This is a genomic window from Actinocatenispora comari (genome assembly GCF_017312725.1).
Taxonomy (GTDB): Bacteria; Actinomycetota; Actinomycetes; order Mycobacteriales; family Micromonosporaceae; genus Actinocatenispora; species Actinocatenispora comari.
Map to the genome: position 1 here is coordinate 1 of NZ_BOPO01000028.1, position 57671 is coordinate 57671.

General features: G+C 70.3%; 53 protein-coding genes and 4 tRNA genes (1 of these 57 running past the window's edge). 50 read left to right on the forward strand and 7 right to left on the reverse strand.

Annotation, left to right across the window (positions count from 1 at the left end):
* From NUM_RS09785 to NUM_RS09815, 7 genes are all read left to right on the forward strand, one after another.
* A partial coding sequence (locus NUM_RS09785; protein ID WP_207124492.1) for an NADH-quinone oxidoreductase subunit 5 family protein occupies positions 1 to 1880 on the forward strand: 1880 nt, incomplete at its 5' end.
* Positions 1881 to 2102: 222 nt separating this feature from the next.
* Complete coding sequence (locus NUM_RS09790) at positions 2103 to 3593, forward strand: complex I subunit 4 family protein (protein ID WP_207124493.1); 1491 nt, start codon at positions 2103 to 2105, stop codon at positions 3591 to 3593.
* Positions 3594 to 3858: 265 nt separating this feature from the next.
* Complete coding sequence (locus NUM_RS09795) at positions 3859 to 5403, forward strand: NADH-quinone oxidoreductase subunit N (protein ID WP_207124494.1); 1545 nt, start codon at positions 3859 to 3861, stop codon at positions 5401 to 5403.
* A 157-nt stretch (positions 5404 to 5560) separates the two neighbouring features.
* Positions 5561 to 6451 carry a zinc metalloprotease HtpX gene (gene htpX / locus NUM_RS09800; protein ID WP_225918468.1) on the forward strand — a complete coding sequence of 297 codons (891 nt, stop codon included), beginning with the start codon at positions 5561 to 5563 and terminating at the stop codon, positions 6449 to 6451.
* A gap of 115 nt (positions 6452 to 6566) precedes the next feature.
* Entirely contained in the window at positions 6567 to 7187 is a 621-nt protein-coding gene (locus NUM_RS09805) for a histidine phosphatase family protein (RefSeq protein ID WP_207124496.1), read from the forward strand.
* A gap of 36 nt (positions 7188 to 7223) precedes the next feature.
* Positions 7224 to 8015 carry an alpha/beta hydrolase gene (locus tag NUM_RS09810; protein WP_207124497.1) on the forward strand — a complete coding sequence of 264 codons (792 nt, stop codon included), beginning with the start codon at positions 7224 to 7226 and terminating at the stop codon, positions 8013 to 8015.
* An 86-nt stretch (positions 8016 to 8101) separates the two neighbouring features.
* Positions 8102 to 8467 (forward strand): MmcQ/YjbR family DNA-binding protein, encoded by a 366-nt coding sequence (locus NUM_RS09815; protein ID WP_207124498.1) that lies wholly within the window; start codon positions 8102 to 8104, stop codon positions 8465 to 8467.
* A gap of 69 nt (positions 8468 to 8536) precedes the next feature.
* Here the strand turns inward: NUM_RS09815 and NUM_RS09820 are convergent, their stop codons facing one another.
* Positions 8537 to 9028: a YajQ family cyclic di-GMP-binding protein gene (locus NUM_RS09820; RefSeq protein WP_207124499.1), complete on the reverse strand. Its 492-nt coding sequence runs from the start codon at positions 9026 to 9028 to the stop codon at positions 8537 to 8539.
* A gap of 170 nt (positions 9029 to 9198) precedes the next feature.
* On the opposite strand from NUM_RS09820, the gene NUM_RS09825 reads away from it, so the two are divergent.
* Positions 9199 to 9280, forward strand: a tRNA-Tyr gene (locus NUM_RS09825).
* Between the two features lie 349 nt (positions 9281 to 9629).
* On the opposite strand, the gene NUM_RS09830 is transcribed toward NUM_RS09825, so the two are convergent.
* Positions 9630 to 9944 (reverse strand): CPCC family cysteine-rich protein, encoded by a 315-nt coding sequence (locus tag NUM_RS09830; RefSeq protein ID WP_225918469.1) that lies wholly within the window; start codon positions 9942 to 9944, stop codon positions 9630 to 9632.
* 116 nt (positions 9945 to 10060) lie between these two features.
* On the opposite strand from NUM_RS09830, the gene NUM_RS09835 reads away from it, so the two are divergent.
* Positions 10061 to 10741, forward strand: a complete 681-nt coding sequence (locus tag NUM_RS09835) for a TetR/AcrR family transcriptional regulator (protein WP_225918470.1) — start codon at positions 10061 to 10063, stop codon at positions 10739 to 10741.
* 89 nt (positions 10742 to 10830) lie between these two features.
* On the opposite strand, the gene NUM_RS09840 is transcribed toward NUM_RS09835, so the two are convergent.
* The 3 genes from NUM_RS09840 to NUM_RS09860 all read right to left on the reverse strand — a co-directional run bounded on the left by NUM_RS09840 (position 10831) and on the right by NUM_RS09860 (position 14200).
* Positions 10831 to 11478, reverse strand: coding sequence for a hypothetical protein (locus NUM_RS09840; RefSeq protein WP_207124500.1), 648 nt, complete (start codon positions 11476 to 11478; stop codon positions 10831 to 10833).
* Between the two features lie 72 nt (positions 11479 to 11550).
* Positions 11551 to 11754, reverse strand: coding sequence for a VOC family protein (locus NUM_RS09845; protein WP_207124579.1), 204 nt, complete (start codon positions 11752 to 11754; stop codon positions 11551 to 11553).
* A gap of 442 nt (positions 11755 to 12196) precedes the next feature.
* Entirely contained in the window at positions 12197 to 14200 is a 2004-nt protein-coding gene (locus NUM_RS09860; RefSeq protein ID WP_370466952.1) for a heavy metal translocating P-type ATPase, read from the reverse strand.
* A gap of 99 nt (positions 14201 to 14299) precedes the next feature.
* On the opposite strand from NUM_RS09860, the gene NUM_RS09865 reads away from it, so the two are divergent.
* Positions 14300 to 14662 (forward strand): ArsR/SmtB family transcription factor, encoded by a 363-nt coding sequence (locus NUM_RS09865; protein WP_207124502.1) that lies wholly within the window; start codon positions 14300 to 14302, stop codon positions 14660 to 14662.
* Positions 14663 to 14677: 15 nt separating this feature from the next.
* Here NUM_RS09865 and NUM_RS09870 read toward each other — a convergent pair whose 3' ends face one another.
* Together NUM_RS09870 and NUM_RS09875 are read right to left on the reverse strand one after the other, a co-directional pair.
* The gene (locus NUM_RS09870; RefSeq protein ID WP_207124503.1) at positions 14678 to 15364 is read right to left on the reverse strand and encodes a DUF899 domain-containing protein; all 687 of its coding nucleotides are present in this window, start codon (positions 15362 to 15364) and stop codon (positions 14678 to 14680) included.
* Between the two features lie 147 nt (positions 15365 to 15511).
* A complete protein-coding gene (locus tag NUM_RS09875) occupies positions 15512 to 16126 on the reverse strand; it encodes a cysteine hydrolase family protein (RefSeq protein ID WP_207124504.1) in 615 nt (204 codons plus the stop codon).
* A gap of 501 nt (positions 16127 to 16627) precedes the next feature.
* On the opposite strand from NUM_RS09875, the gene NUM_RS09880 reads away from it, so the two are divergent.
* The 40 genes from NUM_RS09880 to rpsC all read left to right on the forward strand — a co-directional run.
* Complete coding sequence (locus NUM_RS09880; RefSeq protein WP_207124505.1) at positions 16628 to 19141, forward strand: putative bifunctional diguanylate cyclase/phosphodiesterase; 2514 nt, start codon at positions 16628 to 16630, stop codon at positions 19139 to 19141.
* Positions 19142 to 19233: 92 nt separating this feature from the next.
* Positions 19234 to 19306, forward strand: a tRNA-Thr gene (locus NUM_RS09885).
* Between the two features lie 217 nt (positions 19307 to 19523).
* A tRNA-Met gene (locus tag NUM_RS09890) sits at positions 19524 to 19596 on the forward strand.
* Positions 19597 to 19705: 109 nt separating this feature from the next.
* Positions 19706 to 19873: a 50S ribosomal protein L33 gene (gene rpmG, locus NUM_RS09895; RefSeq protein ID WP_030446732.1), complete on the forward strand. Its 168-nt coding sequence runs from the start codon at positions 19706 to 19708 to the stop codon at positions 19871 to 19873.
* 193 nt (positions 19874 to 20066) lie between these two features.
* Complete coding sequence (locus NUM_RS09900) at positions 20067 to 20522, forward strand: MaoC family dehydratase N-terminal domain-containing protein (RefSeq protein WP_207124506.1); 456 nt, start codon at positions 20067 to 20069, stop codon at positions 20520 to 20522.
* On the forward strand, positions 20519 to 20938 hold the full coding sequence (locus tag NUM_RS09905) for a MaoC family dehydratase (RefSeq protein WP_207124507.1): 420 nt from the start codon (positions 20519 to 20521) through the stop codon (positions 20936 to 20938). The genes NUM_RS09900 and NUM_RS09905 overlap by 4 nt, the downstream gene beginning before the upstream one ends.
* 179 nt (positions 20939 to 21117) lie before the next feature.
* Positions 21118 to 21190, forward strand: a tRNA-Trp gene (locus tag NUM_RS09910).
* 189 nt (positions 21191 to 21379) lie between these two features.
* The gene (gene secE, locus NUM_RS09915) at positions 21380 to 21919 is read left to right on the forward strand and encodes a preprotein translocase subunit SecE (protein ID WP_225918471.1); all 540 of its coding nucleotides are present in this window, start codon (positions 21380 to 21382) and stop codon (positions 21917 to 21919) included.
* A gap of 382 nt (positions 21920 to 22301) precedes the next feature.
* Entirely contained in the window at positions 22302 to 22949 is a 648-nt protein-coding gene (nusG, locus tag NUM_RS09920) for a transcription termination/antitermination protein NusG (protein ID WP_207124581.1), read from the forward strand.
* A gap of 154 nt (positions 22950 to 23103) precedes the next feature.
* Positions 23104 to 23535 carry a 50S ribosomal protein L11 gene (gene rplK / locus NUM_RS09925; RefSeq protein ID WP_207124508.1) on the forward strand — a complete coding sequence of 144 codons (432 nt, stop codon included), beginning with the start codon at positions 23104 to 23106 and terminating at the stop codon, positions 23533 to 23535.
* A gap of 80 nt (positions 23536 to 23615) precedes the next feature.
* Positions 23616 to 24335 carry a 50S ribosomal protein L1 gene (rplA, locus tag NUM_RS09930; protein ID WP_207124509.1) on the forward strand — a complete coding sequence of 240 codons (720 nt, stop codon included), beginning with the start codon at positions 23616 to 23618 and terminating at the stop codon, positions 24333 to 24335.
* Between the two features lie 445 nt (positions 24336 to 24780).
* Positions 24781 to 25335 carry a 50S ribosomal protein L10 gene (gene rplJ / locus NUM_RS09935; RefSeq protein WP_207124510.1) on the forward strand — a complete coding sequence of 185 codons (555 nt, stop codon included), beginning with the start codon at positions 24781 to 24783 and terminating at the stop codon, positions 25333 to 25335.
* Between the two features lie 132 nt (positions 25336 to 25467).
* Entirely contained in the window at positions 25468 to 25851 is a 384-nt protein-coding gene (gene rplL, locus NUM_RS09940) for a 50S ribosomal protein L7/L12 (RefSeq protein WP_207124511.1), read from the forward strand.
* Positions 25852 to 26282: 431 nt separating this feature from the next.
* Positions 26283 to 27335: an ABC transporter ATP-binding protein gene (locus NUM_RS09945; RefSeq protein ID WP_207124512.1), complete on the forward strand. Its 1053-nt coding sequence runs from the start codon at positions 26283 to 26285 to the stop codon at positions 27333 to 27335.
* Positions 27336 to 27368: 33 nt separating this feature from the next.
* Positions 27369 to 28142, forward strand: coding sequence for an MlaE family ABC transporter permease (locus NUM_RS09950; RefSeq protein ID WP_207124513.1), 774 nt, complete (start codon positions 27369 to 27371; stop codon positions 28140 to 28142).
* 8 nt (positions 28143 to 28150) lie between these two features.
* Positions 28151 to 28969 carry an MlaE family ABC transporter permease gene (locus NUM_RS09955; protein WP_263975119.1) on the forward strand — a complete coding sequence of 273 codons (819 nt, stop codon included), beginning with the start codon at positions 28151 to 28153 and terminating at the stop codon, positions 28967 to 28969.
* A 13-nt stretch (positions 28970 to 28982) separates the two neighbouring features.
* A complete protein-coding gene (locus tag NUM_RS09960) occupies positions 28983 to 30308 on the forward strand; it encodes an MCE family protein (protein ID WP_207124515.1) in 1326 nt (441 codons plus the stop codon).
* Between the two features lie 76 nt (positions 30309 to 30384).
* A complete protein-coding gene (locus NUM_RS09965) occupies positions 30385 to 31449 on the forward strand; it encodes an MCE family protein (RefSeq protein WP_207124516.1) in 1065 nt (354 codons plus the stop codon).
* Positions 31446 to 32624 carry an MlaD family protein gene (locus NUM_RS09970; RefSeq protein ID WP_225918472.1) on the forward strand — a complete coding sequence of 393 codons (1179 nt, stop codon included), beginning with the start codon at positions 31446 to 31448 and terminating at the stop codon, positions 32622 to 32624. The genes NUM_RS09965 and NUM_RS09970 overlap by 4 nt, the downstream gene beginning before the upstream one ends.
* A 5-nt stretch (positions 32625 to 32629) precedes the next feature.
* On the forward strand, positions 32630 to 33949 hold the full coding sequence (locus tag NUM_RS09975; RefSeq protein WP_207124517.1) for an MCE family protein: 1320 nt from the start codon (positions 32630 to 32632) through the stop codon (positions 33947 to 33949).
* Positions 33946 to 35133 (forward strand): MCE family protein, encoded by a 1188-nt coding sequence (locus NUM_RS09980; protein WP_207124518.1) that lies wholly within the window; start codon positions 33946 to 33948, stop codon positions 35131 to 35133. Before NUM_RS09975 ends, NUM_RS09980 begins: the two co-directional genes overlap by 4 nt.
* Entirely contained in the window at positions 35130 to 36449 is a 1320-nt protein-coding gene (locus NUM_RS09985; RefSeq protein WP_207124519.1) for an MCE family protein, read from the forward strand. The genes NUM_RS09980 and NUM_RS09985 overlap by 4 nt, the downstream gene beginning before the upstream one ends.
* A gap of 22 nt (positions 36450 to 36471) precedes the next feature.
* Positions 36472 to 37257, forward strand: a complete 786-nt coding sequence (locus NUM_RS09990; RefSeq protein WP_207124520.1) for a hypothetical protein — start codon at positions 36472 to 36474, stop codon at positions 37255 to 37257.
* 33 nt (positions 37258 to 37290) lie between these two features.
* Complete coding sequence (locus NUM_RS09995; RefSeq protein ID WP_207124521.1) at positions 37291 to 38481, forward strand: hypothetical protein; 1191 nt, start codon at positions 37291 to 37293, stop codon at positions 38479 to 38481.
* Between the two features lie 429 nt (positions 38482 to 38910).
* A complete protein-coding gene (gene rpoB, locus NUM_RS10000; RefSeq protein ID WP_207124522.1) occupies positions 38911 to 42339 on the forward strand; it encodes a DNA-directed RNA polymerase subunit beta in 3429 nt (1142 codons plus the stop codon).
* A 112-nt stretch (positions 42340 to 42451) separates the two neighbouring features.
* Positions 42452 to 46342 carry a DNA-directed RNA polymerase subunit beta' gene (locus NUM_RS10005; protein ID WP_030446753.1) on the forward strand — a complete coding sequence of 1297 codons (3891 nt, stop codon included), beginning with the start codon at positions 42452 to 42454 and terminating at the stop codon, positions 46340 to 46342.
* Positions 46343 to 46695: 353 nt separating this feature from the next.
* Positions 46696 to 47052, forward strand: a complete 357-nt coding sequence (locus tag NUM_RS10010) for a hypothetical protein (RefSeq protein WP_207124523.1) — start codon at positions 46696 to 46698, stop codon at positions 47050 to 47052.
* 44 nt (positions 47053 to 47096) lie between these two features.
* Complete coding sequence (locus tag NUM_RS10015) at positions 47097 to 48011, forward strand: DUF4190 domain-containing protein (protein ID WP_207124524.1); 915 nt, start codon at positions 47097 to 47099, stop codon at positions 48009 to 48011.
* Positions 48012 to 48613: 602 nt separating this feature from the next.
* On the forward strand, positions 48614 to 48988 hold the full coding sequence (gene rpsL / locus NUM_RS10020; RefSeq protein ID WP_030446756.1) for a 30S ribosomal protein S12: 375 nt from the start codon (positions 48614 to 48616) through the stop codon (positions 48986 to 48988).
* Position 48989: 1 nt separating this feature from the next.
* Complete coding sequence (gene rpsG, locus NUM_RS10025; RefSeq protein WP_030446757.1) at positions 48990 to 49460, forward strand: 30S ribosomal protein S7; 471 nt, start codon at positions 48990 to 48992, stop codon at positions 49458 to 49460.
* A gap of 51 nt (positions 49461 to 49511) precedes the next feature.
* Positions 49512 to 51614: an elongation factor G gene (gene fusA, locus NUM_RS10030; protein WP_207124525.1), complete on the forward strand. Its 2103-nt coding sequence runs from the start codon at positions 49512 to 49514 to the stop codon at positions 51612 to 51614.
* 127 nt (positions 51615 to 51741) lie between these two features.
* A complete protein-coding gene (tuf, locus tag NUM_RS10035; RefSeq protein WP_207124526.1) occupies positions 51742 to 52935 on the forward strand; it encodes an elongation factor Tu in 1194 nt (397 codons plus the stop codon).
* A 473-nt stretch (positions 52936 to 53408) separates the two neighbouring features.
* On the forward strand, positions 53409 to 53717 hold the full coding sequence (gene rpsJ / locus NUM_RS10040) for a 30S ribosomal protein S10 (protein ID WP_007073037.1): 309 nt from the start codon (positions 53409 to 53411) through the stop codon (positions 53715 to 53717).
* A gap of 11 nt (positions 53718 to 53728) precedes the next feature.
* The gene (gene rplC, locus NUM_RS10045) at positions 53729 to 54394 is read left to right on the forward strand and encodes a 50S ribosomal protein L3 (protein ID WP_207124527.1); all 666 of its coding nucleotides are present in this window, start codon (positions 53729 to 53731) and stop codon (positions 54392 to 54394) included.
* Entirely contained in the window at positions 54391 to 55053 is a 663-nt protein-coding gene (gene rplD, locus NUM_RS10050; RefSeq protein WP_207124528.1) for a 50S ribosomal protein L4, read from the forward strand. The genes rplC and rplD overlap by 4 nt, the downstream gene beginning before the upstream one ends.
* Positions 55050 to 55358 carry a 50S ribosomal protein L23 gene (gene rplW, locus NUM_RS10055; protein ID WP_030446762.1) on the forward strand — a complete coding sequence of 103 codons (309 nt, stop codon included), beginning with the start codon at positions 55050 to 55052 and terminating at the stop codon, positions 55356 to 55358. Before rplD ends, rplW begins: the two co-directional genes overlap by 4 nt.
* Positions 55359 to 55415: 57 nt before the next feature.
* Complete coding sequence (gene rplB, locus NUM_RS10060) at positions 55416 to 56252, forward strand: 50S ribosomal protein L2 (protein WP_030446763.1); 837 nt, start codon at positions 55416 to 55418, stop codon at positions 56250 to 56252.
* Positions 56253 to 56260: 8 nt separating this feature from the next.
* A complete protein-coding gene (rpsS, locus tag NUM_RS10065; RefSeq protein ID WP_030446764.1) occupies positions 56261 to 56542 on the forward strand; it encodes a 30S ribosomal protein S19 in 282 nt (93 codons plus the stop codon).
* A gap of 63 nt (positions 56543 to 56605) precedes the next feature.
* Positions 56606 to 57127: a 50S ribosomal protein L22 gene (gene rplV, locus NUM_RS10070; RefSeq protein WP_030446765.1), complete on the forward strand. Its 522-nt coding sequence runs from the start codon at positions 56606 to 56608 to the stop codon at positions 57125 to 57127.
* Positions 57127 to 57671, forward strand: partial view of a 30S ribosomal protein S3 gene (gene rpsC, locus NUM_RS10075; protein WP_207124529.1) — the 5' portion only. The gene runs 286 nt beyond the window's last position; only the first 545 of its 831 coding nucleotides appear in the window; its start codon is at positions 57127 to 57129; its stop codon lies beyond the right edge, outside the window. Before rplV ends, rpsC begins: the two co-directional genes overlap by 1 nt.

The window sequence follows — 57671 nt, forward strand, 5'->3', positions numbered from 1 at the left end:
CGGCCGGCCTGGCCGGCCTGCTGGTACGGCCGGGCGCGCGACGGGCCGCCGCGGCGCTGGGCATCACGGCGACCGCGGTGGCGCTGGCCGCCGCGACGGTGCTGCTCGCGACGACCCGGACGGTGGCGGCCGCCACCACGCTGGCCGACCTGGTCGGGGTCACGGTGCGGGTGGGCGTCTCGGTCGACCCGGTGGCCAGCTCGGTGGCCGTCGCGGTCGGCGTGGTCGCGCTGCTGGTACAGATCTACTCGGTGGCCTACCTGCGCGGCGACGACCGGTACGGGCCGTACGCGGCGCAGGTGAGCCTGTTCACCGCGGCGATGCTCGACGTGGTGGTCGCCGGCGACCTGGTGCAGTTGCTGGTCGGCTGGGAGGTCATGGGCATCTGCTCGTACCTGCTGATCGGGCACGACCGCAGCCTGGCCACCGCGCCGGCGGCCGCGGTCAAGGCGTTCCTGGTCACCCGGGTCGGCGACGTCGGGTTCTGGATCGGGGTGATCCTGCTCGGCACCGGCGCCGGCAGCTTCCGGATCGACGACGTGATCACCGCCGCGGCCACCGGCGAGCTGTCGCACGCCCGGGTCACCGCTGCGGTGCTGTTGCTGCTCGCCGGCGTCGCCGGCAAGAGCGCGCAGTTCCCGCTGCACAGCTGGCTGCCGGACGCGATGGCCGGCCCGACCCCGATCTCGGCGCTGATCCACGCCGCGACGATGGTCGCCGCGGGCATCTACGTGGTGACCCGGCTGTACCCGCTGTTCGTCACGTCGAAGCCGGCGCTGGTGGTGCTGGGCCTGATGGCGGCGGTGACGATGCTGCTCAGTGCGCTCGCCGCGACCGCCGCCGACGACCTCAAGCGGGTGCTCGCCTGGTCGACGGTCAGCCAGCTCGCGTACATGGCGGGCGCGCTCGCGGTCGGCTCGGACCGCGCGGCGATCTTCCACCTGCTCACCCACGCCGCGTTCAAGGCGCTGCTGTTCCTCGCCGCCGGCTCGGTCATCCACGCGGTCGGCAGCAACCTGATGAGCCGGATGGGCGGGCTGCGCCGCGGCATGCCGGTCACGTTCGTGACGATGACGATCGGGCTGGCGGCGCTGGCCGGGGTGCCGCCGTTCGCCGGCTTCTGGAGCAAGGACTCGATCCTGTCCGCCGCGCAGCAGACGACCAACGGCCTGGGCGCCGCGCCGGCGCTGAACGGCTGGCTGATCCTGGTGTGCGGGTTGGCCACCGTCGCGATCACCGCCTGGTACGTGACGAGGCTGTGGCTGCGGACGTTCTTCGGTGCCCGGCGCGGCCCGGCCGGGCACGAACCGGCCCGGACGATGTGGATTCCGCTGGTGCTGCTGGCGATCCCGGCGACGCTGCTCGGGCTGATCGAGCTGGTGCCCAGCCGCACCCCGCGGGCCGACTTCGGCTGGTTCGCCTACACGCCGAGGAAGTACGCCGAGTACCTGCCGTCCGGGGTGCCGGGCAGTCACCTGCTGCCGATCGGCCGGCAGGACCTCGACCCGGTGACCATGACCATCGGCCTGGTCCTGGTCGCGCTGGGGATCGTCACGGCGATCCTGGTGTGGCGCCGGGACACCGCCGCCGACCCGGCCCGGATACTGGGTCGGATGGCGCCGCTGCTGCGGTCCGGCTTCCGGTTCGACGACGCGCAGCGCGCGCTGGTGATCCGGCCGGTGCAGGCGCTGGCCACCACGGTGTGGCTGGGCGACGCCCGGGTGGTGGACGGCGCCGTCCGCGGGGTCGGGGCCGGCGCGGTCCGGCTCGGCCGGCGGCTGGCCCGGCTGCACACCGGCCTGCCCCGCTCGCTCGCCGCGGTGCTGGCCGGTGCGGTGCTGCTCGCCCTCGTCGCCGTGCTCGTCGGAGGTGCGCGATGAGGGGCGCCGCCGCGCGTCGTGCCTCGCGTCGTGCCTCGCTGGGGGAGGCGAACCGATGACCGGGTACCGCCGCGCGTCGTGTCGCGTCCGGGGCTGTGCCACGAGAGGCGAACCGGTGCGTGCGCGGCGCCGCGCGTCGTGCCTCCCCGGGGACGGCGAGCGGTGCCTCCCCGGGGACGGCGAGCGGTGCCTCGTCGGGCTTCCGCGCGGAAGGGACGGCCGATGAGCGCTCTGCTGGTGGTGTTGTTGGCGGTGCCGGCGGTCGGTGCGGTGCTGGCCGCGTTGCTGCCGGACCGCGCCGGCCGGCTCGCCGGTACCGTCGCCGCGGCCGTCGCGTTCCTCGCCACGCTGCCGCTGGCCTGGCACTCGGCGCCGGTCGGCCACCACGCGATCGCGCCGTGGCACCAGCTCGACGTGGCCTGGGCGCCGGCCCTGGACATCCGGTTCCACCTCGGTGTGGACGGCATCTCCTGGCCGCTGGTGCTGCTGACCACGCTGCTGACGCTGCTGTGCTGCGGCTACTCGCTCTGGCGGACGCCCGGCGCCGTGCCCGGCCGGTACCTGGTGGCGTTGCTGCTGGTGATCGAGGTCGGCATCGTCGGCGTGTTCGAGTCGCTGGATCTGGTGCTGTTCTTCGTGTTCTTCGAGGTCGTCCTGCTCCCCATGTACGCGGTGATCGCCGGCTGGGGCGGCCCCGGGCGCCGGGCCGCGGCGACCAAGTTCGTGCTGTACACGCTGTTCGGGTCGGTGCTGCTGCTGGTCGGCGTGTTCGTGATCGTGGCGAGGACCGGGACCGCCGATCTGGTCACGCTGTCCGACCGGGGCGGCGCCGGGCTGTCCGCCGGCACCCAGCTGCTCGCGTTCGTGCTGCTGGCGGTGGCGTTCGCGGTGAAGAGCCCGCTGTGGCCGCTGCACACCTGGCTGCCGGACGCGCACACCGAGGCACCGACGGTCGGTTCGGTGATCCTGGCCGGCGTGCTGCTCAAGATGGGCACGTACGGGCTGCTGCGGGTGGCGGTCGGGGTGCTGCCGGACGGCGCCCGCGCCGCGTCCGGGGTGCTCGGCGTGCTGGCCACCGCGGCGATCCTGATCGGTGCGCTGGTCTGCCTGCGGCAGACCGAACTCAAGCGGCTCATCGCGTACTCCTCGGTCGGGCACATGGGGTTCGTGGTGCTCGGCATCGCGACCCTCACCGGCGTCGGATTCCAGGCCGCGCTGGTCGGCAACATCGCGCACGGGCTGCTGACCGGGCTGCTGTTCTTCCTGGCCGGCGCGATCAAGGACCGCACCGGTACCGGCGAGCTGGCCCGGCTCGGCGGGCTGCGCGAGGTGGCGCCGGGGCTCGCCGGCCTGCTCGGCTTCGCCGCGATCGGCTCGCTCGGCCTGCCCGGCCTGGCCGGCTTCTGGGGCGAGTTCTTCACCGTGTACGCGGCGATCCGGCACGGCGGTCCACTGTGGATAGTGCTGGGGGTGTTCGCCGCGTTCGGTGGCGCCCTGGCCGCCGCGTACTTCCTGCGGCTGCTGCGGCGCGTCGCGCACGGCCCGGCGGCGCCGGCGATCGCCGCGCTGCGGCCCCGCGCGCTGGCCCGGCCGGAACTCGCCGCCTGGTCCCCGCTGGTACTGCTGGCGCTCGCGGTCGGGGTGGCCCCGGCGCTGGTGCTCGCGCTGTCCGCCCCGCCGGTCCGCGCCCTGATCGAGGTGATGGGCCGATGAGTCCCTCCCGTCCGGGCCCCGATCGCGGTGATCGGCCGATGAGCGCCGCCGGTCCGGGCCCCGATCGGGGTGATGGGCCGATGAGTCCCGCCGGTCCGGGTCCCGATCGAGGTGACGGGCCGATGAGCTGCGCCACCACCCGCTCCGGCCCGCCCGTGCCCCGGCGCGCGGGCGTCCGCGCGGTGCCGGCCGGTGGTCGGGCGCGCCCGAGCCGTCGGCGCCGGGCCTCGCTGCCCGGCGGCGTTCCGGCGAGGGGGGAGCGCTCGTGAGCCTCGTGCAGTCGATCGATCAGGTGGCGCTCGCGCCGGCCTACCTGGCCGCGCTGACCGCGGTGGCGGTGCTGGTCGTCGACCTGATCGTGCCGGGCCGGCGGGTGCCGGCGCTGGTCGCCGCCGCGCTCGGGACCACCGCGACCGGCGTCGTCGCCGTACTGGTCGGGCTCGGCCCGGCGCGCGCCACGTTCTGCACCGCCGGCGGCACCCTGCCTGGCGGCGTGCCCGTCGACCGGTCCTGCTCGTACGTCGCGGACCACGTCGGCGCGCTCGTCGCGGTGGCGTTCTGCGCGGTCACCCTGGTCGTGCTGGCGCTGTCCACGCCGGTGCTCGCGGCCCGGGTGGCGCCGACCGGCGAGTACCTGTTCCTGCTGGCCGCGTCGCTGACCGGCGGCGTCGTGCTCGGCTACGCCCGCGACCTGATCACGCTGATCATCGCGGTCGAGACGCTCACCCTCCCGCTCTACGTCCTGATCGGCCTGCGTCGCCGCGCGTCCCGCGCCACCGGGCCCGACGAGCCCGGCGCGCCGGCGGAGGCGGCGTCGGGCGCGTTGACGTTCTTCGTGATCTCGGTGGTGTCGACCACCGTCACGCTGCTCGGCGCCGCGCTGCTCTACGCGCTGACCGGCGCGGTGCACCTGGACCGGATCGCCGCGGCGCTGGCGCACCGGGACGACCTGCACGGCGTACCGCTGACCTCGGCCGCGGTGCTGCTGGTGCTGGTGGGGCTGGCGTTCAAGCTTGCCGCGGTGCCGTTCCACGGGTGGGCGCCGGTGAGCTACGACGGCGCGCCGCTGCCGGTGACCGCGTACCTGTCGACCGCGTCCAAGCTCGGCGGCGTCGTCGCCCTGCTGTACGTGACGGTGTTCGCGCTCGGCCCGTGGTTGTCGGTGGTCGGCCCGCTGCTCGCGGTGCTGGCGGTGGCGAGCATGACGGTCGGCAACCTCGCCGCGCTGCGGCAGCGCCGGATGGTGCGGCTGCTCGCGTTCTCGTCGGTGGCGCAGGCCGGCTACCTGCTGGCACCGCTCGGCGCGTTCGCCGCGGCGGCCGGTCGCTCCGGCGCGGCCCGGCACACGCTGACCGCGGCCACCCTCGGGTACACGATCTTCTACCTGCTGCTGGAGCTGGGCGCGTTCGGTGCGTTGATCGCGCTGCGCGGCGCCGGGTCGGGTGGCGAGATCGACGAGTACCGGGGTGCCGGGCGGGTGCGGCCGCTGACCGCCGCGGCGCTGGCGTTCGCGCTGATCGGGCTCGCCGGGCTGCCGCCGAGCCTGGCCGGCCTGTTCGCCAAGATCACCGTGGTCCGGGCGGCGCTGACCGGCGGTACCGCCTGGCTGGCCGTGCTGATCGCGCTGAACGCGGTGCTCGGCCTGGTCTACTACCTGCGCGTCGTGGTCGTCCTGTACCGCCCCGGCGAGTACCGGCCGGTCCCGGTCCGGCCGTTGCTGGCCGGCGTGCTCGCCCTGGTCACCGCCGCCGCCGTGGTCGCCGGATTCGCCCCGCAGCTGGTCCTGGACGCCGCCGCGCTGCTGCCCTGACCCGCCGGTACGCGCCCGTTCGGCAGGCAGCGTTTTCCCAGCTCAGTGTCAGAAAACCGGGGCATGCTGGAGTCGGCCCCGGAATCCCCACCGGGGATGAAACGGCGTGGGCGCGGCGTTGAACCAAGCCCATCGCCATGTACAGGGAGTGATGACGGTGACCGTACATCGGCACCACAACGGGCTCCGCACCGCGCTGCTGCTCGGGCTGCTCACCGCGCTGATCATCGGCATCGGTTACCTGATCGGCGGCAGTACCGGCCTGATCATCGCGGTGCTGATCTCGCTGGCCATGAACGCCGCGACCTACTTCTGGTCGGACAAGATCGCGCTGCGCTCGATGCAGGCCCAGCCGGTGTCCGAGGCCCAGGCGCCCTGGCTGTACGCCATGGTCCGGGAGCTGTCCACCGCGGCCAAGCAGCCGATGCCCCGGCTCTACATCAGCCCGACCGCGCAGCCGAACGCGTTCGCGACCGGGCGCAACCCGGCCAACGCCGCGGTCTGCGTGACCGACGGCATCACCCGCATCCTGACCCAGCGCGAGCTGCGCGCGGTGATCGGCCACGAGCTGTCCCACGTGTACAACCGGGACATCCTGATCTCCAGCGTCGCGGCGGCGCTCGGCGGCATCATCACCGCACTGTCCTACCTGGTGTGGTTCATCCCGTTCGGCCGGTCGGAGGACGACGACGGCCCCGGCATCCTCGGCGTGCTGGCGATGCTGATCCTCGGCCCGATCGCGGCCACGCTGATCCAGCTCGGCATCAGCCGCAGCCGGGAGTACGAGGCGGACGCGGACGGCGCGCGGCTCTCGCAGGACCCGTTGGCGCTGGCCAGCGCGCTGCGCAAGATCGACGCCGGGGCGCAGCAGCTGCCGCTGCAGCCGACCAGTCAGCTGCAGTCCAGCGCGCACCTGATGATCGCGAACCCGCTGCGCGCGGCCGGCGTGGCGAAGCTGTTCTCCACCCACCCGCCGATGGCCGACCGGATCAAGCGGCTGGAGCAGCTGGCCGTCTCCGGCGAGCAGTACCGCGCCGTCGACCGCTGACCGGCCACGGTGTCGACGCACGGACCGGCCGCCCCGCGTGGGGCGGCCGGTTCCCGTCCGGCGCCCGGCGCGCTCGGGGCCACGAGATGACCGCTGGTGAAATACGGTGCGAAAGATGATCTATCTGGTGCGGCACGCGCAGCCGGCGGTGCGCCGGAAGGTCGCGCCGGACCGCTGGGAGCTGACGGCGGACGGCCGGTCGGCCGCCGCCCGGCTCGCCGGCCGTCTCCCGTGGGACCCGTACCTGGTGGCGAGCGACGAACCGAAGGCGATCCAGACCCTGCACTGCGCGTACCCGGGGCGCGCGGTCGACACCGACCCGCGGTTCGGTGAGGTACGCCGGGTCGAACCGGTCGACGACGGCTACGCGGAGCGGCGCCGGCAGTACGTCTCCGGTACCCCGCTGCCGCGCTGGGAGCTGGCGTCCGCGGTCGTGGCCCGGTTCGCCGCCGCGGTCACCGACCACCTGGCCCGGGCCGACGGGCGACCGCTCGTCATCGGTACCCACGGGATGGCGCTGACGGTGTGGCTGGCCGCCGCGCTGCCGACCGCGCTGGCCGGCGGCCCGACCGCGCCGGCCGGCGACCCGAACGCGCTGTCCGGTGACCCCGCCACGCTGTCCGTCGGGCCGGATGCGCCGGCCGGCGGGCCGGCCGAGTTCTGGGCGGCGCTGGCGCTGCCGGACGTGCTCGCCGTCGACCTCGCGACCGCCACCGTCGTCCGCCAGGAAGGCTGACATGCCAGCAGCACCGACACCCCCGGGAGAGGCGACATGACCGAGGCACAACTGTCCACGATGGACGGATCGCGCGGCGAGATCACCGTGTACCGCTGGCCGAACCCCGACGCCACCCACCGGGTGTTGCTGGTGCACGGGTACGGCGAGCACCTCGGCCGGTACGACCACGTCGCCGCCGCACTGCACGCCAACGGCGCCGAGATCATCGGGCCGGACCACCTCGGCCACGGCCGCTCCGCCGGCGAGCGGGTGCTGGTCCACTCCTTCGACGACGTACTCGCCGACCTGCGCGCCGTCGCCGACCGGGCCGGTGCCGACCTGCCCGTGGTGCTCGTCGGGCACTCGATGGGCGGCATGATCGCCGCCCGATACGCGCAGCTGCACGGCGCCGGGCTGACCTCCGTCGTCCTGTCCGGGCCGGTACTCGGCAGCTGGGCGCCGATCGCGCTGGCCGACGGCGAGATCCCCGACGAGCCGCTCGACGTGTCGACGCTGTCCCGCGACCCCGCGGTGGGGGAGCGGTACGCGGCCGACCCGCTGATCTGGCACGGCCCGTTCAAGCGGGAGACGCTGCGCGCCCTCGGCCGCTGCCTGGACGAGATCAACGCCGGCCCGCGGCTGACCCCACCGACGCTGTGGCTGCACGGCGAGGACGACCACCTGGTACCCATCGGGCCGAGCCGCGCGGGCATCGACCGCATCCGCGGCGACCGGTTCGAGCAGATCGCCTATCCCGGCGCTCGGCACGAGATCTTCAACGAGACGAACAACGCCGCCGTGCTCGCCGACGTCACCACCTTCGTCACCCGTACGCTCGGCGGCTGACCGCCGCGCCCCTCCGTCCGGGCGGCATCATGGAGTTCGACCGGTCCGGTCGGACGACCGGCGAGCGGGAACGAGAGGTGAGTGCGATGGCCGCCGAGTCGGAGCGGGAGCGGGCGCTCGCCGCCTGCGGCGCGCTGCCCGGAGCGGTCGAGACGTACCCGTTCGGCGACGGGGTCGCGGTGTTCAAGGTCGGCGGCAAGATGTTCGCGCTGGTACCGCTGGGTGGCGAGCCGGCCAGCGTCAGCCTCAAGTGCGACCCGGACTACGCGCTGAGCCTGCGCGACCGGTACCCGGCGATCACCGCCGGGTACCACCTCAACAAGCGGCACTGGAACACGGTCGTGCTGGACGGATCGGTCCCCGACGACGAGGTGCTCGAACTCGTCGACCACTCGTACGACCTCGTCGTGTCCAGCCTCCCCAAGGCCACCCGCGCGAAACTGGCCCGCTGACGCACGGCGAGACGCCGCTCGACGCATACGGTGACGGCGCTCCGCCGCCCGTGCTCGGTACGGGCAGCGTCAGCGGTAGTTGGTGAACTGCAGCGGTATGTCGAAGTCGGCGCCCTTGAGCAGCGCGATCACCGCCTGCAGGTCGTCCTTCTTCTTGCCGGTCACGCGCAGCTGGTCGCCCTGGATCTGCGCCTGCACGCCCTTCGGCCCCTCGTCCCGGATCAGCTTGCCGATCTTCTTCGCCTTGTCCTGCTCGATGCCCTGCACCAGCTTGGCGCTGATCTTGTACGTCTTGCCGGACTGCTGCGGATCACCCGCGTCCAGCGCCTTCAACGACACGCCGCGCTTGACCAGCTTGTCGCGGAACACGTCGAGTGCCGCCTTCACCCGGTCCTCGGTCTCGGCGACCAGCGAGATCGCCTCCTCGCCGGACCAGGTGATCTCGGCGCCGGTGCCGCGGAAGTCGAACCGCTGGCTGATCTCCTTGGCCGCCTGGTTCACCGCGTTGTCGACCTCCTGCCGGTCGACGTTGCTGACGATGTCGAAGCTCGGATTCGCCACGAACAGTGCTCCCGTACTGCGTCGATGTCTGTTGATCCACCACGCCGCGAACCGCCCGGCACCCCGCCGGCCGCCCGCGCGCCGCCTCGACGCTACCCGTTTGCGTACGGCCCCGGGTGTACCGCTATCCTTCTTCCGCACCCCGCGTTCGCGCGAGGTGCTGCGCCCACGGCGGGTTGCCCGAGCGGCCAAAGGGAGCGGTCTGTAAAACCGTCGGCTACGCCTACACTGGTTCGAATCCAGTACCCGCCACACCCAGGGTGTTAAGGCCCCTGACCAGCAGCAATGCCGGTCAGGGGCCTTCCTCGTACGTCCGGCTGTGACCGACCCCGCGCCGGTGATCTACGGCTGGCCGCCCCGAATGCGACCCGAACTTCGTACGGTCCAGCGTGCGGTGACGTGACGAAGGTCGGAGAGGCCTGGACGAGGCATCACCACGGCGCGTGCGGAGCAGTCCGGACACCTCACGTGGATCAGGTCCGAGTACGCCGTGAGCGGGTGTCCATGGTCGACGAACCGCTTCCCGGAAGCGTTGTCGGATGCCCTGCGGCGATCGTGCCGGGGCGCCGCTCGGCTGTCCCCTGCGATGGTGCCGAGCGGGTCACCCGGGTCGTTCGGAGGGGAGTGGGGCACGGACGAACTGGCGGCAGCGCTCGTCGCAGGCGCCGTAGGCGGCGAAGTTGCGGCGGGCGGCGGTCAGGCTGAGCCGCTGGTTGGGGCCGCCGCGTACCACGCCTGCGTCATGGTCGTCCTGGCCGTCGTCCTCCCAGAAGCAGACCGGGCAGATCTCGTACCCGCCGCGCTCGGGCAGCGTCGCATGCCCGCAGCACGGGCAGGCATACGGCCCGCCGGACGCATCGCGCACGACGTTCCTGAACGGTTCGAGCTGTGGCCGCGGTCGTCCCGGATGCTGCACGGAGGTGATCCTGGCACGTCGTCGATGAGTGCGGCATCGCGGCGGCCTGGCGTGACGAGGATCCGTCGAGGTCGATCGAGACGGTGTAGCGGGGTGGGCGTTGTATCGTCGGCGCCGTGTTGGTGTGGGAGCGGCCGGAGCCGCCGGACCGGCCGGTACCGGCGCCGCTGAGCCGGGAGCGGATCGTCCGGGCGGCGATCCGGCTGGCCGACGCGGACGGCTTGGCGGCGGTGTCGCTGCGCAAGGTCGCGGCCGCGCTGGAGGTCGGGCCGATGCGGCTGTACGGCTACCTCGACACCAAGGACGAGCTGCTCGACCTGATGGTGGACGAGATCTACGCCGAGATCCGGCCGGTCGGGGACGGCTGGCGGCAGGTGCTGCACTCCCTGGCCGGGGCCACCCGGCAGGCGGTTCACCAGCACGAATGGCTGGCCGACCTGATCGGCGGTCGGCCCGCGCTCGGGCCGCACGCGCTGGCCAGGGGCGAGGCGGTGGTGGCCGCGATGCGCGGTGTCGACGTCGACCTGGTGATGCCGGTAGTCGGCGCGGTCGACGCGTACGTGATCGGGGTGGCGCGGCGCGAGATCGCCGAGCGGCGTGCCGAACGGTCCAGCGGCATGGACCAGCGGCAGTGGCAGCGGGCGTACGGGCCCTATCTGGAGCGGGTGTTCGGCACCGGCCGGTTCCCGGCGCTGGCCACGGTCGTTCGCGACGCCGCCCACCTGGACGCCGACGAGACCTTCCGGCTGGGCCTCGACTTCCTCCTCGACGGCATCGAAGCCCACCTCGCCCGCTGAGCGCGGAACCGGCTGGTACGCCAACATCGCCTCAACCGAGGAAGGCGGGACCGGCAGCCCCGCCCGGAGCTGCGAGCAGGTCCTTCGTGCTATCCGGCGAGCATGTCGTACGCCTGGGCCAACTCGTCCGCCCACGGGGACTCGTGGTCACGTTCGAAGGCATGCAGCAGCCGTTCCTGAGTGGCCGGGCGACGGAGCCAGGCGACGACCGAGGGTTCGTGCTGCCAGCCGGCCGACCATGCCAGAACCAGTACGGCGAGGTGACGGTCGGCACTGGGCTCGTTGGTGCAGTCCCAGACGGTCAGGAACGTGTCGGGCCCGGCGTAGAGCGGGGCCGCCGCGTCGAGGAACGTCGTCGCGTCGGACACGGCGCCGAGGCGGGACGGGTAATCAGTCAGCAGTGACCGCCACACCGCACGGAGATAGCCGTCGACGGCCGCGTACTCGGTGGACGGCCAACCGCGCCAGTCGTTCCGGCCGGCGAGCTTGCCGAAGACGATCTCGGGGTCGAGCTCCGTGTCGGTGACGAGCCGCTCCAGGAGGGTCGGCAGGAGCGCCTTGAGGTCGTCCAACGTGCCGACGGTGTTGCCAATCGTGATCGACAGCGAGTACAGGTCGTGTTCGGCCACCGTAACCGCGCCCCGGCAGTGCGGGCACCCGTCGAGCATCGGGCGCCGTGGATAGCGGGAAAACGCCTCCCGTACCCGTCGCAGCGATGCGTGCACCTCGTCGACCACCCGGGCGATTCTCCCCGATCGGGCGGACCCGACGGCCGCGTGGGATCCGTACTCCGCCCGCGGATGCTTGGGTCAGGCGGGGCCGAGGGTGCAGAACTGGGTGCCTTCCGGGTCGGCGAGGACCCGCCAGGTGACGTCGCCCTGGCCCACGTCGGCGGGCGTGGCGCCGAGCGCCTCGACCCTGGCCACCTCCGCGGCGAACCCGGCCACGAGGCGTGGGACCAGGTCGAGGTGCGTGCGCTGCCACCGGCCGGCAGGTGCGGCGTACGCACGAATTCGAGGTACGGGCCGCTGCCCTCGACGGCGCGCAGCGGCGCGTGCTCGTCGGCCAGGTCGCGCGGGGCCAGCCCGTCACGTCCGTCCAGAACCCGGCCATCGCTCGCGGATCCGCGCAGTCGACGACGATCGTGGCGATCAGGCCCGGTGTCCCCGTACCCGTCCCGCGGTTCCCGGCGATGAAGTCCAGCGAACTCGTGGCGGGGGAGGGCCAGGCTGCGCCGGCGGGCAGCGCGCTGGCCGCGCCCGCCTCCTCGGTCGAGAACTCCCAGCCCAGAGCCGCCGCCCAGAACCGTCCCAGCGCCGCTTTCGCCCCGTGCCTTGATGTTCACCTGACCAAGCTGCAAACGCCATGCCGCAGACCCATCCCACGCGGGGCCGGGCCGGCCGGCGTCCACCGTGCCGCGCGATGTCGGGTCCGGCAGCGCCGCGCGTCGCCGTGTCAGGCGCGAGTGCGGACGGGTCGGGCGGTGCCGGGCCAGGCGGCGGTACGGAGCAGGCGGAGGCCGTTGAGGCCGACCAGGACGGTGGAGCCCTCGTGCCCGGCGACGCCGAGCGGGAGCGGCAGGTGACCGGCGAGGTCCCAGACGACCAGGCCGGTGATGACGGTGGCGGCGATGACCAGGTTGGCGACCACGACCCGGCGGGCTCGCCGGGACAGCGCGATCGCGGCGGGTACGGTGCTCAGCTCGTCGCGGATGATCACGGCGTCCGCGGTCTGCAGCGTCAGGTCGGAGCCGGCGCCGCCGAGGGCGATCCCGGTGTGCGCGGCGGCGAGGGCGGGCGCGTCGTTGATGCCGTCGCCGACGATGGCGACCCGGTCGCCGGCCTGCTCGTACCCGCGTATCGCGGTGACCTTGTCCGCGGGGAGCAGCCCGGCGCGCACGTCCCGGATGCCGACCTGGTCGGCGAGCCGTCGCGCGGCGCGGTCGTTGTCGCCGGTGAGCAGCACCGGCGGTCGGGCGGTCAGCCCGGTGACCGCGGCGACCGCCCGAGCCGCGTCGTCGCGCAGCTGGTCGGCGATGCCGAGCACCCCGATCGGACGGTGGTCGACGAGTACCACGACCGCGGTGTGACCCGCCGCGACCAGCTCCGCGACCACCTCGTCGACCACCGTCGGGTCGGTCGGGACGCGCTCACCCCCGGCCTCGGCGGTACGGGTGCCGGGCAGCAGGCGGTCCGGGGCGCCGACCTGGACGAGCCGGCCGGCCACCCGCGCGGTGATCCCGACGCCGGGTTGCGCGGCGAACTCGTCCACCGCGGTCAGCGGCAGACCACCGGCGCGGGCGGCCCGGACGACCGCCGCCGCCAACGGATGTTCGCTGGGGTGCTCGGCGCTCGCCGCCAGCCGCAGTACCTCGTCGTCGGCGTGCCCGTCCAGCGCCCGGACGTCCGCCACCTGCGGTACGCCGCGGGTCAGGGTGCCGGTCTTGTCGAACGCGACCCGGGTGGTGGCGCCGAGCCGTTCCATCACCACGGCGGACTTGACCAGTACGCCGTGCCGGCCGGCGTTGGCGATCGCGGCGAGCAGCGGCGGCATGGTCGCCAGGACGACCGCGCACGGCGAGGCGACGATCATGAACGTCATCGCCCGCAGCAGCGAGTCGCGTACCGCGTCGCCGAGCAGCAGCGGCACCACGAACAGCACGATGGTGGCGGCGACCATGCCGACCGAGTACCGCTGCTCGACCTTCTCGATGAACAGTTGGGTGGTCGCCTTGGTCCGGGAGGCCTCCTCGACCTGCGCGGCGATCCGTGCCACGACCGATTCGCCGGCCGGCCGCCCGACGCGTACCCGCAGGGCGCCGGTGCCGTTGACGGTGCCGGCGAAGACCTCGTCGCCGGTGGTCTTGTCGGCGGGCAACGGTTCGCCGGTGATGGTGGCCTGGTCGACCTCGCTGGCGCCGTCGAGCACCGAGCCGTCGGCGCCGATCCGGTCCCCGGGGCGTACCAGGATCACGTCGCCGACGGCGAGTTCGGCGACCGGCACCGTCGCCTCACCGCCGTCGGGGTTCAGCCGGGTGGCGGTGTCCGGTGCCAGGTCGAGCAGACCGCGCACGCTGTCCGCGGTACGCGCGGTGGCCAGCGCCTCCAGCGCGCCGGAGGTGGCGAAGATGACGATCAGCAGCGCCCCGTCGAGTACCTGCCCGATCGCCGCGGCGCCGATCGCGGCGGCGACCATCAGCAGGTCCACGTCGAGCGTGCGGCCGCGCAGCGCGCGCAGGCCGGCGAGCGCCGGCTCCCAGCCGCCGGCCGCGTAGCAGCCGAGGTACAGCGGCCAGTACGCCCAGCCCGGCCCACCGGTGAGCTGCACCGCCAGGCCGACCAGGAACAACGCCAGCGCCGCGGCGGCCCATCGCATCTCGGCCAGCGCGAACAGCCGGGTCCGCCGCACGCCGACCGCGGCGGTACGGGTCGGCGCGGGCGCGGCGGTCAGGGTGTCCACGGCGGTCACTCCCCGGGTACGGGTGCACGGGCAGTCCGCACGATAGCAGAACATATGAAGACGTCTTCATATGATTCAAGTACGGGTACGATCCCGGCCATGGGTCACCGAGTGAACGGCAAGCCCGGCGCCGCCGAGCCGCTGGACGCCGAGTCCGCCGCGACCGTCGCGGCCACCCTGCAGGCCCTCGCCACCCCCAGCCGGCTGCTGATCCTCACCCGGCTGCGGCAGAGCCCCTGCCCGGTCGGCGAGCTCGCCGAGGCGGTCGGCATGGAGCAGTCGGCCGTCTCGCACCAGCTGCGGCTGCTGCGGGCGCTCGGCCTGGTCGCCGGCACCCGCGCCGGCCGCCGCATCGTCTACTCGCTGTTCGACAACCACGTCGCGCAGCTGCTCGACGAGGCGATCTACCACATCGAGCATCTGCGTCTGGGCAAGCGCGACCGCGTCACCGACGCCGGCTGAGCGCCGCCACGGTGGCTACGGCTTCGGGCCGTACAGCCGGGCGACCTCCTCCGAACCGGTCCACCGGCTGTACGTGGGCTCCTGCGGCCAGCCCTCGGGGGAGTCCTGCCACTCCTCCTGCCGCCCGTACGGCAGCAGGTCGATCAGCGGGAACGTGTGGGCCAGCTGCTCGGTGCCCCGACCGTTGGTGTGCCAGGTCCGGTAGACGGTGTCGCCGTCCCGGAGGAACACGTTGACCGCGAACCCGCCGCCGGGCGGTGCGTCGACGTCGGCGCCGAACGAGCTGTTCGCGGTCGAGTACCAGGTCATCGTGTTGCCGACCCGCTTCTTGTACGCGAGTGCCTGCTCGATCGGCCCCTGCGTGACGATGACGAACCGCGCGTCGTACTGGTCGAGGAACTCCAGCCGGGTGTACTGCGAGGTGAACCCGGTGCACCCCGGGCACTGCCATTCCGCGTCCGGGAACCACATGTGGTTGTAGACGATCAGTTGCGACCTGCCGTCGAACACGTCGGCCAGCCGGACCGGCCCCTCCTCACCTTCCAGGGTGTACTCCGGCAGCTCGACCATCGGCAGCCGGCGGCGCTGCGCGGCGATGGCGTCGAGCTCCCGGGTCGCCGCCTTCTCCCGTATCCGCAGCGCGTCGAGCTCGCGCCGCCAGGCCTCGGCGTCGACGACCGGCGGTAGTGCAGTGGTGGCCATGGGCCCTCCCGCGGTAGACGTCTGGTGATCCGTACGGGTAGACGCCCGCCACCCACCCAACTCATCGGTGCCGCTGGTCTGCCGCCGACCGTGCGAGCTCGCCGACACCGAAGCCGGCCGGCCGCCCACCCACCTGAACGCAGCCGCCTACCGCCGCCAGCGCGCCAGGATCGCCGCCGAGTCGTACCCGACCCGGTCCGGCTGGTTGAAGCGCAGGAAGTCGCGTACCGCCCGGTTGTCCGTCTGCTCGCCGAAGTCCTGCCCGGACACCAGATCGGGTGGCACCAGGTAGTGGTAGCCGCGCTCGGCCGCGCCGAGCACCGCGTACAGCACGCAGCAGACCAACTCGACGCCGCAGACCACCAACCCGTCGATGTCGTACCGATCCAGGAAATCGGTGAACTCGCCGCTCTGCCAGCAGTCGAACCGGTCCTTCACGACCACCGTCGCACCGGGTACGGGATCGAGGAACAGCTCCGCACCCCAGGACCCGGTCGCGCACAACCCGTCCGGGCGCTCCCACCGTCGCTGTCGTGGCGTGAGCCGATCGAGGTCGAGTACCTGCCGCGTGTACACCACCCGGGCGCCCAACGCGCCGGCCTGGCGGGCGAAGGCGTCGGCTCGCCGCGCCGCCTGCGCGTTGCGAGTGTTGGTGGGCGGGTGGCCGGGATCGGCGTCGGGATGGCAGAAGTCGTTCTGGAAGTCCACCAGCACCACCGCCACCCGCCGCAGCTCCAGCTCGAAGAACCCTGCCCCGTCCATCCTCGTAGTCTCCCGGCGAGACTGCCCACCCCGCGACCGGGACGTGTGCGCTCGTGGCGCGAGCCGCCCGCTCCGGGCGAGGGGACGGACCGTGGTGGTGCGCTGGCGGAACGAGTTGCCGCCCGGCTGAAACGTCCGTGGCTGGTTTTCGGAAGGAAAGTTTAGCGGGGCTCGCGACCGGTCACCTTGGCCGATAATCTTTCCGGCAAAACGGTCACTAAGGTGACGATCTGTGCGTGCCCTCGTGCGGCGGTGCGCCCGGACCTCTTCTGCTCACGGCGCCGGTACCGCTAACATCATCGTTAGCTGCCTCGGCAGTAGCTCCCCCCGCCCCGTCGACGCCTAGGAGACACCGCGATGCGTCACCATGTCGCCTCCGCTCGCCGCTCCGACCTGACCTGGACCGTCATCGGACGCTGATGCGGTAGCGAGCCGAAGTTTGGCTCGCCCGTGAAGTGCTGGACGGCCCGAAGGGTGCGCACGGATGCCTGAATGCTTCCAATGACCACCATTACGGGCCGTCGGGCGCTCTGGTCCTGGCTCGTCACCGCGATCCTGCTGATCGTCGGCGTCGGAGCAACGCTGCTGGACCCGCGCGTCCACATGTTCGATGTGGGCCCGTGGTGGTTGTTCGCCGTGATCGCGGCGGGCGTTCTGCTCAGCCAGGTCATCAAGCTGCACTTCGAGTTCGGTCGGCAGAACATCACCGTCTCGCCGATCGAGATCCCGATCCTGATCGCCCTGTTCGTGCTGCCGCCGCTCGGCGTCATCGCGGCCCGGCTGATCGCGGGCGCCATCGTCTACGCCTGGCGCACCAAGGACATCACCAAGTACTGCTTCAACCTGGCCCTGTTCGTGGCGTCGCCCGCGGTGGCGAACCTGGTGGTGGGCTGGCTGGGGCCGCTGGAGATCACCGAGCCACGGAGTTGGCTCGTCGCCGTCGGCGCCATCTTCTGCCTGGAACTCACCACGTACCTCGGCGTTGCGACGGTGCTCGCCGTGGTGCAGGGCAACGTGTCGCTCCGCGAACTGCTCCGCGGTGCACAGCCGATCATCATCGGCGTCGCGGCGGCCGTGATCGGCCTGATCATGCTGCTGTCGATCCAGGACACGTTGTGGTCGTTGGTCCCGCTCGCGGCTCTCGGCTTCGTCGTCGCGCTCGGCTACCAGATGTACGCGCGCTTCCTGAGCGAGCACCAGAAGCTCGACGAGATGTACGAGCTGACCCGGGCGGTGCGGCAGGCGGCGTCCGAGGGCGAACTGGCGGACATCCTGCTCAGCCGGGTCCGCGGGATGCTGCGGGCCGAGTACGCGACGTTGTGGCTGCCTGCTTCCGGCCGGTACCCGGAGGTGTTGCTGACCGCGAAGGAAGGCGTCCGTGGCCTGCTCGACCGGGCGCCGGCGCCGGCCGACCTGCGGCGCGAGGCGTTCGCCGAGGGCGGCACGGTCGCGGTCGGGCCGAAGCTGGGCGACGACGCGCGGCGCGCGCAACTGCTGGACAGCCGGACCAAGGACGTCATCATCGTGCCGCTGCGCTCCGGCCGCGCGACCGTCGGCACCGTCGAGTGCGTGAACCGGCTGGGCGACGTGCACCAGTTCGCCCCGGCGGACGTGAACCAGATGGAGGCGATTGCCTCGCAGACCGCCGCCGCGGTGGAGAACGCCCGGCTGGTCGAGCGGCTGCGGTTCGACGCGTACCACGACGCGTTGACCGGCCTGCCCAACCGGCACCGGATGACCACCGCGATCGAGGAGGCGGTGAAGGTACGCGCGCCGGGCGAGGTGGTCAGCGTGCTGGTCTTCGACGTGGACGGGCTGCGTGACGTCAACGACTCGCTCGGCCACGGCGCCGGCGACCAACTGCTCGCCGAGGTCGGCAAGCGGTTGCAGGCGGCGGCGCCGGCCGGTTCGCTGGTGTCCCGGGTCGGCGGGGACGAGTTCGCGCTGCTGGTCCGGATGCCCGGGATCGACGACGCCGTGGCGCTGGCCGGTGAGCTGCGCACCGCGCTGCAGGAGCCGATGCCGTTCGGCAACGCCCGGCTCGACGTGGACACCGCGGTCGGCCTGGCCATCCACCCCGACCACGGCAGCGAGCCGGAGGTGCTGTTGCAGCGCGCCGACCTCGCCAACCTGGCCGCCAAGGGCACCCAGGCCGCGGTCCAGGTGTTCAACCTCGGGCTGGAGTCGAGCAGCGTCCGGCGACTCGGCCTGGCCGGTGATCTGCGCCGCGCGATCGACGCGGCCGAGCTGGAGGTGCACTTCCAGCCCAAGATCGCGATCGGGCGGCGCGAGCTGATCGGGGTCGAGTGCCTGGCCCGGTGGAAGCACGCGACGCACGGCTGGGTCTCGCCGAGCGACTTCGTCGCGGTCGCGGAGCACACCGGCCAGCTGGGTCGGCTGACCGACCTGGTGTTGCGCGAGGGGCTGCGCCGCTGCCGGGAGTGGGTCGAGACGGGGCATCCGCTCAGCGTCGCGGTCAACCTCTCGCCGCGCACCCTGGTCGACCCGGTGTTCCCCAGCTACCTGCAGGAACTGCTCACCGAGTACGACGTGCCGCCGGCGCTGCTGACGCTGGAGATCACCGAGGACCGGATGTTCGCCGAGACCGACCGGCCGCTGCCGACCCTGCGGCGGCTCCGGGACACCGGGGTACGGCTGTCGGTCGACGACTTCGGCACCGGCTACTCGTCCCTGTCGTACCTGCGGCGGCTGCCGGTGCAGGAGGTCAAGATCGACCGGTCGTTCGTACAGGGCATGGCGACCGACGACGGTGACTACGCGATCGTCCGGGCGGTCGTCGACCTGTCCCGCCACTTCGGCCTCGAGGTGGTCGCCGAAGGGGTGGAGAGCGAGCTCGCGCTCAGCCAGCTGGAGGAGATGGGCTGCGACATCGGCCAGGGCTTCTACTTCTCCCGGCCCCTGTCGTACGAGCGGTTGGTGGCCTGGCTCGCGGCCCGCACCGAGCTGGCGGAGACGGCCGGCGACAGCAGCCGACGGCTGCGCGTCGTCACCTGATTCGGCGCCGCACGGCGGGCGGGGGATCCGATTTTGGGCCGCCGAACCCACCGTGTACCCTTACCCAGGCAGCTCCCCGCAAGGGGATGCACGCCCCTTTAGCTCAGTCGGCAGAGCGTCTCCATGGTAAGGAGAAGGTCTACGGTTCGATTCCGTAAAGGGGCTCGACATCCGGGTTTCCTGTGCCCGCCGAGAGCGCGGGCCGGGATGTCTCGCTGATGCCAGCCCGGGGGGCGACCCCCGGACCCCCGAATGTCAGGGGCTTCGCCCCCGAACCCCTGGCCGGTCACGTCGCGGGCGGGCCCGGGTTCGTTGCGGGGTTTCTGGCCCGGCGAGTTCCGGATTCGCCTGACCCAAGTGCTGGTTGCCTGGGCGGGTTTGCGGCGGTGTAGCTCAGTTGGCAGAGCAAGCGGCTCATAATCGCTGTGTCGCCGGTTCGAGTCCGGCCACCGCTACGAGACGTCGCCGATTCGGCGATGTATCTTTGTCCGGGCGCTTCCTTGAGCGCCTGACGACGGCCGTTCGTGGTCGTCGAGACAGCACCGACGAGAAAGGCACTCCGCCGTGGCCAAGGCGACCGATGTACGTCCGAAGATCACGATGGCGTGCGTGGAGTGCAAGGAGCGCAACTACATCACGCGCAAGAACCGCCGCAACGACCCGGACCGCATGGAGCTGAAGAAGTTCTGCCCGCGTTGTGGCAAGCACACCGCGCACCGCGAGACCCGCTGACCCGACGCCGCGCAGCCCCAGCGGCTGCGGCCGGCAGGCCCGCGCGATGTCACGGCAGCACGCGATATCGCGCCATAACCGGCAGCACGTCACGACCGGCGCCCTCGGGCCGCCGGTCGTTTCGTGTCCGCCGCCACTTCGATCGCGCGCCTCGGCCGGGTCACCGAGGCGCCACACCCGACGGGGAGCAACGATGCCGCTGGACAGCTCGTTCGTGGGCCGCAGCTACCCGCCCACCCCGGCGTACGAGGTGGGGCGGGAGAAGATCCGCGAGTTCGCCGCGGCGCTCGGCGACGACAACCCGGCCTACCGGGACCAGGCGGCCGCCCGAGCCCTCGGCCACCCGGACGTGATCGCGCCGCCGACGTTCGCCATCGCGTTCACCTGGCCGGCGAGCCAGCAACTGGTGCACGACCCGGAGTTGGGGCTCGATTTCGGTCGGGCCGTGCACGGAGACCAGAAGTTCGCCTACCACCGGCCGATCCACGCCGGTGATCGCTTGCGCAGCACGGTGATCGTGGAGAACATCCGTGCCGTGGCCGGCAATGACATGATCACCACTCGGATCGAAGTGACCGACGAGGCCGGCGAGCCGGTCGTGACTACCTGGTCCATGCTCGTGGTCCGGGCTGCGGAGGTGTCGGGATGATCGCGTTCGACGAGGCCCCGGTCGGTACCGAGTTGCCGACCCGAACGTTTCGGGTGACCCGTACCGATCTGGTGCGGTACGCCGGCGCGTCCGGCGACTTCAACGTGATCCACTGGAACGAGCGCAGGGCCATCTCGGTCGGGCTGCCGGACGTGATCGCGCACGGCATGTACACGATGGGGCTGGCCGGCCGGGCGGTCACCGACTGGCTGGGCGACCCCGGCGCGCTGGTCGACTTCGGGGTGCGGTTCAGCCGCCCGGTCGTGGTGCCGGACACCGACGACGGCACCGAGGTACAGGTGGGCGGGGTCGTCAAGCGGGCCCTGGACGACCGCCAGGTGGTGATCGAGCTGACCGTCACGAGCGACGGTGTCAAGGTGCTCGGGCAGGCCCGGGCGACGGTGCGGTTGAGCTGATCACACCGGTACGAACGAGGCCGGCGCACCGGCCGCGCAGCCCGGGTGGGGTGCCGGTTGGGAGATTGGGGTGGCAACCCGTACACTGGTCCGCCGGGGGTGCCGGTGCCTGCGGTGCGTGTCACCGAGCGTGCCAACACCCCCGCTGCGTGACGTGCCGCGACAGCGTCGGGTCACGAAGGGGCGTGGCGCAATTGGCAGCGCAGCGGTCTCCAAAACCGCAGGTTGCAGGTTCGAATCCTGTCGCCCCTGCGCCGAGTACGTCCCGGCCGGGTCCGGTCGGGTGGGCAGGCGTGGCAGCGCGTTGGTTCGCCGTCGCGCTGTCCCGACAATCCGGCGCGGATCCCGTCACGGGGTTGGCGCGGGAGCACGAATAGGCCAGGATCGAATGGCCCAGGACGTGGCTGGGATCGTGTTGGCATAGGACCTGAGAGGGCTGAAGTGGCCGAGAGGAAGCGACGCGGGGGCGACGCCGACGGCGGATCCGCCGACGACGAGGTCCGCGACAGCCTCGATGAGGCCGCCGCCGAAGAGACCCTCGAAGACGACATCGCGGACGAGTCGGACTCCGACGACGAGGGTTCCGCGAGCGACGAGGACACGGCGAGCTCCGAGACCAAGCGGTCCACCCGAGCCAAGGCCGCCGCCGGCAAGCGGGACGGCAAGAGCTCCGGCACCACCGCGGTGCGCAGCAAGAGCTCGAAGGCCGGCACCGGCAAGTCCGGTGACAAGAAGAACGACAAGTCGAAGAAGGACAAGACCGACGGACGGCCGCGTGGTCTGGGGCGGCTCACCCGGTTCGTTCGTGAGGTCGTCGCCGAGCTACGCAAGGTGATCTGGCCGACCCGCAAGGAGCTGGTCACCTACGCGGTCGTGGTGATCATCTTCGTTGCGGTGATCCTGGCGATCGTGGGGCTGCTCGACCTTGGGTTCTCCAAGGCGGCGCTGTGGGTCTTCGGCGGCGGTAAGAATAACCAGTAGACGAAGCCCGCGGAGCCTGAGCGCCGCGTTCGCATCTCGGGTTGGCCGGCAACGCGGGCCGGCCCGTGATCCACATTGGAAGTGAGCAAGCGTGTCTGAGTTCGACGAGACCGGCCGGCCGACCGACGAGCAGGAGTCCTCGCCGGCGGCTGAGGCTGCCGCCACGACCGGTGGCGCGGCCGGGGACGGCGCCGCCGAGCAGGCCGGTACCGGCGCCGTGGCCACCGCCGTCGACCCGGCGGCCGAGCCGACCGCCGCAGCCGACGCTGAGCAGCCGGCTGACACCGAGCAGCCGGGTGGGGCCGAGGCCGAGCAGCCGGCTGGGGCCGAGCAGCCGGCGAACGCCGCGTCGACCGATGCGGAGGCGCAGGTCGACACCGAGCTGGCCGAGGACGAGCAGGCCACCGACGAGGAGGCCGCCGAGGTCGACCCGGTGGCCGAGCTGCGGCAGGCGCTGCGGCACGCGCCCGGCTACTGGTACGTCGTGCACTCCTACGCCGGGTACGAGAACAAGGTCAAGACCAACCTGGAGAGTCGGATCCAGAGCCTGGACATGGAGGAGTACATCTTCCAGGTCGAGGTGCCGACCCGGGAAGAGGTCGAGGTCAAGAACGGCAAGCGGCAGAACGTCCAGAGCAAGGTCTTCCCCGGCTACATCCTGGTCCGGATGGACCTGATCCCCGAGTCGTACTCCTGCGTCCGGAACACCCCGGGCGTCACCGGCTTCGTCGGCGCCACCGACCGGGCCGACAACCCGTCACCGCTGACCCTCGACGAGGTCATCAAGTGGCTGGCGCCCGGGGTCAAGGAGGAGAAGGCCGAGGCCGCCGCGGGCGGCGGGGCCAAGCCCGAGATCAAGGTCGACTTCGAGGTCGGCGACTCGGTCACGGTCATCGACGGCGCGTTCGCCTCGCTGCCGGCCAGCATCTCGGAGATCAACGCCGACCAGCAGAAGCTCAAGGTGCTGGTGTCGATCTTCGGCCGGGAGACCCCGGTGGAGCTCAACTTCAACCAGGTCTCCAAGATCTAGCGACAACCGAAGACGTCCGGCGCCCGGGGGCAGGCCCGGGTGCCGGTGTGTGGAAAACAAACCAGCGCCGCCGAGGACACGTCCGTGGCCGAGGCGGCCCAGTCCCGGGCCGGCTGGCAGCCGGTGCGGGGCGCGTAGGAGAAAGCCCAGGGTCATGCCTCCCAAGAAGAAGCTCGTCACCACGTTCAAGCTCGAACTGCCCGGTGGCCAGGCGACGCCGGCCCCGCCGGTGGGTCCGGCGCTCGGTCAGCACGGCGTGAACATCATGGAGTTCTGCAAGGCGTACAACGCGCAGACCGAGTCGCAGCGGGGCGAGATCGTCCCCGCCGAGATCAGCGTGTACGAGGACCGCTCGTTCACGTTCGTCCTGAAGACCCCGCCGGCGGCCAAGCTGCTGCTGAAGGCGGCCGGGGTGGCCAAGGGCTCCGGTGAGCCGCACAAGGACAAGGTCGGTTCGGTCAGCCAGGCCCAGGTCCGCGAGATCGCGGAGCGCAAGATGGCCGACCTGAACGCGAACGATCTCGACCAGGCGTCGAAGATCATCGCCGGTACCGCCCGTTCGATGGGCATCACGGTCCAGGACTGAGAGCCCACCACCCAGTACGACCGTGGGAGGGGCAGGCGCTGCCCCGCACCACGCACCACACCACTCGTGGAGGAACACCAATGGCGCAGCACGGCAAGCAGTACCGCAAGGCATCCGAGACGGTCGACGGCGACAACCTGTACAGCCCGCTCGACGCGATGCAGCTTGCGAAGGACACCTCGAAGACCAAGTTCGACGCCACCGTCGAGGTCGCGATGCGACTGGGCGTCGACCCGCGTAAGGCCGACCAGATGGTGCGCGGCACCGTCAACCTGCCGCACGGTACGGGTAAGACCGCCCGTGTGATCGTCTTCGCCACCGGCGACAAGGCCACCGAGGCCATCGCCGCCGGCGCCGACGAGGTCGGTTCGGACGAGCTGATCGCCCGCATCCAGGGCGGCTGGCTCGACTTCGACGCGGCGATCGCGACGCCCGACCAGATGGCCAAGGTCGGCCGGATCGCGCGGATCCTGGGCCCGCGCGGTCTGATGCCGAACCCGAAGACCGGCACCGTCACCATGGACGTGACGAAGGCGGTCGCGGACATCAAGGGCGGCAAGATCGCCTTCCGGGTCGACAAGCACTCGAACCTGCACCTGATCATCGGCAAGGCCAGCTTCGACCAGCGTCAGCTGGTGGAGAACTACGCGGCCGCGCTGGACGAGGTGCTGCGGGCGAAGCCGGCGTCGTCCAAGGGCAAGTACCTCAAGAAGATCACCGTCTCCACCACGATGGGGCCGGGCATCCCGGTGGACACCAACCGGACCCGCAACCTCACCGAGGACGAGGTCGACGCCTGATCCAGGCGGTACTCGTGGGCGGGGCGTGCCGAGCTGTCGGCGCGCCCCGCCGCGGCGTTTCCGGCGTCTTCCGCCGTGGGCGGCCGTCGCGGGTGTGGCGTCGCCTACTCCGGTTGGCCGGGTCGCGGCGGCGTCGAGTAGGCTGAACAGGCTTTACCGAAGACCGCTGGTCACCGCGCCGAGTGCGCGGTCGAAGGCTCCGCTCGCCGCGGACGGCCCGCGCAGGGAAGACGGACGCGATCCAACACCGCAGGTCATCCAGGCTCCCGGATGACGTCGGTGCCGGTGATCCGATCTGGTGGGCGGCACGCGCCACGTGGCGTCGGCCGGAGCCGTAGACACGGACACCGAGCTGGTTCCTCGCCCCGTGCGCCCTGCGCCGGGGCGTTTTTCGTGCCTGCGGGTCTTCGACGAGACCGGCCCGAGCATGCACGAGAGGAGGGACATGGCGGACACACATGGCCGGACCAAGCCAGTACGCGAGGACAAGGCCGCTGCGGTCAACGAGATCGCGGACCGGTTCCGGGCCGCTTCGGCGACCGTGATCACCGAGTACCGCGGGCTGAGCGTTTCGCAGATCACCGAGCTGCGGCGCGCCCTGGGCGGGGACACGCACTACCGCGTCGCGAAGAACACGCTGGTGAAGATCGCGGCGACGGAGGCCGGCGTCGACGGTCTCGACGCCCTGTTCGTCGGCCCGACGGCGGTCACGTTCGTCAACGGCGACGTGGTCGACGCGGCCAAGGGGCTGCGCAACTTCGCGAAGGACAACCCCGCGCTGGTCATCAAGGGCGGCGTCTTCGAGGGCAAGGCCCTCACCGCGGACGACGTCAACAAGCTGGCCGACCTGGAGTCCCGCGAGGTGCTCCTCGCCAAGCTGGCTGGTGCCATGAAGGGCAGCATGTCCAAGGCCGCGAGTCTGTTCCAGGCTCCGCTGTCGAAGACGGCGCGGCTCGCCCAGGCGTTGGCCGACAAGCAGTCCGGCAGCGAGGCTGCCTGACGGCCGTACGGCCGTCGCCATGTTCGAGAAACTCGCCGCGATTCGCTTGCGGCAGGCCCATACCGCCGCGAGTGGTTCGCGACGACAGACATACCGCGACGTGATCGCGGGGTAGGAAAGGAATCCGCCACCATGGCGAAGCTCAGCACCGAAGAGCTGCTCGACGCGTTCAAGGAGATGACGCTGATCGAGCTGTCCGAGTTCGTGAAGCAGTTCGAGGAGACCTTCGAGGTCACCGCGGCTGCTCCGGTGGCCGTTGCGGCCGCCAGCGGCCCGGCCGCCGCGGCCGAGGCTGCCGTCGAGCAGGACGAGTTCGACGTCGTTCTCGACTCGGCCGGCGACAAGAAGATCCAGGTCATCAAGGAGGTGCGCGCGCTGACCAGCCTGGGCCTGAAGGAGGCCAAGGACCTGGTCGAGGGTGCGCCGAAGGCCGTCCTGGAGAAGGTCAACAAGGAGGCCGCGGAGAAGGCCAAGGAGCAGCTCGAGGCTGCCGGCGGCAAGGTGACCCTGAAGTAAGGGTCCGCACCGCGGTTCCGCGGCGGCCAGCCCGCCGTAGCGACGAAGGCGGCCGTCCCCCTCGGGGGCGGCCGCCTTTTGCTGTACCCGAGGAAGTGTGCTCGCGCGGCTGGCGGCGGCACCGGGGCAGCGTCGGGCGGATGGGTGACGTGGCTCAGGTCACGTAACGTTGTGGGGCAAGCCGGGCACTCTCGTCACGCTCGAACTGTCCGGAAGCTACGGAGAGCTACGAAAGATCGCGACTGGTGCGCTACGTCGAGAGAATCCTGACGTACGACTCGACTTAGACGTTACTCGGAAGTTAACTTGTTCGCGTCACTACCGGCTCCGCGGCCTCCAGGGCACCGGCGGATCGCCGAGTCCGGGCCACATCGAGGCTGCGCCGGCCGTACCACGGCCGCAGCGGTGACCACGTCGGGAAGGAAGTACGCGTGGGCGTCGAGGTGCAGATCGACGGGCTGACGAAGTCCTTCGGTCGGCAGAACATCTGGGCGGACGTCAGCTTCACGCTGCCCGAGGGCGAGATCTCCGTGCTGCTCGGTCCGTCGGGTACCGGCAAGTCGGTGTTCCTGAAGACGTTGGTCGGGCTGTTGCGGCCGGACCGCGGGCACATCTGGATCGAGGGCAAGGACCTGCCCGAGCTGTCCGAGCGCGACCTGTACGAGGTGCGCAAGCTGTTCGGGGTGCTGTTCCAGGACGGCGCGCTGTTCGGCTCGATGAACCTGTACGACAACGTCGCGTTCCCGCTGCGCGAGCACACCCGCAAGTCGGAGTCCGCGGTGCGTGACATCGTGATGGAGAAGCTCGACCTGGTCGGGCTCGCCGGCGACGAGAAGAAGCTGCCGGGCGAGATCTCCGGCGGGATGCGCAAGCGGGCCGGGCTGGCCCGGGCGCTGGTGCTGGAGCCGGAGATCATCCTGTTCGACGAGCCCGACTCGGGCCTCGACCCGGTGCGCACCACCCTGCTGAACCACCTGATCGTCGATCTCAACCAGCAGACGGGCGCGACGTTCCTGATCGTCACGCACGACATCAACACCGCTCGGACGGTGCCGGACAACATCGGCCTGATCTATCGGCGGCACCTGGCCATGTTCGGCCCGCGGGAGATGCTGCTGTCCAGCGAGGAGCCGGTGGTCCGGCAGTTCCTGAACGCGCAGCGGCACGGGCCGATCGGGATGGCCGAGGAGAAGGACGCGAGCGAGCTGGAGGCCGAGGCCGCGGCCGGCATCGAGCTGCCGATGCTGCCGCCGATCCCGCTGCAGATGCAGCCGACCGACGGTCGGCCGCGCGCCGCGGAGCGCATCCCGGGCGAGTGGTGCCGGACCAACGGGGTGATCCCGCCGGTCGGTTCGTTCGCGCCGGCGCCGGGGCAGCCGACGACGGTGCCCGCCCAGGGTGGCGTGAGCGAGTGGGCCGGGCCGGATCGCGTCGATCCGCACGCCGACACCGTCGTCATCGAACGGAGGGACGGCGGTGCCTGAGCGCGGAGCCGACACCAGGAGGGTGGGTGCGCGGTGAGCAACCCGGTCGCCGGCGCCCTGCGGCAGTCCGGTTCGTTCTTCGCGTACTGCCTGGACTGCCTGCTTGCCATCCCGCGCCGGCCGTTCCAGCTGCGCGAGATGATCCAGCAGGCGTGGTTCGTCTCCAGCGTGTCGATCCTGCCGACAGCGCTGGTGGCGATCCCGTTCGGCGCGGTGATCTCGCTCCAGCTCGGCACCCTGACCAGCCAGCTCGGCGCCCAGTCGTACACCGGGGCGGCGAGCGTGCTCGCGGTGGTGCGGGAGGCCGGGCCGATCGTGACGGCGCTGCTGATCGCCGGGGCGGGTGGGTCGGCGATCTGCGCCGACCTCGGTGCCCGGAAGATCCGGGAAGAGCTGGACGCGATGGAGGTGCTGGGCATCGACCCGGTGCAGCGGCTGGTGGTGCCCCGGATCATCGCCTGCATGATCGTCGCGCTGCTGCTCAACGGCCTGGTCAGCGTCGTGGGCGTGGCCGGCGGGTACTTCTTCAACGTGGTGCTGCAGGGCGGTACCCCGGGGGCCTACCTGGCGAGTTTCCAGGCGCTGGGGCAGATCCAGGACCTGATCGCCGGTGAGTTCAAGGCGGTGGTGTTCGGCGCGATGGCGGCGTTGATCGCCTGCTACAAGGGGATGACGGCGAAGGGCGGGCCGAAGGGTGTCGGCGACGCGGTGAACCAGAGCGTGGTCATCAGCTTCATGCTGCTGTTCGCGGTGAATTTCGTGATGACCTCGATCTACTTCCAGATCGTTCCGCAGAAGGGCACCTGATGGCGTCGGTGAGCGATCTGTATCGCAAGCCGCTGGGGTTCCTGGACGACCTCGGCGGCCAGATGTCGTTCTACCTGCGCGCGTTCGCGTGGGCGCCGCGCACCGTCCGGCGGTACAAGCGGGAGGTGCTGCGGCTGCTCGCGGAGGTGTCGTTCGGTTCCGGTGCGCTCGCGGTGATCGGCGGCACCGTGGGCGTGATCGTCGCGATGACGTTCTTCACCGGGACCGAGGTCGGCCTGCAGGGGTACGAGGCGCTCAACCAGATCGGTTCGTCCGCGTTCACCGGCTTCATCTCCGCGTACTTCAACACGCGGGAGATCTCGCCGCTGGTGGCCGGGATCGCCCTGTCGGCGACGGTGGGGTGTGGTTTCACCGCGCAGCTGGGTGCGATGCGGATCAACGAGGAGGTCGACGCGCTCGAAGTGATGGGGCTGCCGTCGCTGCCGTTCCTCGTCACCACCCGGATGATCGCCGGGCTGATCGCGGTGATCCCGCTGTACGTGATCGGGCTGCTGGCGAGCTACCTCGCCACCCGCGAGATGGTCACGCTCTACTTCGGGCAGTCGTCCGGCACCTACGACTACTACTTCCACCTGTTCCTACCGCCCGAGGATGTGCTGTGGTCGTTCGGCAAGGTGCTGGTGTTCAGCGTCATCGTGGTGCTGATCCACTGCTACCACGGGTACAACGCGTCGGGCGGCCCGGCCGGCGTCGGGATGGCGGTGGGCCGCGCGGTGCGTTCCTCGCTGGTGGCGATCAACGTGGTCGACTTCTTCCTCAGCCTGGCGATCTGGGGCGCCACCACGACCGTACGGATATCCGGGTGAGGCGCCGGTGTCGGTGACCAGGGTTTCGGACGTGCTGCGGCGCCGGTTGCTCGGCGTCGGGTTCATCGTGCTCGTCGCCGCGCTGCTGGCCGCGGCGGTCGGCGCGTACCAGAAGGTGTTCACCCCGGCGGTGTGGGTGACGGTGACGGCCGACCACACCGGGCTGCAGGTGGACCGGAACGCCGACGTGAAGCTGCGCGGCGTCGTCGTCGGCCAGGTCCGCGACATCTCCGCGAACGGCGAACGGGCGAAGCTGCGGCTGGCGCTCGACCCCGGCTCGGTACCGCGGATCCCGTCGAACGTGACCGCCACGATGCTGCCCAAGACGCTGTTCGGCGAGAAGTACGTGTCGCTGGACGCGCCGGCGCGCCCGTCGGCCCGGGCGATCACCGCCGGTACGGTCGTGCACCAGGACCGGTCGGCGCAGGCGGTCGAGCTGGAGCGGGTGCTGGATCGCGCGTTGCCGCTGCTCAAGGCGGTACCGCCGGAGAAGGTCTCGGCCACGCTGACGGCGCTGGCGGCGGCGCTGCGCGGGCGCGGCGACCAGCTCGGCGACACGCTGGTCACGCTGGACCGGTACCTGAAGACGTTGAACGCGAACATGCCGACGATCCAGTCGGACATCCGCAAGCTGTCCGACGTGCTCGACACCTACACCGGCGCGCTGCCGGACCTGATGGCGATCCTGCGCAACCTGACGGTCACCTCGTCGACCGTGGCCGAGCAGCGCCAGCAGCTGGCGGACTTCTGGGCCGACACGACCGGGCTGGCCGACACCGCGACGCCGTTCCTGCAGCGGCACGAGGGCCGGCTGATCCAGCTCGGCCAGGTCAGTCGGCCGCTGCTGGACGTGCTCGCCGAGTACTCGCCGGAGTACCCGTGCCTGACCGCCGGCGCGGTGAAGCTGCAGAAGAACATCGAGGGGGCGTTCGACACCGGCCGCCTGCACATCACGCTGGAGATCACCAAGGACTCGGGCAAGTACATCGCCGGCGACGAACCGGCGAACCTGTCGGACACCGGGCCCAACTGCCGCGGCCTGCCGAACCCGGCGGTGCCGTACCCGGGTGGCACCGTCGCCGACGGCTACCAGCACGGCGCGTCGCACCCCGGCGGCGTGCTCACCGGCGGCGGCGACCCGGGTACCAGCGGCCTCGGTCTCGGCGGCATCGGTGGCGGCAGCGGCGTGGACATGGGCTACGCCGGTACGAGCGCGGAGCAGTCGGTGGTCAACCCGCTGGTCGCGGCGGCCACCGGTCGCAACGTCACCGACCTGGGCGGCATCGACGACCTGCTCTGGGGCCCACTGCTGCGTGGATCGGTGGTGAGTGTGAAGTGAGCGAGCGTCCGCGAGCGAACCATGGGCATGGCGCGACGTGGTGCCTCGTGAGTGTTCCGACGAAGGAGGAACGCTCATGAGTGGTCGGAGCAGCAGCCGGAGCGTGGCGCCGGCGCTGATCAAGCTGATCGTGTTCGCCGTGGTCACGGTGCTGCTGACCGGGGTGCTGGCGACGACGCTCGGTTCGCTGGGCTGGTTCGGCGGCACCCGGTACAAGGCGCAGTTCACCGACGTGACCGGCCTGCTCAAGGGCGACGACGTGCGCATCGCCGGCGTCAAGGTGGGCCAGGTCAAGGACATCTCGCTGGTGCACGGCAAGACCGCGCAGGTGTCGTTCACCGTCGACGACACGGTGACGATGCCGAAGTCGGTACGGGCGAAGATCCGGTACCGCAACCTGATCGGCCAGCGCTACGTCGAGCTCACCGAGGGCACCGGCGACACCGCGAAGCTGCCGGCCGGCAGCACCATCCCGCTGTCGCACACCGCACCGGCGCTCGACCTGACCGCGCTGTTCAACGGCTTCCAGCCGCTGTTCGCCGGGCTGTCGCCGAAGGACGTCAACAAGTTCGCGTACGAGATCATCCAGGTGCTGCAGGGCGAGGGCGGCACCGTGAACGACCTGCTGGCCCGCACCGCGTCGCTGACCAACACGCTGGCCGACCGGGACAAGGTGATCGGCCAGGTGATCGACAACCTGAACAAGGTGCTCGCGACGCTGAACGCGCGGGACGACAAGCTGTCCGACATCATCTCGTCGTTGCAGGACTTCGTCTCCGGGCTGTCCGCGGACCGCAAGAACATCGGCGACTCGATCCAGAACCTGGGCGACCTCGCCGGTACCACCGCGGATCTGGTCAAGGACGGTCGGCCGGCGCTGAAGGACGACATCAAGCAGCTGCGTTCGCTCGCGACCAACCTCAACGCCAACACCGGCGTGATCGAGGGGACGCTGGCCCGGCTGCCGGTGCGCACCGCGGCGCTGACCCGGACCGCGTCGTACGGGTCCTGGTTCAACTTCTACATGTGCAACTTCGACGGCACCGTGAACGTGCCGGGCATCGGCAACGTGAACCCGGCGACGGTGTCGGCGACCGCGGCCCGCTGCACCTCGCCCGGATCGAGCGGGGGTGGCAAGTGAAGCCGTTCCGGCAGCGCAACCACCTGGTCATCGGGATGGCCGGGATCGCGGTCATCGTGCTCGGCGTGCTCGCCGCGTTCAACGCCGACAAGCTGCCGGTGATCGGCGGCGGCGACAAGTACTCGGCCGAGTTCACCGACGCGAGCGGTCTGGCCACCGACAACGAGGTACGCATCGCCGGGGTCAAGGTCGGCAAGGTGACCGGGATCGACCTGACCCACCACGACGGCAAGCCGGCGGTACGGGTCGACTTCCGGGTCGACCGCGGCGTCTCGTTCGGTACCAGGACCGAGGCGACGATCCGGATCAAGACGGTGCTGGGGCAGAAGTTCCTCGGCCTCGATCCGGCCGGGCCGGGCGCCATGCAGCCCGGCCAGCAAATCCCACGCTCCCGCACGTCGTCCCCGTTCGACGTGGTCGAGGCGGTGAACGGGCTGGCCGACACCGTCGACAAGATCGACACGAAGCAGCTGGCGAAGGCGTTCGACACGCTGTCCGCGACGCTGGAGGACACCGCGCCGAACGTGAAGGGTTCGATCCACGGCCTGTCCCGGCTGTCGCGTACCGTCGCCAGCCGCGACGACGCGCTGCGCCAGCTGCTGCGCCGGGCCCGCGGTGTCACCCAGGTGCTGGCCAACCGGGACAAGCAGTTCCAGCAACTGCTGACCGACGGCAACAAGCTGCTCAAGGAGGTCAAGGCGCGCCGGGACGCGATCCACCAGCTGCTGGTGAGCACCGACGAGCTGGCCAAGCAGCTGTCCGGGCTGGTCGAGGACAACCAGAAGCAGCTCAATCCGGCGCTCAAGCAGTTGCGCCAGGTGGTGCAGGTGTTGCAGAACAACCGCGACAACCTGACCAAGAGCATTCAGAACATGGCGCCGTTCCTGAACGCGTTCACCAACGTGCTGGGCAACGGCCGCTGGTTCGACTCGTACATGGACGCGCTGCTCCAGCCGTACACGGTGGGTGCGCCGCCGGCTCGCCCGCAGGGCGGCGACCGGGCCGGCTCCGCGGCCACCCAGACCGGCAGCCAGGGCGGTAGCGGCAAGAGCGACCAGGGCGGCTCGGCGACGCCGAAGTCCACCCCGTCGGCCGGTGCGACGCCGCCCGGCGGCGCGTCACCGTCGCCCGGCGGCGCACCGTCACCGTCCACGACCGCGAGCCCGGGTAGGTGAGGGCGATGATGGTGCGCAGCCACCGGGACAGCCGATCGCTGGGCGTGTTCCGCAGCCGCCTCGGCGTCGGCCTGGCCGTCGCCGTCGTCGCGGTGCTCGGTACCGCGGTCGGGTTGGCGGTGTGGCGGATGGGCCCGCCGCAGAAGACGCTGACCGCGTACTTCAGCCAGTCGGTCGGCATCTACGCCAACTCCGACGTCCGGGTGATGGGCGTCAAGATCGGTCACGTCACCGCGGTCCGGCCGCGCGGCCGCACGGTCGCGGTCAGCATGACCTACGACGCGGACTACAAGATTCCGGCGAAGGCCAAGGCGGTCATCGTGCCGCCGAGCATCGTCGGCGACCGGTACGTGCAGCTCACGCCCGGCTACGTCGGCGGCTCGGTGATGTCCACCGGCGCCGTGCTGCGCGGCGACCGGGCGGTCGTGCCGCTGGAACTCGACGACGTGTACAAGGCGCTGAACAACCTCAGCGTCGCGGTCGGCCCGAACGGCGCCAACAAGAACGGTTCGCTGAACAACCTGATCCGGACCGGCGCGAAGAACCTCAAGGGCAACGGCAAGGACCTCAACCAGACGCTGCGCGACCTGGCCGCCGCGCTGGACACGGTGTCCGACGGCCGGCAGGACCTGTTCGGCACGGTCGTCAACCTGCAGAAGTTCACCACCGCGCTGGCCGAGAGCGACGGCGCGGTCCGTGAGTTCAACAAGCAGCTGGCGGACGTGTCGGAGCAGCTGTCCGACGAGCGGGACGACCTGGCCACGGCGCTGAAGGACCTCGGTACCGCGCTCAAGCAGGTCGCCACGTTCGTCAAGACCAACCGCAAGGAACTGACCGACAACGTGGACGCGCTGACCGACATCACCGGCGTGCTGGTCAAGCAGCAGAAGTCGATCATCGACGTGCTCGACCTGGCGCCGACCGCGCTGTCCAACCTGAACCTCGCGTACAACGCGCGCTCCGGCACTCTGGACACCCGCGACGACATCATCGGCCCGTACGATCCGGCGTCGTACGTGTGCTCGCTGGTGACCCACCTGGTACCGGTCAAGCAGGTACCGGTCGCCTGCTTCGAACTGGCCGCGTTCCTGGCCAAGGCCGGTTCGCCGCTGACGACCGAGCTCAAGCACCTGCTGAACCTGCTGCCGATCCCGGGCCTGAACCTCGGCGCGATCATCCAGCCGGACCCGGACGGCACCACCGGCGGTACCGACCGGGTCGGCCAGAAGCCGGTCGACGGCGAGACGACGCCGCAGGGCGACCAGTCCGGCAGCGTGGCGGCCGACCCGACCCTCGGCGGCATCCTCGGAGGTGGTGGCAAGTGAGGACCAGCATCCGCCGCCTGGTGCCGGCGCTGCTCGGCCTGGTGCTGCTGGCCGGCTGCGGCTCGCAGGGGCTGTCCGGGGTGCAGCTGCCCGGCGGCGCGGGCGGCGACGGCTACCGGTTGACGATCGAGTTCGGCAACGTGCTCGACCTGGTCCCGCAGGCGGCCGTGAAGAGCAACGACGTGACGGTCGGCAGCGTCCGGTCGGTGCGCCGCAAGGGCTGGCACGCGCAGGTCGAGGTACAGGTCGACCGGAACGTCGAGCTGCCGGCCAACGCGGTCGCCTCGATCCGGCAGACCAGCCTGCTGGGTGAGAAGTTCGTCGACCTGGACGCGCCCACCGACAAACCGGCGACCGGCCGGCTGCGCGCCGGTGCCACCATCCCGCTGTCCCGGACCAGCCGCAACGTCGAGGCCGAGGAGGTACTCGGCGCGATGTCGTTGCTGCTCAACGGCGGCAGCCTGGAGAAGCTGAAGACGATCAACGACGAGGTCGCGAAGGTCTTCGACGGCCGGGAGCCCGACGTCCGGGACACGCTGAAGCAGCTGGACACGTTCGTCGGCGGGCTGGACGACCAGAAGAAGCAGATCGTGCGCGCCATCAACGCGCTGAACACGTTCTCCAGCCAGGTCGCGAAGCAGAAGAACACCGTCGCGAAGGCGGTCGACGCGCTCGATCCCGGGCTGAAGGTGCTGGACGACCAGAAGAAGCAGCTGATCGACATGCTCGCCGCGGTCAAGAAGCTCGGCACCGTCGGTACCCGGGTGGTCAAGGAGAGCCGCCAGGACCTGCTGGCGAACCTGAAGTCGCTGCAGCCGACGCTGACCCAGCTGGTGAAGTCCGGCGACAACCTGCCGAAGTCGGTCGACCAGCTGCTGACCTACCCGTTCCCGCCGAACGTGGGCGGCGCGATCGTCGGCGACTACGTCAACCTGCACCTGACCGTCGACCTCAACGTCACCGACATCCTGTCCAACCTGCTGACCAGTACCCCGGTCGGCGACCAGAAGGGCAAGGTCGCCGACCAGAACGGCCCGGTACGGGACCCGAACAAGACGGGGTCGAAGTCGACCACCGCCCAGCCCGGGCCGACCGACGACAAGGGCCGCCAGCTGCCGGCGGGCGAGTCGAATCCACGGCAGGGCGACCTGCTCAGCATCCTGCTGGGAGGGCTGACCGGATGACCCCGCGCAGCGTCAAGATCAAGGTGCTGGCCTTCGTACTGGTCAGCGTGCTCGGCATCTGCTACGTCGCGGTCCGCTACGTCGGGGTCGGCGCCGCGCTGCTGGGCAACACGTACGAGCTGGCCGCCGACTTCACCAACGCCGGCGGCATCTTCACCAACGCCTCGGTGACCTACCGCGGCAGCCCGATCGGCAAGGTGACCTCGGTCGACCTGACCGCCAAGCAGGTACGGGTGACGATGCGCATCGACCGCGACGTGAAGGTCCCGCGCGACCTGCGCGCCGTGGTCACCGACCGTTCCGCCGTCGGCGAGCAGTACCTGGACCTGCGCCCGAACACCGCCTCCGGCCCGTACCTGGCGCCCGGCGACGTGATCCCGGCCAGCGAGACCGGCATCCCGCTGCCCACCGAGACGCTGCTGACCAACCTGGACAAGCTGGTCGGTTCGGTCGACACGAAGGACCTGCAGGTGGTGGTGAACGAGCTCGGCGCGGCGTTCCAGGGCAGCGAGGGGTCGCTGCAGCAGATCATCGACTCCAGCGACAAGATCCTCGCCACCGCCAACCAGGACCTGCCGCAGACCGTGAAGCTGCTGCAGGACGGCCAGACGGTGCTCACCACGCAGCAGGCCAGCGCGGCCGAGATCCGCCGCTGGGCCAAGGGGCTCGCCGACCTGACCCACACCCTGCGCACCTCCGACGCCGACCTGCGTAAGGTGATCGCGAACGCGCCACCCGCGGCCAAGCAGGTCTCCGGCCTGCTGCGCGACGTCGACCCGAACATCGGGATGCTGCTCGGCAACCTGATCACCGTCGGCGGCATCGCCACCCGCCGGCTGCCCGGCATCAAACAGATCCTGGTGGTGTACCCGCTGGACATCGCCGGCGGTTTCACCGTGACGCCCGGCGACGGTACCGCCCACTTCGGGCTGGTGCTCGACGTCGACGATCCGGCCCCCTGCCAGTACATTCGCACCGGTGTGAAGGCGGCCTGCACCGACTCGGAGCGGGCCGGCGGCTCGGAGGTACGCGGCAGCCAGAACGCACCGCGGCCCACCGGCCCGGAAATCACCCCGGTACCCGAAGGGTCCGGCGCGCTGCCGCCCGGCAGCTCGACGTCCGGTTCGACCGGCGGGGGGTCCGTCGACGGCGCCACCACCAAGCCCGGCGCCGACCTCGCCGGGTACGACCCGTCGACCGGGCTGGTGCTCGGCCCGGACGGGCAGCCACTACAGTTCGGCGGCACCGGCGGCCAGTACCAGTTGGCCGGCGACCAGTCCTGGAAGCAACTGCTGCTCACCGGGCTGGAACCGTGATCGGAACGGAGCGCACCACGCGATGAGCAAGGCCTCGACGTCGACGAAGTCGGCCAGCCGGGACGCGCCGACCAGCTCGGCCGCCCGGGGCAGGAAGTCCAACTCCGGATCCAGGCGCGGCTCGGCCAAGGGCAAGCCTGCGGACGAGACCGGGACCGCCACCGCGGAGTCGACCACGGCGAAGTCGGCGGAACCGGCCGAGCGGGACACGAACGCGACGAAGCGGGGCTCGAAGCGCGGGCCGGAGGAGCCCACCAGCTCCGCCGCGGACGGCCGGCGGAAGCCGTGGCAGCCGGTCACCGGTGCGTTCGGGCGCGGCTGGCGGTCGCTCGTCGCGACCCGGGTCGCGGTCGTCGTCCTCGCGGTGATCCTCGCCGGGGCGCTCGGCGCCGGTGGCTACGCCGGCTGGAAGCACTACCAGCACCGCCAGGACGAGCAGGCCCGCAATGCGGCGGTGTCGGCGGCGAAGACCACGGTCAGCAACTTCATGAGCATCAGCACCAAGACCGTCGACCACGACCTGAACCGGGTGCTGGCCGGCGCCACCGGCGACTTCAAGACCCAGTTCAAGAACGGCATGGGGCAGACGAAGACCGCGGTGGTGGAGAACAAGGTCACCGCGAAGGCGCACGTACTGTGGGCCGGCGTCGTCTCCAGCAAGCGCCGCTCGGCGACCGTACTGGTGGCGATGGACGCCACCGTCAGGAACACCAACGCGCCCAAGGGCCGGCTCGCGCACTACCGGGTCAAGGTGACCATGGCCGAGCAGAACGGCAAATGGCTGGTGTCGGAGCTCCAGTTCGTCTGATCAACCGCTGCACGCTACGGAGGAAGTCCCGCGATGGCCCGTTTCATCCCACGGACGCTGCGCGGCCAGATGCCGGCCAAGGACGGCACCCCGCGCCGCCCGACCCGCCGCCGGCCCGGTACGCCCCGTAGCCAGTCGCCCCGTACCACCGACGACCAGCGGTACGACGAGCTCCCGGCCGCGGACCACGCCGAGCGGCCCGCCGCCGATCCGTCGACCGACGAGCCACGCACTGGTGCGCCGTCGACCGACGACGAGTCGTTCCCGCCCGGCCCGATCGCCGTCGAGCCCAGCGCCCCCGAGCCCAGCGACCCCGCGCCCGGTGACCCCGAGCCCGGTCGGTCCGCGGACGCCTACTCCGGCGCGGCCGAGCCGGGGCAGAGCAGGTCGAACGGCGACGGGTCCGGTCGGCCCGACGGGGGGCGTCGGCCCAGCCCCCGCCCACGGTCGGGCCGGGCCGCGACGGCCGGGAAGGACGCGGCCGCGGACCGGACGACCCGGCGCCGGCCGTCCCCGCGGCCCACGCCGGCCCGGACGTCCGACGACCCGGACCGGGAGACCGACGCCGACGAGGCGACGTCGGCACGGTCCGAGAAGGCGAAGCCGAGCCGGCCGCCGGTGAAGGCGCCGGCGCGGCCCAGCTCCGGCAGTCGTGGCGGGAAGAAGCAGAGTCGCGGCAAGCCGGGCAGGTCCGGCAAGTCCGGCAAGGCGGCGCTGGCCCGTCGCCGCCGGGCCGAACGCTCGCTCAAGCGCACCCATCGGGCCGTTGCGATCCTCGGCCTGCTCGCGGTGCTCGCGCTCGCCGCCGGCGGCGGCGCCTGGTGGCTGCACCTGCGGGACGACGCCGTCGGCCAGGCCCGCGACGACGCGGTCTCCGCCGCCCAGGCCGCCGCACCGGCACTGCTCTCGTACGACTACCGGACGTTCGACGCGAGCGTGCGGCGGGCGAAGCCGTACCTGGGTGGCAGCTTCGCGAAGAAGTACGCCAAGACGACGGCGTCGCTGAAGCACTACGCGGTGAAGCAGAAGGCGATCCTCACCGCACGGGTGTCCGCCACCAGCGTGGTGTCCGCCCAGGCCGACGAGGTCGTGCTGCTGCTCTACGTCGATCAGTACAAGCAGAACACCACGATCACCGGCCAGAAGGTCGACCAGAACCGGGTGGTGCTGACCATGACCCCGATCGCCGGCAAGTGGAAGGTGACGAAGGTCACGGCGATCTGACGGCGAGTCCGAGCCCCATCGGGGTAGGAGTCGTGGTTGCAGTCGGCTTTCGCCGCTCTACCGACGGTTGTCTGGTTCGGTGATTCGGGTTTCCGGGCATGTTGACCGCGTGCCAGCCCTTGACGACCCAGTGGTATCCGGGCACGCTGATCCCTAGCTGCCTCTGCATCGCGCGGAAGCCGGCCGAACGAGAGTTGGTGTTGTGCTCGGAGGCGTCTCCTCCAGGGCGCGGTTGGCGCCGGCCACGGCCTGGCCTGGACAGCGGTGGGCCGTTCGGCTACACTGCTAGTTTGCGCTGCCTTCCAACATCGAGCTCGCCGAAATTGTCTGATTGACCCTGTCTTGGGGTCCTGTTTGGGCGGTTTTTGGGGAGTCGTTTGGGGTGCGCGCGAAACGGCCGTCGCTGACAGGTCCTCGGAAGGACGCATCTTGGCAGCTTCCCGCCCTGCGAAGACCCTGACCACGAGTGCATACGCTCCCCGCCGAGTCTCCTTCGGCAGGATCACCGAACACCTTGAGGTGCCCAACCTCCTGGCCATCCAGACCGAGTCGTTCGACTGGCTGGTGGGCAACGAGGCTTGGCGCGCTCGCAGTGCCGATGACTCCGCCGCTCGGAGTGGACTCGCGGAGATCCTGGAGGAGATCAGTCCCATCGAGGACTTCTCCGGCACTATGTCGCTTTCCTTCTCGAACCCCCGGTTCGACGAGGTGAAGGCGTCGATCGAAGAATGTAAGGAGAAGGACCTCACCTACTGCGCGCCGCTGTTCGTCACCGCGGAGTTCATCAACCACACGACTGGCGAGATCAAGAGCCAGACCGTGTTCATGGGTGACTTCCCGATGATGACGAGCAAGGGCACGTTCATCGTCAACGGCACCGAGCGTGTCGTCGTGTCTCAGTTGGTCCGCTCGCCGGGTGTCTACTTCGACAAGCAGCCCGACAAGACGTCCGACCGTGACGTCTCCAGCGTGAAGGTCATCCCGAGCCGGGGTGCCTGGCTGGAGTTCGACATCGACAAGCGCGACACCGCCGGTGTGCGCATCGACCGCAAGCGTCGCCAGGCCGTCACGGTCCTGCTCAAGGCCATCGGTTGGTCGAACGAGCAGATCCGGGAGCGGTTCAGCTGGTCCGAGATCATGCTGGCCACCCTGGAGAAGGACCACATCGGCAGCCAGGACGAGGCGCTGCTGGACATCTACCGCAAGCTGCGGCCGGGTGAGCCGCCGACGCGGGAGAACGCGCAGACGCTGCTCGACAACCTCTTCTTCAACCCGAAGCGGTACGACCTCGCCAAGGTCGGTCGCTACAAGGTGGACAAGAAGCTGGAGCTCGACACGCCCATCACCACCGGGGTGCTGACCGAGGACGACATCGTCTCCACCATCGAGTACCTGTGCCGCCTGCACACTGGCGAGGACGGGTACGACCCGGACGACATCGACCACTTCGGCAACCGTCGGCTGCGCACCGTCGGCGAGCTCATCCAGAACCAGGTCCGTGTCGGCCTGTCCCGGATGGAGCGCGTCGTGCGGGAGCGCATGACCACGCAGGACGTCGAGGCGATCACGCCGCAGACCCTGATCAACATCCGGCCGGTGGTGGCCGCGATCAAGGAGTTCTTCGGCACCAGCCAGCTCTCCCAGTTCATGGACCAGGCCAACCCGCTCACGGGTCTGACCCACCGCCGGCGGCTGTCGGCGCTGGGCCCGGGCGGTCTGTCCCGGGACCGGGCGGGCATGGAGGTCCGTGACGTCCACCCGTCGCACTACGGCCGGATGTGCCCGATCGAGACGCCGGAAGGCCCGAACATCGGCCTGATCGGCGCGCTGTCCGCGTTCGCGCGGGTCAACGCGTTCGGCTTCATCGAGACGCCGTACCGGAAGGTGACCGACGGCAAGGTCTCCGACGACGTGCAGTACCTGACCGCCGACGAGGAGGACAGGTACGTCATCGCGCAGGCCAACGCGCCGCTCGCGGAGGACGGTTCGTTCACCGAGAGCACCGTGCTGGTCCGTCGTAAGGGCGGCGAGTTCGAGGCCGTCGCGCCGGGGGTCGTCGACTACATCGACGTCTCGCCGCGGCAGATGGTCTCCGTCGCCACCGCGATGATCCCGTTCCTGGAGCACGACGACGCGAACCGCGCCCTGATGGGTGCGAACATGCAGCGTCAGGCGGTGCCGCTGATCAAGGCGGAGTCGCCGTTCGTCGGTACCGGGATGGAATACCGCGCCGCGGTCGACGCCGGTGACGTCGTCGTCGCCGAGGAGCCCGGTGTCGTCGAGGACCTGTGCGCCGACTACGTGACGGTGCACCAGGACGACGGCCACCGCCGCACCTACCTGCTGCACAAGTTCCGCCGCTCCAACGCCGGTACCTGCATCAACCAGAGCCCGGTGGTCGACGAGGGGCAGCGGGTCGAGGCGGGCCAGGTGATCGCCGACGGGCCGTGCACCGACGAAGGTGAGATGGCGCTCGGCAAGAACCTGCTGGTCGCGTTCATGCCGTGGGAGGGCTACAACTACGAGGACGCGATCATCCTCTCGCAGCGCATCGTGCAGGAGGACGTGCTCTCCTCGATCCATATCGAGGAGCACGAGGTCGACGCCCGCGACACCAAGCTGGGTCCGGAGGAGATCACCCGGGACATCCCGAACGTCTCCGAGGAGATGCTGGCCGACCTCGACGAGCGGGGCATCATCCGCATCGGCGCCGAGGTCCGGGACGGCGACATCCTGGTCGGCAAGGTCACCCCGAAGGGCGAGACCGAGCTGACCCCGGAGGAGCGGCTGCTGCGCGCGATCTTCGGGGAGAAGGCCCGGGAGGTCCGGGACACCTCGCTGAAGGTGCCGCACGGCGAGTCCGGCACGGTGATCGGGGTCCGCACGTTCAGCCGGGAGGACGGCGACGAGCTGTCCCCGGGCGTGAACGAGCTGGTCCGGGTGTACGTCGCCCAGAAGCGCAAGATCCAGGACGGCGACAAGCTCGCCGGGCGCCACGGCAACAAGGGCGTCATCTCCAAGATCCTGCCGCTGGAGGACATGCCGTTCCTGGAGGACGGCACCCCGGTCGACATCGTGCTGAACCCGCTCGGCGTGCCGAGCCGGATGAACGTCGGACAGGTGCTGGAGACCCACCTCGGCTGGCTGGCCAAGAACGGCTGGAAGCTGAAGGTCGACGACACCCCGTGGAAGCAGTCGCTCGCCTCGATCGGCGCCGACTCGTCCGAGCCGGACACGAACCTGGCCACGCCGGTGTTCGACGGCGCGCACGAGGAGGAGATCGCCGGCATGCTGGAGGCGTCGCTCCCGAACCGGGACGGCACCCAGCTGATCGGGCGCACCGGCAAGGCGAAGCTGTTCGACGGTCGTTCCGGCGAGCCGTTCCCGTCGCCGATCGCGGTCGGCTACATGTACATCATCAAGCTGAACCACCTGGTGGACGACAAGATCCACGCCCGCTCCACCGGCCCGTACTCGATGATCACCCAGCAGCCGCTGGGTGGTAAGGCGCAGTTCGGTGGCCAGCGGTTCGGCGAGATGGAGTGCTGGGCCATGCAGGCCTACGGCGCGGCCTACGCGCTGCAGGAGCTGCTGACGATCAAGTCCGACGACGTGGTCGGCCGCGTCAAGGTGTACGAGGCGATCGTCAAGGGCGAGAACATCCCCGAACCGGGCATCCCGGAGTCGTTCAAGGTCCTGCTCAAGGAGCTGCAGTCGCTGTGCCTCAACGTCGAGGTGCTCTCCAGCGACGGCAGCACCCTGGAGATGAAGGACAGCGACGACGAGGTGTTCCGCGCCGCGGAGGAACTCGGTATCGACCTGTCCCGGCACGAGCCGAGCAGCGTCGAAGAGGTCTGAGTGGTTGTACCGGGGCGCTGCGGCGCCCCGGTACCCCGACGACAGCGGCCGATACCACCGGCCGGGCGGCGTGCACACCGTCCGGCCACAACCCAAAGGGGACTGACCACAAGTGCTCGACGTGAACTTCTTCGACGAGCTGCGGATCGGCCTGGCCAGCGCCGACGACATTCGGCAGTGGTCGCATGGCGAGGTCAAGAAGCCCGAGACGATCAACTACCGCACCCTCAAGCCGGAGAAGGACGGGCTCTTCTGCGAGAAGATCTTCGGCCCCACCCGCGACTGGGAGTGCTACTGCGGCAAGTACAAGCGCGTCCGGTTCAAGGGCATCATCTGTGAGCGCTGCGGCGTCGAGGTGACTCGCGCCAAGGTGCGTCGTGAGCGGATGGGCCACATCGAGCTGGCCGCGTCGGTCACGCACATCTGGTACTTCAAGGGCGTGCCGAGCCGGCTGGGCTACCTGCTGGACATCGCGCCGAAGGACCTCGAGAAGATCATCTACTTCGCCGCGTACGTGGTGACGCAGGTGGACACCGAGGCCCGGCACCGTGACCTGCCGACCATCGAGTCGGAGATCGGTGCGGAGAAGCGCCAGCTGGAGAACCGCCGCGACGCCGACGTGGACGCGCGCGCCAAGAAGCTCGAGACCGACCTGGCCGAGCTCGAGGCCGAGGGTGCCAAGAGCGACGTGCGGCGCAAGGTCAAGGAGTCCGGCGAGCGCGAGATGCGCCAGATCCGCGACCGCGCGCAGCGGGAGATCGACCGGCTCGACGAGGTCATGGAGACCTTCCGCAAGCTGGAGCCCAAGCAGCTGGTCCCGGACGAGCTGCTCTACCGCGAACTGCGGGACCGCTTCGGGGAGTATTTCGAGGGCGGCATGGGCGCCGAGGCGATCAAGGCGCTGCTGGAGAACCTGAACCTGGACGCCGAGTCCGAGAACCTGCGCGAGACCATCCGGTCCGGCAAGGGTCAGCGGAAGATCCGGGCGCTGAAGCGGCTGAAGGTCGTCGCGGCGTTCCAGACCACCCGCAACTCGCCGCTGGGCATGGTGCTCGACTGCGTCCCGGTGATCCCGCCGGACCTGCGCCCGATGGTGCAGTTGGACGGTGGCCGGTTCGCCACCTCCGACCTGAACGACCTGTACCGCCGCGTGATCAACCGGAACAACCGGCTCAAGCGGCTGATCGACCTCGGCGCGCCCGAGATCATCGTCAACAACGAGAAGCGGATGCTGCAGGAGGCCGTCGACGCGCTGTTCGACAACGGCCGCCGCGGACGCCCGGTCACCGGTCCCGGTAACCGGCCGCTGAAGTCGCTGTCCGACATGCTCAAGGGCAAGCAGGGCCGGTTCCGGCAGAACCTGCTGGGCAAGCGCGTCGACTACTCCGGCCGTTCGGTCATCGTGGTCGGCCCGCGGCTCAAGCTGCACCAGTGCGGCCTGCCGCGGTACATGGCGCTGGAGCTGTTCAAGCCGTTCGTGATGAAGCGCCTGGTCGACCTGAACCATGCGCAGAACATCAAGTCGGCGAAGCGGATGGTCGAGCGTGGCCGCACCGCGGTGTGGGATGTCCTGGAAGAGGTCATCTCCGAGCACCCGGTGCTGCTGAACCGTGCCCCGACCCTGCACCGGCTCGGCATCCAGGCGTTCGAGCCGCAGCTGATCGAGGGCAAGGCGATCCAGCTGCACCCGCTGGTGTGCGCCGCGTTCAACGCCGACTTCGACGGCGACCAGATGGCGGTGCACGTACCGCTGTCGACCGAGGCGCAGGCCGAGGCCCGCATCCTGATGCTGTCCTCGAACAACATCCTGAAGCCCTCGGACGGCAAGCCGGTCACGATGCCGTCGCACGAGATGATCATCGGGCTGTACCACCTGACCCACCGCAGCGAGGGTGGCAAGGGCGAGGGCCGGGTGTTCGGTACGCCGGGCGAGGCTCAGATGGCGTTCGACGCCGGCGAGCTGGACCTGCAGGCGCCGGTCCGGATCCGGTTGACCGGGGTCAGCGCGGTGAACAACGGCGTCGGTGCCGAGGCATGGCAGGCGCCGGAGGGGTGGCAGCCGGGCGACCGGGTGCTGCTCGACACGACGCTGGGCCGGGTGCTGTTCAACGAGGCGCTGCCCGAGGACTACCCGTTCGTCAACTACGAGATCCGCAAGGGTCAGCTGTCGGCGATCATCAACGACCTGGCCGAGCGGGCTCCGAAGGTGCTGCTGGCGGCGACGCTGGACGCGCTGAAGGAGGCCGGCTACCACTGGGCCACCTGGTCGGGGCTGACCATCGGCATCGCCGACGTGGTCAACCCGCCGCACAAGAAGGCGATCCTGGAGCGGTACGAGTCGGACGCCGCGCAGGTGGACAAGCAGTACCAGCGTGGTCTGATGACCGCCGAGGAGCGCCGCGGCGAGCTGATCGAGATCTGGACCAAGGCGACCAACGAGGTCACCAAGGACATGGAGGACGCACTTCCGCAGGAGAACGCGCTGTGGAAGATGATCAACTCCGGTGCCCGCGGCAACATGCTGCAGCTCCGGCAGATCGCGGCCATCCGTGGCCTGGTGGCCAACCCGAAGGGCGAGATCATCCCGCGGCCGATCAAGTCGAGCTACCGCGAGGGTCTCTCCGTGCTGGAGTACTTCATCGCCACGCACGGCGCCCGGAAGGGTCTGGCCGACACCGCGCTGCGTACCGCCGACTCGGGTTACCTGACCCGACGGCTGGTCGACGTCTCGCAGGACGTGATCATCCGCGAGGACGACTGCGGTACCGAGCGGGCCGTGCCGATGACGGTCGCCACCGAGATCGACGGCAAGCTGGTCAAGGACGAGTACGTGGAGACCTCGGTCTTCGCGCGCTCGCTGGCCGAGGACGTGTACGGCACCGACGGCGAGCTGATCGCCACCCGCAACACCGATGTCGGTGGTCCGCTGGTGGACAAGCTGGTCGCCGGCGGCGTCAAGACCGTCCGGGTGCGGTCGGTGCTGACCTGCGAGTCGCGGCTCGGCGTGTGCGCCCAGTGCTACGGGCGTTCGCTGCCGACCGGTCAGCTGGTCGACATCGGTGAGGCGGTCGGCATCATCGCGGCCCAGTCCATCGGTGAGCCGGGTACGCAGCTGACCATGCGTACCTTCCACACCGGTGGCGTCGCGGGTGACGACATCACCCAGGGTCTGCCGCGGGTCACCGAGATCTTCGAGGCCCGGGTCCCGAAGGGCAAGGCTCCGATCGCGGAGAAGGCCGGCCGGGTCCGGATCGAGGAGGGGGAGAAGTCGCGCAAGATCATCATCGTGCCGGACGACGGCTCCGACGAGGTCGTGTACGACAAGATCCCGCGGCGTACCAGGCTGCGCAAGCAGGACGGCGAACACGCCGAGGTGGCGGAGAAGCTCACCGAGGGCACCGTGGACCCGCACGAGCTGCTGCGCATCACCAACCGCCGCAACGTGCAGCTGCACACGGTGCAGGAGGTCCAGCAGGTCTACCGGTCGCAGGGTGTGCACATCCACGACAAGCACATCGAGATCATCGTCCGGCAGATGCTCCGCCGGTACATCGTGATCGAGTCCGGTGACACGGAGTTCCTGCCCGGCTCGCCAGTCGAGTCGGCCACCTTCGACGCCGAGGTGCGTCGTCTGGTCGCCGAGGGCGGCCGGCCGGCGTCGGCGCGTCCGGTGCTGATGGGCATCACGAAGGCGTCGCTCGCGACCGAATCGTGGCTGTCCGCGGCCTCCTTCCAGGAGACCACCCGGGTCCTCACCGAGGCCGCGATCGAGGCGCGCAGCGACTCGCTCATCGGCCTCAAGGAGAACGTCATCATCGGTAAGCTCATCCCGGCCGGTACCGGTATCTCCAAGTACCGCAACATCCGGGTCGAGCCGACCGAGGAGGCGAAGGCCCAGGTGTACTCGATGACCGGGTACGGCGACACCGACTACGGGTTCGGGCCGGCCAGCGGGCAGGCAGTGCCGCTGGACGACTACGACCTCGGCGGCTTCGGCCGCTGACCCGGCGCCGGCGACTTCGGTCGCCGGCCAGCACAGCGATTGCGGGCCGTCGGTACCTTCGGGTGCCGGCGGCCCGCGCCGTTTCCGCCGGCATCCGGCCCCGGCTCGGCTGACCTCGGCTCGGCTCGGCTCTGCCTCGGCTCGGCGGGCCTCGGCCGGGCCCTGGCTCGGCACTGCCTCGGCTCGGCCGGCCTCGGCCTGGCCCGGCTCGGCTGGCCGCGGCTCGGCCCGCGCCGGTTGCTGGGAGCCGCTCAGGTTCGCCGGGTAGCGTTGGGCGACACGGGTGCGGCCGGATTCACCCCGGCCGATCAGACAGGGGGCTTCGGTTGATTCCAGCAGGTGGTCCGGCGCCGGTGGGCGCCGATCCGACCGCCGCGCGCCGGCACCCGCAGGACCCCGATCCGACCAGGTCGACCAAGGCGATCGCAGTGGTCTGGCTGGCGGCGGTCGGGCTGCTGTTCTCACCGGTGGTCGCCGGTGCGCTGCCGGCCGGCTTCGCACTGCTGCTGGCCCGCAGTACCGAGGCCGAGATGCGTGCCTCGGGCGGTTTCCTCACCGGGGTGGCACCACTGCGCGTCGGTACCCGGTTGGCCCGGCTGGCGTTGCTGGTGGCGGTCGCGGTGATCGTGGTCGGGATCGTCTTCGCGATCTTCCAGTTCGGCGGCTCCGACGGTGGCGCCGGCGTCCGGTACGGCCCGGATGTGAACTGACTTCGTAGTGTTGCCGCGTCACCATCGTTCCAGGAAGGACTCGCATGAGCGACCAGTCCGGGCACGGCGACCGCCCCGCCGCTCCGCCGGATCCCGGCTACCTGATCCCCTCCGACGCCGATCGTGGCGTCGATGCGTCGAACGTGCCGCCGCCGCGGCCGCCGGCACCCGAGCCACCGGCAGCGCCGGCCAGTGGCCCCGCCTTCACCCTGCCGTCGGCCGAGCCGGAGTCGCCGGTCAGCTCCCCGCCGCCGCGGCATCCGGCCGCCGACGAGCCGGCGACCTCGCCCGGGGGGTACGGCGCCGGGGCGACCTCGGGTGCCGGGTCGTACGCGCAGTCCGGCTCGCCGGCGCCGGGTGACTACGCGCCGGACGCCCAGGCCAGCGCGCCGGCCGCGTACGGGCAGCCGTCCGCCCCGGCGTACGGGCAGCCCGCGGCGCCCGGATACCCCCGGCCGGCCGCGCCGCAGCCCCCGCCGTACGGGCAGCCGCAGCCGCCGGGTTACCCGCCGGCCGGCGGGTACGGCGCGCCACCGGCGCCGGGCGGCTACGGCGCACCACAACCGGTCGGCTACGGTGCGCCGCCGCAGCCGGGGCTGCCGCCGGCCGGGTACGCGGTGCCGGCGCCGACCCCGCAGTACGGCGTGATGCTGCCGGCGAGCAAGCCGCCGAACTCCGGCCTGGCGGTCGGTGCGATGGTGGCGGGCATCGCCGGCTGCGCGATCGCGATCGGCGGCTTCTGCTCGTTGATCATCAGCATTCCGGCGATCCTGGCCGGCGTGGCCGGCCTGGTGATGGGGATCATCGCGCGCAAGAGCCTGACCACCACGTCCGGCGCGGCTGACCAGAGTGGCGCCGGGATGGCCCTGGCCGGCATCATCTGCGGGGCGATCGGTGCCGGTCTCGGCGTGATCGGCCTGATCATCCAGGTGATCGTGCTGGTGGCGTACGCCACCTGAGCCCGGGAGGCGAGCCAGATCACGAAGTTTCCGGGCCGGCGCCGGCGGCGTCCGCCCAGCCGGTAGGCTGACAAGCCACAACAGATGACGTCGGGCGTCGGCCCAGGCGCGTGGCCGAGATGGCACCCCCGTTTTGACCCTGGTCCAGATGGTGGGTACTCTTGGTCTTCGTGCCTGGGCACTGCCTGGGCTCGTCGCGTGTGCGTCCGTGGTTGGCGTGGTTGCCTCGCCGACCTGTCGGGGCTGATCGGGCCCGACCAACCGGCTCGCCACACCGCGACGTGCGGCAAGACTGTGTCAAGTGAATGTGCAGTGCACTGCGTCAAGCGATTGTGCAGTGCGTCGGTTCGCGAGCGGGCGACACGCCCGACCGCGGGGGTCGGTCCACCGGCCGCCGATCTGCGCATCCGCCGGCGGGGGCCATCGGCGCCTGCTCGGCGCCCCGGGCTCGACACGGGCTCACCAGGCACGACACCCCGGAAATGGCAACACGCACGACCTTGAAGACTGCACCACGGTCTTCGAGACCGCATGACCCTGAAGACTCCGATCACTTTCACGATTGGCCCGGCCAGCGATGGCCGAAGGGAGCGAAAGACCCGGTGCCCACGATCCAGCAGCTGGTCCGCAAGGGACGTCAGGCGAAGACCAGCAAGACCAAGACGCCGGCGCTGAACGGCAGCCCGCAGCGGCGCGGCGTGTGCACGCGTGTGTTCACGACCACGCCGAAGAAGCCGAACTCCGCACTGCGGAAGGTGGCGCGCGTCAAGCTGTCCAGCGGCATCGAGGTGACCGCCTACATCCCGGGCGTCGGCCACAACCTGCAGGAGCACTCGATCGTGCTCGTGCGCGGTGGCCGCGTGAAGGACCTGCCGGGTGTTCGGTACAAGATCATCCGCGGGTCGCTCGACACCCAGGGCGTGCGCAACCGCAAGCAGGCGCGCAGTCGTTACGGCGCGAAGAGGGAGAAGAGCTGACATGCCGCGCAAGGGACCCGCGCCACGTCGTCCGCTGACCCCGGACCCGGTCTACAGCTCGGTGCTCGTCACCCAGCTGGTCAACAAGTTGCTCATCTCGGGCAAGCGTCAGCTGGCCGAGCGACTTGTCTACGGCGCGCTGGAAGGCGCCCGGGAGAAGTCCGGTACCGACCCGGTGGTCACGCTCAAGCGTGCGCTGGACAACGTCAAGCCCAGCCTGGAGGTCCGCAGCCGCCGTGTCGGTGGCGCGACGTACCAGGTGCCGGTCGAGGTGCGCCCGCAGCGCGCCACCACCCTGGGCCTGCGCTGGCTGATCCAGTACTCCCGCGCCCGGCGCGAGAAGACCATGACCGAGCGGCTCATGAACGAGCTGCTCGACGCCAGCAACGGGCTGGGTGCCGCGGTCAAGCGCCGCGAGGACACCCACAAGATGGCCGAGTCGAACCGCGCGTTCGCGCACTACCGCTGGTAGTGCTCCGCCCGGTCCGCGACACGTGGCGGCCGAACCGCAACGGAGGTAGCAGTGGCTAAAGCTGACGCCGCCCTGGCCCAGCTTCGCAACATCGGCATCATGGCCCACATCGATGCCGGCAAGACGACGACGACCGAGCGGATTCTCTTCTACACCGGCATCACGTACAAGATCGGTGAGGTCCACGAGGGCGCTGCCGTCATGGACTGGATGGAGCAGGAACAGGAACGTGGCATCACGATCACTTCGGCTGCGACGAAGTGTGAGTGGAAGGACCACACCATCCAGATCATCGACACCCCGGGCCACGTCGACTTCACCGTCGAGGTGGAGCGTTCGCTGCGCGTCCTGGACGGTGCGATCGCGGTCTACGACGGTGTCGCAGGTGTCGAGCCGCAGACCGAGAACGTCTGGCGGCAGGCGGACAAGTACCACGTCCCGCGGATGTGCTTCGTCAACAAGCTCGACCGCACCGGTGCGGACTTCTTCCGTTGCGTCGACATGATGGTCGACCGGCTCAACTCGACCCCGCTCGTGCTGCAGATTCCGATCGGTACCGAGGCCGACTTCGTCGGCGTCGTCGACCTGATCCGGATGAAGGCGCTGACCTGGCGTGGCGAGACCCAGAAGGGCGAGGACTACGCGGTCGAGGACATCCCCGCCGAGCTGCAGGCGAAGGCCGAGGAGTACCGGGAGAAGCTCCTGGAGACCCTGGCCGACGTCGACGACTCGGTGATGGAGAAGTACCTCGAGGGCGAGGAGCTGTCCGAGGCCGAGATCAAGGCCGGCATCCGCCGCGCCACGATCGGCAACAAGGCGAACCCGGTGGTGTGCGGTTCGGCGTTCAAGAACAAGGGCGTGCAGCCCATGCTCGACGCCGTGATCGACTACCTGCCGAGCCCGCTGGACGTGCCCGCCATCCAGGGTGTCGCGACCGACGGCGAGACGCCGATCGAGCGGCACTCGGACGTGAACGAGCCGTTCGCCGCGCTGGCGTTCAAGGTGCAGACCGACAAGCACCTCGGCAAGCTCACCTACATCCGGATCTACTCGGGTTCGGTCGAGGTCGGATCCCAGGTGGTGAACTCCACCAAGGACAACCGCAAGGAGCGCATCGGCAAGATCTACCAGATGCACTCCAACAAGCGGGAGGAGCGGCCGTCGGCGCAGGCCGGCGACATCGTCGCGGTGCAGGGTCTCAAGCAGACCACCACCGGTGACACGCTCTGCGACCCGGCGAAGCCGGTGATCCTGGAGTCGATGACGTTCCCGGAGCCGGTCATCGACGTGGCGATCGAGCCGAAGTCGAAGGCCGACCAGGAGAAGCTGACCGTCGCGATCCAGCGGTTGGCCGAGGAGGACCCGACCTTCCGGGTGCACACCGACGAGGAGAGCGGCCAGACCGTCATCGGCGGCATGGGCGAGCTCCACCTGGACGTGCTGGTCGACCGCATGCGGCGGGAGTTCAACGTCGAGGCGAACATCGGCAAGCCCCAGGTCGCCTACCGCGAGACCGTCAAGAACAAGGTCGAGAACGTCACCTACCTGCACAAGAAGCAGACCGGTGGCTCCGGCCAGTTCGCGAAGGTCGTCGTGAACCTGGAGCCGCTGCCGCTGGACCCCGACTCCCCGACGTACGAGTTCGACAACAAGGTCACCGGTGGCCGGGTGCCGAAGGAGTACATCCCGTCGGTGGACGCCGGTGCCCAGGACGCCATGCAGTACGGCGTGCTGGCCGGGTACCCGCTGGTCGGCGTCAAGCTGACGCTGGTCGACGGTCAGTACCACGAGGTCGACTCGTCCGAGATGGCGTTCAAGATCGCCGGTTCGATGGTGCTGAAGGAGGCGGCGCGGCGTGCGAACGCGGTGCTGCTGGAGCCGATGATGGCCGTCGAGGTCACCACGCCCGAGGAGAACATGGGCGACGTGATCGGCGACCTGAACTCGCGGCGTGGCACCATCCAGGCGATGGAGGAGCGCGGCGGTGCGCGGGTCGTTCGGGCCGCGGTGCCGCTGTCGGAGATGTTCGGCTACGTCAACGACCTCCGGTCGAAGACGCAGGGCCGGGCGAGCTACTCGATGCAGTTCGACTCGTACGCCGAGGTCCCGAACAACGTCGCCAAGGAGATCATCGCCAAGGCGACCGGCGAGTGACGTGTGGCCGCCGAGCTCCGGCTCGGCGGCCCGCCCCTCGCGAATCACATGAAATCGTCCGGCGGCCAGCGTCAGGTGCCCGTACCGGATAGGTAAGTAGCAAAGAACAGTCCACAGGAGGACACCAGTGGCGAAGGCGAAGTTCGAGCGGACCAAGCCGCACGTCAACATCGGCACCATCGGTCACATCGACCACGGCAAGACGACGCTGACCGCGGCCATCACGAAGGTCCTGCACGACAAGTACCCGGACCTGAACCCGTACACGCCGTTCGACGAGATCGACAACGCGCCTGAGGAGAAGCAGCGCGGTATCACGATCTCGATCTCGCACGTCGAGTACCAGACCGAGGCGCGGCACTACGCGCACGTCGACTGCCCCGGGCACGCCGACTACATCAAGAACATGATCACCGGTGCTGCCCAGATGGACGGCGCGATCCTGGTGGTCGCGGCGACCGACGGCCCGATGCCGCAGACCCGCGAGCACGTGCTGCTGGCCCGTCAGGTCGGCGTTCCGTACATCGTGGTCGCCCTGAACAAGGCGGACATGGTCGAGGACGAGGAGCTCATGGAGCTCGTCGAGCTCGAGGTGCGGGAGCTGCTGTCGACCCAGGAGTACCCGGGCGACGACCTGCCGGTCGTGAAGGTCTCCGCGCTGAAGGCGCTGGAGGGCGAGGAGCAGTGGGTGAAGTCGGTCCAGGACCTCATGGAGGCCGTGGACAGCTACATCCCTGAGCCGGAGCGCGACATCGACAAGCCGTTCCTGATGCCGATCGAGGACGTCTTCACGATCACCGGCCGCGGTACCGTGGTCACCGGTCGCGCCGAGCGCGGCACGCTGAAGGTGAACGAGGAGGTCGAGATCGTCGGCATCCGCGACAAGTCGACCAAGACCACCGTCACCAGCGTCGAGATGTTCCGCAAGATCCTCGACGAGGCGCGTGCCGGTGAGAACTGCGGTCTGCTGCTTCGTGGCATCAAGCGCGAGGACGTGGAGCGCGGCCAGGTCGTCGTGAAGCCCGGCACGATCACCCCGCACACCAACTTCGAGTGCCAGGTCTACATCCTGAGCAAGGACGAGGGTGGGCGGCACACGCCGTTCTTCAACAACTACCGGCCGCAGTTCTACTTCCGCACCACCGACGTGACCGGCGTGGTGACCCTCCCCGAGGGCACCGAGATGGTCATGCCCGGTGACAACACCTCGATGTCGGTGGAGCTGATCCAGCCCATCGCCATGGAGGAGGGGCTGAAGCTGGCCATCCGCGAGGGCGGTCGTACCGTCGGCGCCGGTCAGGTCACCAAGATCAACAAGTAAACGGCAGGCGGGGTGGCCGGCCACTCAGGTGGGTCCGGTCACCCCGGTTTCCGTTCGCCGCACTCTGTACGGCATACTAGACAGGTTGCGTCCGCGGGGCGCCTGCTCGTGTGTTCGGCCGGCTGGGCCGGCCTGCCGGGCAGGGTTGCGCCGCACGGCGTGGGGCCAGCGAAATCGACCGGTGTCACATCCGGGCGGTGCTGTGCCAGGCGTCGAGACCCGCGCACGGGTCACCGTCAGTTCGGTGAGTTGCGGGCAGTGACGTCGAGCAAGGTGGATCCTTCCGTTCCCGGGCGGGTCCGTGACCTTGAATCGGCGACACGCCCGACCGCGGGGGTCGGCCGAATCGGTTCTCCGATCGGCTGAAGAAGGACCACAGGAGCCTCAGGTCGGGGACTCCGGGGCGCTGGCGAAGATCGGTTGCTCCGCTTCCTGACCAGGCAGCGGCACGAGAGAAGGAATCAGAAGCCACCATGGCGGGACAGAAGATCCGCATCCGGCTGAAGGCCTACGACCACGAGGTCGTCGACTCCTCGGCGCGAAAGATCGTCGAGACGGTGACGCGCACCGGGGCGCAGGTCGCTGGCCCGGTGCCGCTGCCCACGGAGATCAACCGTTTCTGCGTCATCCGCTCGCCGCACAAGTACAAGGACTCGCGCGAGCACTTCGAGATGCGTACGCACAAGCGGCTGATCGACATCATCGACCCGACTCCGAAGACCGTCGACTCGCTGATGCGGCTTGACCTGCCGGCCGGCGTCGACATCGAGATCAAGCTGTAGGGACCGAGACGATGGACAGGCAAGTCAAGGGAATCCTGGGCACCAAGCTCGGCATGACCCAGGTCTGGGACGAGTTCAACCGGGTCGTCCCGGTGACCGTGGTGCAGGCCGGACCGTGCGTCGTCACCCAGGTCCGTACCGAGGACAAGGACGGCTACTCGGCCGTGCAGCTGGCGTTCGGTTCGATCGACCCGCGCAAGGTGAACAAGCCGCGGGCCGGCCACTTCGCCAAGGCGGGCGTCACGCCGCGCCGGTACGTGGTGGAGATCCGCACCAGCGATGCCGCCGAGTACGAGCTGGGCGCCGAGGTCACGCTGAACGACTTCGACGGCGTCGGCCTGGTCGACGTGACCGGCCGTACCAAGGGCAAGGGCTTCGCCGGTGTGATGAAGCGGCACGGCTTCCACGGCCTGAAGGCCTCGCACGGCGTCGAGCGCAAGCACCGTTCGCCGGGCTCGATCGGCGGTTGTGCCACTCCGGGTCGCGTCTTCAAGGGCGTGCGGATGGCCGGCCGGATGGGCTCCGACCGGTTCACCGCGCAGAACCTCTCGATCGTCGACGTCGACACGGAGAACAACCTCCTGCTGGTCAAGGGCGCGATCCCCGGCCCGACGAACGGGCTGGTGCTGATCCGCACCGCGGCCAAGCAGGCGCTGCGCAAGGGCGGTGTCAAGTGACTGAGGTGAAGGTACTGGACCGCGAGGGCAAGGACGCCGGTTCGGCCGAGCTGCCCGACGACATCTTCGACGTCCAGGCGAACATCCCGCTGATGCACCAGGTCGTGGTGGCTCAGCTGGCCGCGGCCCGGCAGGGTACGCACAAGGCCAAGACCCGCGGCGAGGTCTCCGGCGGCGGCAAGAAGCCGTACCGGCAGAAGGGCACCGGCCGGGCCCGTCAGGGCTCGACCCGGGCGCCGCAGTTCGCCGGCGGTGGCACCGTGCACGGCCCCGTACCGCGGGACTACGCGCAGCGCACCCCCAAGAAGATGAAGCGCGCGGCACTGCGCGGCGCGCTGTCCGACCGGGCGCGTGCCGAGCAGGTGTTCGTCGTCTCCTCGCTGGTCGAGGGCGACGCCCCGAGCACGAAGAGCGCGCTGGCCGCGCTGCGCCAGGTGACCAAGGCCGCCCGCGTGCTGGTCGCGGTCGCTCGCGAGGACGAGCTGACCTGGAAGAGCCTGCGCAACGCCCCCGAGGTGCACCTGCTCGCCGCCGACCAGCTCAACACGTACGACGTGCTGGTCAACGACGACGTGGTGTTCGTCGGCGACGCGCTCGACGAGTTCCTCGGCGTGCAGGGGCACGGTTCGGCCTCGGCGAGTGAGGAGGAGCAGGCATGAGCGGCGTGAGCTTCAACGACCCGCGCGACGTGATCGACAAGCCGGTCGTCTCGGAGAAGAGTTACGGCCTGCTGGACCAGAACAAGTACACGTTCCTGGTCCACCCGGACTCGAACAAGACGCAGATCAAGATCGCGATCCAGCAGATCTTCAACGTGAAGGTGCTGTCGGTCAACACGATCAACCGGCAGGGCAAGCGCAAGCGCACCCGGACCGGTTTCGGGAAGCGCAAGGACACCAAGCGGGCGATCGTGACCCTCGCTCCGGGCGACCGGATCGAGGCGTTCGGCGGCCCGGTTTCCTGACAGCGGCGCGCCGGTACCGAATCTGATGGACACCGGCCTTGAGGTAGAGAGAGAACGATGGGCATCCGCAAGTACAAGCCGACCACGCCGGGTCGTCGCGGCTCGTCCGTGGCCGACTTCGCGGAAATCACGCGAAGCACGCCGGAGAAGTCGCTGCTGCGTCCGCTGCACAACAAGGGCGGCCGCAACGCGCAGGGCAAGATCACCCAACGTCGGCAGGGTGGTGGGCACAAGCGGCAGTACCGCCTGATCGACTTCCGTCGCAACGACAAGGACGGCATCCCGGCCAAGGTCGCGCACATCGAGTACGACCCGAACCGCACCGCCCGCATCGCGCTGCTGCACTTCGCCGACGGCACCAAGCGCTACATCCTGGCGCCGCGGAACCTCGGCCAGGGCGCGACCGTCGAGTCCGGCCCGGCCGCCGACATCCAGCCCGGCAACAACAAGCCGCTGCGCAACATCCCGGTCGGTACCACGGTGCACGCCGTGGAGCTGCGGCCCGGCGGCGGCGCGAAGCTGGGCCGGTCCGCCGGCGCCAGCATCCAGCTGCAGGCCAAGGAGGGCATGTACGCCACGCTGCGGCTGCCTTCCGGTGAGACCCGGATGGTCGACGTGCGCTGCCGCGCCACGATCGGCGAGGTCGGCAACGCCGAGCAGTCGAACATCAACTGGGGCAAGGCCGGCCGGATGCGCTGGAAGGGCCGGCGGCCGAAGGTTCGTGGTGTCGCGATGAACCCGGTTGACCACCCGCACGGCGGTGGTGAGGGCAAGACCTCCGGTGGTCGTAACCCGGTCAACCCGAACGGTAAGCCCGAGGGCCGGACCCGGCGTCAGGGCAAGGAGTCCGACCGGCTCATCGTTCGTCGTCGTTACGCCAACCGGAAGCGCTAGGAGTAGGGATGCCTCGCAGCCTCAAGAAGGGCCCCTTCGTCGACGACCACCTGATGAAGAAGGTGGAAGTCCAGAACGACAAGGGCACCAAGAACGTCATCAAGACCTGGTCTCGCCGGTCCACGATCACGCCCGAGATGCTCGGTCACACGATCGCGGTGCACAACGGCCGCAAGCACATCCCGGTGTTCATCACCGAGGCGATGGTCGGGCACAAGCTCGGCGAGTTCGCGCTGACCCGCACGTTCAAGGGTCACGAGAAGGACGACAGGAAGAGCCGGCGTCGCTGACCTGCGGGTCGCCCGAGACGCTGACGTACGAATCGATACGAGGAAACGAGCAAGGGGACAGCGATGCCAACTAAGGGCGACGCTACTGCGCCTCCCGGCGCGCGGGCGGTTGCGCGACACGTGCGCACCTCGCCGATGAAGGCGCGCCGTGTGGTCAACCTCGTTCGCGGGATGTCCGCGAAGGAGGCCCTCACGGTGCTCAAGTTCGCCCCCCAGGCAGCCAGCGAGCCGGTCTACAAGGTGGTTGCCTCCGCGATCGCCAACGCCGAGAACAACGAGCGGCTGGACCCGGATTCGTTGCTCATCAGCGAGGCGTACGTCGACGAGGGGCCGACACTGCGGCGCTTCCGTCCGCGTGCCCAGGGTCGGGCGTACCGGATCCGCAAGCGCACCTGCCACATCACGATCGTGGTGGAGAGCGTGCAGGCGGCTCCGGCGGACCGGAAGGGCGCCAAGAAGGCGGCGGCGAAGAAGGCCGCGCCGGCGAAGAAGGCGGCCGAGCCGGCGGCGAGCGCCGAGGGCGAGGCTACGACGGCCGCGGCGGCAGAAGCCACGACGGCCGGCGAGAAGGAGAGCGCGGAGTAATGGGTCAGAAGGTCCACCCGCACGGGTTCCGGCTCGGTATCAGCACCGACTGGACCTCCCGGTGGTACGCGGACAAGCTGTACAAGGACTACGTCGCCGAGGATGTCAAGATCCGTCGGATGATCTCCGGTGGCCTGGAGCGGGCCGGTATCTCCCGGGTCGACATCGAGCGCACCCGGGACCGGGTCCGCGTCGACATCCACTCCGCGCGACCCGGCATCGTGATCGGCCGCAAGGGCGCCGAGGCGGACCGCATCCGCGGTGAGCTGGAGAAGCTGACGAAGAAGCAGATCCAGCTCAACATCCTCGAGGTGAAGAACCCCGAGTCGGACGCGCAGCTCGTCGCGCAGGGCATCGCCGAGCAGCTGGCCCAGCGGGTCGCGTTCCGGCGGGCGATGCGCAAGGCGATCCAGTCGGCCATGCGCAACCCGATGGTCAAGGGCATCCGGGTGCAGTGCGGCGGCCGCCTCGGTGGCGCCGAGATGTCGCGCTCGGAGTTCTACCGCGAGGGTCGCGTTCCGTTGCACACGCTGCGCGCGAACAT

Excerpts from the sequence above, each read along its gene's own strand:
- rplC (WP_207124527.1), top strand. The coding sequence starts at position 53,729 with ATGGACAGGCAAGTCAAGGGAATCCTGGGCACCAAGCTCGGCATGACC.
- NUM_RS09790 (WP_207124493.1), top strand. The coding sequence starts at position 2,103 with ATGAGCGCTCTGCTGGTGGTGTTGTTGGCGGTGCCGGCGGTCGGTGCG.
- NUM_RS09810 (WP_207124497.1), top strand. The coding sequence starts at position 7,224 with ATGACCGAGGCACAACTGTCCACGATGGACGGATCGCGCGGCGAGATC.
- NUM_RS09905 (WP_207124507.1), top strand. The coding sequence starts at position 20,519 with ATGATCGCGTTCGACGAGGCCCCGGTCGGTACCGAGTTGCCGACCCGA.
- NUM_RS09815 (WP_207124498.1), top strand. The coding sequence starts at position 8,102 with ATGGCCGCCGAGTCGGAGCGGGAGCGGGCGCTCGCCGCCTGCGGCGCG.
- rplB (WP_030446763.1), top strand. The coding sequence starts at position 55,416 with ATGGGCATCCGCAAGTACAAGCCGACCACGCCGGGTCGTCGCGGCTCG.
- NUM_RS09990 (WP_207124520.1), top strand. The coding sequence starts at position 36,472 with ATGAGCAAGGCCTCGACGTCGACGAAGTCGGCCAGCCGGGACGCGCCG.
- rplA (WP_207124509.1), top strand. The coding sequence starts at position 23,616 with ATGGCGCAGCACGGCAAGCAGTACCGCAAGGCATCCGAGACGGTCGAC.
- NUM_RS09985 (WP_207124519.1), top strand. The coding sequence starts at position 35,130 with ATGACCCCGCGCAGCGTCAAGATCAAGGTGCTGGCCTTCGTACTGGTC.
- NUM_RS09875 (WP_207124504.1), bottom strand. The coding sequence starts at position 16,126 with ATGGACGGGGCAGGGTTCTTCGAGCTGGAGCTGCGGCGGGTGGCGGTG.
- NUM_RS09880 (WP_207124505.1), top strand. The coding sequence starts at position 16,628 with ATGACCACCATTACGGGCCGTCGGGCGCTCTGGTCCTGGCTCGTCACC.
- rplK (WP_207124508.1), top strand. The coding sequence starts at position 23,104 with ATGCCTCCCAAGAAGAAGCTCGTCACCACGTTCAAGCTCGAACTGCCC.
- NUM_RS09975 (WP_207124517.1), top strand. The coding sequence starts at position 32,630 with ATGATGGTGCGCAGCCACCGGGACAGCCGATCGCTGGGCGTGTTCCGC.
- NUM_RS09995 (WP_207124521.1), top strand. The coding sequence starts at position 37,291 with ATGGCCCGTTTCATCCCACGGACGCTGCGCGGCCAGATGCCGGCCAAG.
- NUM_RS09965 (WP_207124516.1), top strand. The coding sequence starts at position 30,385 with ATGAGTGGTCGGAGCAGCAGCCGGAGCGTGGCGCCGGCGCTGATCAAG.
- rpsG (WP_030446757.1), top strand. The coding sequence starts at position 48,990 with ATGCCGCGCAAGGGACCCGCGCCACGTCGTCCGCTGACCCCGGACCCG.
- rplV (WP_030446765.1), top strand. The coding sequence starts at position 56,606 with ATGCCAACTAAGGGCGACGCTACTGCGCCTCCCGGCGCGCGGGCGGTT.
- NUM_RS09870 (WP_207124503.1), bottom strand. The coding sequence starts at position 15,364 with ATGGCCACCACTGCACTACCGCCGGTCGTCGACGCCGAGGCCTGGCGG.
- rpsS (WP_030446764.1), top strand. The coding sequence starts at position 56,261 with ATGCCTCGCAGCCTCAAGAAGGGCCCCTTCGTCGACGACCACCTGATG.
- NUM_RS09900 (WP_207124506.1), top strand. The coding sequence starts at position 20,067 with ATGCCGCTGGACAGCTCGTTCGTGGGCCGCAGCTACCCGCCCACCCCG.
- rpsJ (WP_007073037.1), top strand. The coding sequence starts at position 53,409 with ATGGCGGGACAGAAGATCCGCATCCGGCTGAAGGCCTACGACCACGAG.
- NUM_RS10015 (WP_207124524.1), top strand. The coding sequence starts at position 47,097 with ATGAGCGACCAGTCCGGGCACGGCGACCGCCCCGCCGCTCCGCCGGAT.
- rplL (WP_207124511.1), top strand. The coding sequence starts at position 25,468 with ATGGCGAAGCTCAGCACCGAAGAGCTGCTCGACGCGTTCAAGGAGATG.
- NUM_RS09805 (WP_207124496.1), top strand. The coding sequence starts at position 6,567 with ATGATCTATCTGGTGCGGCACGCGCAGCCGGCGGTGCGCCGGAAGGTC.
- NUM_RS09865 (WP_207124502.1), top strand. The coding sequence starts at position 14,300 with ATGGGTCACCGAGTGAACGGCAAGCCCGGCGCCGCCGAGCCGCTGGAC.
- rplW (WP_030446762.1), top strand. The coding sequence starts at position 55,050 with ATGAGCGGCGTGAGCTTCAACGACCCGCGCGACGTGATCGACAAGCCG.
- rplJ (WP_207124510.1), top strand. The coding sequence starts at position 24,781 with ATGGCGGACACACATGGCCGGACCAAGCCAGTACGCGAGGACAAGGCC.